Here is a 57,671-nt window from a genome sequence, read left to right as displayed (position 1 = left end):
TGGTTACTTAACTGTTGCCGTGGTGAAGTCATTGATAACCGCGCGTTGATTAAGTTTAAGCAGCAACGCGACGATGTAAAACTGGTGTTAGACGTGTGGGAAGGTGAGCCAAATCCGATGCCTGAACTAGTGGCGTTAGCAGAATTTGCTACACCGCACATTGCGGGTTATAGCCTGGAAGGTAAAGCGCGCGGCACCTTTATATTGTATCAAAAATTATGTGCTGTACTGAGCATTGATGCGACTAAATCGTTAACCAGTTTATTGCCGCCATTTCAATTTAACCAAATATCCCTTCACACTGATTTGAGTGAAGCGCAGTTATTGTCTTTGTCGCGTTTGGTGTATGACTTGCGTGACGATGACCGAAAATTCCGTGGCTGTTTTAACACCGCATCTGGCTTTGATTTAATGCGTAAACAACATACTTATCGTCGTGAATACAGTGCGATTTCATTAACTCAAATGCAATTAGCTGAGCAACGTGGCGCTATTAATCAAACTATGCTGACTGCGTTAGGCTTTAATTGATTTCGCCAAGACTAATTTTATGAGTGAATACGCCTGTAAATAGTCATTTAAGGCTTAAAAGTAACGATATTTACTCAGTTGAGAAAAAATCACTACAAAGCAGGTCTTTTTAATACATTAACCCTAGCAAAGCATCACTAAACTAGGGTAGATTGATTGTTCAAACTGGATAATAGGAGTCGAGCGTTAATTATGTCTCAGGAATTTAATGTAGTCGTTTTAGGTGCATCGGGCGCAGTGGGTCAAACTATGATTGAGATCCTCGAGCAGCGTAATTTTCCGGTTGCTAAGTTGTTTCCATTAGCGAGCAGTCGCAGTGCTGGCGAAACGGTCAGTTTTCACGGTAAACAAGTTGAAATTCTTGACGTAGAAACGTTTGATTGGAGCCAGGCTCAAATTGGTTTCTTTTCAGCCGGTGGCGATGTGTCTGCTAAATGGGCGCCAATTGCTGGTGAAGCGGGCTGTGTGGTTATTGATAACACCTCACACTTTCGTTACGACATCGACGTGCCATTAGTGGTTCCAGAAGTGAACCCAGAGGCCATTGCAGATTTTCGTAATCGCAACATTATTGCCAACCCAAATTGTTCAACCATTCAGATGTTGGTCGCTTTAAAGCCAATTTATGATGCGTTTGGTATTTCACGTATCAACGTGGCTACGTATCAGTCTGTGTCGGGTACCGGTAAAAAAGCCATTGAAGAATTAGCGGGTCAATGCGCTAAGCTACTCCAGGGTTTGCCTGCTGAGCCGTCTGTTTATCCAAAGCAAATTGCGTTTAACGTGTTACCGCAAATTGATAAGTTTATGGAAAACGGCTACACCAAAGAAGAAATGAAAATGGTGTGGGAAACCCAAAAGATTTTTGGCGATGACGAAATCGTGGTTAACCCAACGGCTGTGCGTGTACCTGTGTTTTATGGACACTCTGAAGCGATCCATATTGAAACTCGTCAACCTGTTGATGCTGAAGAAGTTAAAGCCGTATTACGTAATGCCCCAGGTGTTGAGTTATTTGAAAGCGACGACGAGTACCCAACAGCGGTAACTGAAGCTGCCGGTAATGATCCTGTGTATGTAGGGCGTGTCCGTAAAGATATTTCTCATTCGCATGGTATAAATTTATGGGTTACTGCCGATAACATTCGTAAGGGTGCGGCATTAAACAGTGTGCAAATCGCTGAAATTTTGATTAGAGATTACTATTAATTGAGCGTTGCTCAATGCTAATCTGTTAATCATTAAGTGATTTAGTTTAAAAAGCCTGCAGCTAGCAGGCTTTTTTCGTTTTACTTGCGCCAGTAGTAGCAGGGGTGGCGGATCTAGTTTATAGTCGTAAACGTATCATTTTTAACATCTATACTGCCTTTTTAAGGGCATAAAGTTAGCGCCAAACCGATGTGATTTGATATAGTAAACACCATAATTAATGATAAAAATTGCCTACAGCCTGTTGCCATGATGGTAACTCAATAGCGCTAAAAGGGAAGGATTGGATGACTTTGCGTACTTCTTATATTTTGGGTTTAATTGCCTGTACGACCGTTGGCTTAACCAGTTTACAGCTGATTGATACTGCTCAGGCAGAAACACTGAAAATAACCGGCCCTAATGGCGAGGTTAAACAGCAAGCTAAGCGTCAATACGGTCCTACTACCTCTAGAGACACCTTCTGGAGTATTGCCCAAAAAGTTCGCCCTAATGACCGTGTGAGTGTTTATCAGGTCATGGCCGCATTGTTCGATGCTAATCCACATGCTTTTAGTGGTAATAATTACAATACCTTAGAGCGTGGGATGATTTTATTAATCCCGTCTGCCGATGTTATGGCCGCCATTCCTGATAATGTGGCTCGTCGCCGCGCAGAACAAGATGACCGCCGCATAGTCCGCCAAACGCCACCACCGAGAGTGGTCACACCTAAACCCGTCGTGACCAGGCCAGCGGCAATTGTTGAAGTGGTTAAAAAGCCTAACGCTGACAAACCGCTGCAAATCGTACAACAAACACCTAGCGCTGAAGCGCAAACTCAAGCTTTAAAGCAAGCCAATGCCACAGAAGTAAACGATCTAAACTCGGTACTCGATAAAGCCAATGCCAAAGCACTAATGCTGACCGATGAGCTTGCTCGTGCCCAAGACGACTTGATGGTCAGTAACAATGATAATCAGGCGCTGAAGAATAAAATCGGCCAGATGTCGTTAAATATTTCGTCGCTTGAAGAAGATTTACAACTGTTAAATGAGAAACACGACAAACTCACCATTGAATACGAAAAACTATTGCAGCAAGTAGGTAATCCCGAGCCTGTAGTGGAAGAGCCAACTGATTTTTGGCGCAGTTTGATGGACAACACTTTGATGTTGATTGTGGCTGCCTCAGTGCCGTTATTATTGATATTTGGCTTGGTATTTTGGTTATTAACCCGTCGTAAAAAGAACAACCAATCGACAGAAGAACAAGCAACAGCAGCAACAGAAACGGTTGCTAAGCAACCCACTGCACCTGCCGCCGATGAAGACGATAATGCTGACGATGTTGTCATTCACCTTGACTCCGATGACGACGAATCAATCGATGATTTATTCGATTTAGACAACACTGATTTACAACCTGAAGTGTCATTGGCCAATGACGGTGAAATGGACATGGCATCAGACATGTTTATTGGCGAAGATGCTGAAGCGGAAGATGACGAAGGCTCTTCACTCGATGATCTGTGGGCTGAGGCGATGGAAGAGCAAGACTCTGAACTTGAACCTCTTGAAGATGATGACGATCTCGACAGCTTATTGGCTGGGTTAGATGATGCGCCCGCAGCTACTATTACTACTGCAGCTCCTGAAGATGATTTAGACAGCTTACTCGCTGATTTTGATGGCGACAGCACGGATAACGATCAACTTGATGCTTCTGCAGAAAATGATATTGACTCTTTGCTAGCTGAGTTTGACATGCCAGCAGAGTCAAAGCCTGAAATCGCAGAACAAGAAACAGAAACAAAAGCACAAGAGTCTGTATCAAGCGATGATGACATTGATTCGCTATTGGCTGAATTTGACATGCCAGCAGAGTCAAAGCCTGAAGTCGCAGAGCCAGAAGCTGAAAAGCCTACAGCAGAAGAGTCAGTATCAAGCGATGATGATATTGATTCGCTATTAGCTGAATTTGACATGCCAGCAGAGTCAAAGCCTGAAGTCGCAGAGCCAGAAGCTGAAAAGCCTTCAGCAGAAGAGCCAGTATCAAGCGATGATGATATAGATTCGCTATTGGCTGAATTTGATATGCCGGCTGAGCCGACTTCCGAGCCTGAAGTCGCAGAGCCAGAAGCAAAAGCGCAAGAGTCAGTATCGAACGTCGATGATATAGATTCGCTATTGGCTGAATTTGACATGCCAGCAGAGTCAACTTCTGATGTTGAATTAGCAGAGCCAGAATCAGATTCAGAGCTAGAAGCCTTAGAGCCAGAACCTGAAAAGCCTACAGCAGAAGAGCCTGTATCGAACGACGATGATATAGATTCTCTATTGGCTGAATTTGATATGCCAGCTGAGCCAACTTCTGAGCCTGAAGTAGAAGAGCCAGAAGTAGAATCAGAAACCGAATCTGAACCTGAAATAGAGCCTGAAGTTGACTCAGAATCAGCAGAGCCTGAAAAGGCGGTTGATGAAAGCGTTGAACTTGATGAGACTTCAACCTCAGATGCTGATGAATTATTAGCTGAGCTTGAGCTAGATACCAGCGAGGATGAGCCGTCAAGTGATGAAGATATTGATGCTTTATTAGCCGGCTTAGCGGCCGCACCGACAGAAACCAAAGATGATGAAGCGCCACTAAACAGTGAAACCGTTGATACGGATGATGATTTAGCCGCATTAATTGCTGCAGAACTTCAAGATGACGATGGCGAAGATGAATCACTATTAACCGAAACTGACGATGATATTGATGCGTTATTGGCTAGTTTAAATGAACCTGTTATTGAATCGAATGTGGCGGATATTGAGCCTCAAGTTGAAAGCTCTCAACTGTCAGAAGAGGAAGATTTAGCTGCACAAATTGCCGCAGAACTTGAAGATGATTCAGACGACGATTCTGTTATTGAGACAGGTATTGATAATGCTTCAAGTCAGTTAAATAAAGACATTGACCCCGATGATGATGACATTGATGCACTTTTGGCCAGCTTAAATGAACCTGTTGCAGAACAAGCCGAACCCGACACTGACAGCGATGAAGATGACGTTGCCGCACAAATCGCCGCAGAGTTAGCTGACGAAGACACTAACATCGCCGCCGACCTCAGTAATAGCAGCGACGAAGATATTGACGCACTTTTAGCAAGCTTTGATGAACCTGAAATGGAATCACCGCTAGCACATTTGATTGACGAAGAGTCCGTTTTTGATGCCAACAGCCTTGAAAATGCGCAAGGTGTTGCTCCTGAATCAGAACCAGAAGAGCCAGAGCTGGAACTAGAGGAAGCTGATGAAGCGTTAGATAGCTCATTAGATATCACGTCGCCACTTGACGATGATACTGATGCGTTACTCGCCAGTTTTGACCAAGACATTGAAGATGAATATGCTACGGCAGTCGCTGATCCTGATGTGCAACTTGATGATAATGATGCTGACATCAATGACGATGACCTGTTTAATGAGCTTGATGAATACTTAAACGATCTCGATTTAAACCGGGCAGAAGACAATGTTGAAGATAGCACTGACAATAAGAAGCCTGCCGCTGAGATTGACGATAGCGACAAAGCATTTTTTGATGCCGAACTAGATGCGCTATTGGCGCAAAGTGGCAATGATGCGATTCCTGATGAGATTAGTGAAGAGACTAGCAGTGGCAAGCTCGATGAAATTGATAGTATTGCTGAGCCAGACAATGAAGTCGATACGGATAAGAATACAGAAAGTGAGTTTGAAGCAGACATCGACACTGAAAACGAAGATGATGACGGCTTAACGTTTACCCTTGATGACGATGTTGCAGATGATGTCGAGATAGACGATACATCAGAAGATGAGCTTAATGCACTGCTTGCAACAATGGGTGATGATGTAGCTGATTTTTCTATTGATGGATTGAACGCAGACGAAGACGTAAACGATGCCCCTGAGGTTGTCGAGGATGAACCTACTCAACGTTCAACCAAAGCAAATAAAGATTCTGGCTTTTTTAATGATTTAAAAGCCAATAAACCAAAGCCTGCCATGCTCGATTGGGAAAGTGACTTGCTCAAAGCGGCTGAAACGGCGGTTGATGAGCAAGACAGTGAACCCGATGTGAGTGATGATGACTTACTGGCTGCATTTTCACAGTCATTAAATGATAACGACGACAGTGACGATTACACCTCAGAAGATGACTACATACTCAGTGATGATAATTTAACGGTTGATGAAGCATTAGCGGCACTTGATGCCAAAGAGCGCAATAAATCGCCGCAGTTTAGCGTCAGTGATGACGATCTTATGAGCTTTGAACGTGAGAATGGCTATATCGACATCGATAAGCTATTGAACGATGCCGACGAGGATGACGACACAACCGACCAATATAAAGACGTAGACGTTAAGATGGGCGGAGTGAATTCGTTAATTGGCAATGCCGACATGATTGATGTCGACGATGAAGAGAACTCGGTTAATGCTAAATTAGATTTAGCCCGTGCCTACATCGAGATTGAAGATCAAGACAGCGCCAAAGCCTTATTAAAAGAAGTGCAAATTGATGGTAATGATCGCCAACAGGCAGAAGCCGCAAACTTACTTAAAGGTTTTCGTTAGCCACTAACGTTTGAGGTTCAATTGAATAAACGGCGCAGATATCTGCGCCGTTTTTTATTCTGCAAAAATAAGTGCTTACGTCATCCTTGAGTGCTTTAATTTAGGTGCTAGGTGCTAGGTGCTAGGTGCTAGGTGTTGGTCATTCGTCATCCCTGAGATCTGTCATCAGGGATCCAGGTGTTGCTTAGATTTAAGGTTCTAGGAGCTCGCAAGCTCGCCTGAGAGCGGACTTCGTCCTTCTAGGTTCTAGATAAAGCTTAGCTCCACCCGTACGTCATCCCTGAGATCTGTTATCAGGGATCCAGGTGTTGCTTAGATTTAAGGTTCTAGGAGCTCGCAAGCTCGCCTGAGAGCGGACTTCGTCCTTCTAGGTTCTAGATAAAGCTTAGCTCCACCCGTACGTCATCCCTGAGATCTGTTATCAGGGATCCAGGTGATGCTTTTGATCTTGTCGCTTGTGTAACAGTGTAAGAGCCAACACCTGGATTCCGGCTAAAGAGCGTTGCCGGAACGACGGAGTAGTGGGCGTCATCTGAACATGATTGAGCAAATGATGTGGTAGTGAGCCGTGTTTGCTACTGCACTATGCCGTCATCCCTGAGTGCTTGTATCAGGGATCCAGGTGTTGCTTAGATTTAAGGTTCTAGGAGCTCGCAAGCTCGCCTGAGAGCGGACTTCGTCCTTCTAGGTTCTAGATAAAGCTTAGCTCCACCCGTACGTCATCCCTGAGATCTGTTATCAGGGATCCAGGTGTTTCTTGTTGTCTCATTATCCTCGAGTGCTTTAATCAGGGATCCAGGTGTTGCTTTTGATTTTGCCGCTTGTGTAAGTGCGTAAGAGCCAACACCTGGATTCCGGCTCAAGAGCGTTGCCGGAACGACGGAGTAGTGGGCGTCATCTGAATACGAATGAGCAAATGATGTGGTAGTGAACCGTGTTTGCTACTGCCCTATGCCGTCATCCCTGAGATCTGTTATCAGGGATCCAGGTGTTGCTTTTGACCTTGTCGCTTGTGTAAGTGAGTAAGAGCCAACACCTGGATTCCGGCTCAACAGCGTTGCCGGAACGACGGGGTACTGGGCGTCATATGAGTACGAATGAGCAAATGATGTAGTTTGGCTTCAACCGCACGTCATCGCTTGCCTAAAGGCGCATCAATTCTTGCTGAAATCGAGAATTTTCAGGTTGATTGAGAATAAGTTTGAAAGTAGGGCGCTCTTATGTCATTTACTCCTCTATTCATTAGAGTCTGCAAGAGTGCCGATATGCAATTACATAATGTCTCAAATTGGTATAAACTTCGCGGCATTAATGAGTTGAGGAAATTGTTATGCGGGTTGCGTTAGGTATTGAATATGATGGAAGTGGTTTTTTCGGTTGGCAGCGCCAGGCGGATGTCGATTCAGTGCAAGCCCAGCTTGAAAAAGCGTTAACCTATGTGGCAAATGAACCCATAGAGGTTTTTTGTGCAGGTCGTACTGACTCTGGTGTTCATGGTACCGGCCAGGTTGTGCATTTTGACACTACAGCAGACCGGCCATTAACCGCTTGGACATTAGGCATTAACGCCAATTTACCCGACAGCATTGCTGTGCGTTGGGCCAAAGAAGTGGACGACAGTTTTCATGCGCGCTTTAGTGCAACCGCTCGGCGTTATCGATATGTGATTTACAATCATCAGCTGCGTCCGGGCATTTTACGTTCTGGTGTGAGTCATTATCATGGTGATATTGATGAAAAGCTGATGCATGAAGCTGCACAACTATTATTAGGTGAGAATGATTTCACCAGTTTTCGCGCTGTACAATGTCAGTCTAATACTCCATTTCGTAACGTACACAAGGTGAATGTGACGCGCCAGGGAATGTACGTGATGGTTGATATTCAAGCTAATGCCTTTTTACATCACATGGTGCGCAATATTGTTGGGTCGCTACTCGAGATAGGTTTGGGCAATCAACCTATCAACTGGATAAGTGAATTACTGGCGTTAAAAGATCGTAATCAAGCTGCAGCTACCGCAAAACCCAATGGTTTATATTTAGTTGATGTGACGTATCCAGAGCAATACCAAATTCCTAAACTGGCTCTTGGGCCATTGTTTATGTTGGATTAAGTTAAGCGTCAGTCAAAGGAAGTGGGATTTTACTATGTCGGTTATTAATGAAATGCAGGTACCGAACCCGCAGTCGACTTTAGCACAATGGCTAGACTATTTATTGGCTATTCACCCTAGTGAAATTGACATGGGGCTGACTCGTGTTAATCAGGTTGCTCAGCGCTTAGCGCTATTAACGTTAGCGCCAACCAAAGTGATTACCGTGGCGGGCACAAACGGCAAGGGCACCAGTTGCGCTATGCTGGAGTCTATTTTGCGTCAATCGGGCTTAACTGTGGGTGTGTATAGCTCGCCGCATTTATTACGCTATAACGAACGGGTGCGAATTAATCAGCAAGATGCTAGCGATGCAGCGCTAATCGAAGCATTTTGTGCCATTGAAGCAGCCCGTGGTGATATTTCTCTGACCTTTTTTGAATACGCAACACTCGCAGGTTTGTATTTATTTAAGGCTGCTAAAGTGGATGTGGCCATTCTTGAAGTGGGCCTCGGTGGACGTTTAGATGCTACCAATATTATTGATTCTACAGCGGTAATGTTGACTTCAATCGATCTTGATCATCAAGAATACCTTGGCGACACCCGAGAATTAGTTGGCCGAGAAAAAGCCGGTGTATTTAGGCCGCATTGTATTGCAGTTGTGGGTGAGCCTGATTTACCGAACTCCGTTATCGAGTATGCAAATGAGCTGCAAACCCTCTTGATACGAGTTGGGGTTGAATTTGAATATCAGCTTACTCAGGCAGATCCAACAAAATGGTATTTTAAGTCGGCGCAACATCATTATAATGATCTGCCTGTTCCACGTTTACCGTTACCGAATGCTGCCAGTGTAGTGGCTTTAGTGAGCCAGGTTTGGCCCATGATTACTCAGCAACAAATTAGTGATGGTTTGTTGCATGCGCAACTTGCTGGGCGATTAGAGCAAGTGAGCCTACAACCTTTGGTATTACTTGACGTTGCTCATAATCCCCACGCCGCTCGGTATTTAGCAAAGCAATTACAGGCTTATCAGGGCCGACGTATTGTGGCATTGTGTGGCATGTTAAAAGATAAAGATATCAAGGCTGTACTGGCCGAGCTAGCACCACAGATTAACCAGTGGCATTTAGTTGGATTAGACAACCCTCGTGGTGCGTCTGCTGCGCAGTTATATCAAGCATTACCCGATGATAATAGCCGTGCAACTGCCGTACAATATAACGATATTGCTAGCGCCTGGCAGGCAATACAACAGTCAATATCCAAAGACGATGTCGTTATTGTGTTTGGTTCTTTTTATACTGTTGCAGGTTTTAAGTCTATTTAGTTTGTTTTAGTTTGATAGGGCATTATTTTAAAAAGGGAATTCGCTTTGAATCGTCAATTTCAAAATCGTTTGGTGGGCACTATTGTGTTTGTCGCGTTAGGGGTGATTTTTTTACCTGACTTATTGGATGGTAAAAAGACTCAAGTCGTTGAGGAATTTACTGAAATCCCATTACGACCGTTAGCTAAAAGCCACAATAACTCAAGTCAAACTCAAGCAACCGAACCCGAAGGTGACACGGTTGAAGAGTTTCAGGTATTAACCCTCGCTGAGCCGCAAGACTTAGGCAGTGATGTGGTTGAACTGGGCGACGAGGAGCCTGTTGTGGTAGCTAAACAGGTTGAAAGTAAGCCTGTTCAAGCAGCACCTGCTAAAACACAACCCAAAACCGAACCCGTAAAAGTGGTTGCTCAAGCTAAAGCACCAGTTAAAACCGCGATTACCGCTGGCTTTACATTACAGCTTGGTGGTTTTAACAACGCAGCCAATGTTAGCGCATTGATTGCCCAGCTGCGTAAAGCCGGATTCACCGCCTACACATTGCCCGCTAAACCTGTTGATGGACGGTTAACCCGAGTATTTGTTGGCCCAGAGGTTTCGGAGTCAAAGCTTAAAGCACGCCAGGACCCCATTTTCAAATTAACCGGGTTAAAGGGCAAGATCATTGCCTACAATCCTCAAGAACAATAACTCGTTCAGGCGGCAGTACAGTTGCGTGGTTGAAATTAGCAAATTGATTGTTCGCAATCACGCATGAATAATTTGAACAATCAGGGGTGAGAAACATCTCTGTCTCTGTTAGAATCGCGCCGTCTTGAACCCTATACCGGATCCCCATTTTCATGGTTTGGATTGATTACGCAATTATTATCATTATCGGGTTATCAACTATTATTAGTTTGATCCGCGGATTCGCAAAAGAAGCCATGTCACTTGTGGTTTGGTTTGCCGCTTTCTTTATCGCCAGTCAGTTTTATCTTGATCTTGCTGCGCATTTAACCCAAATGCAGGACGAGTTAGTAAGAAACGGCGTCGCGATTGCCATTCTGTTTGTCGTTACCCTGATCCTAGGGGCTTTAGTCAATTATTTATTAGGTCAGTTGGTGTCTAAAACTGGCTTGTCAGGTACAGACCGCATACTTGGTTTGTGCTTTGGTGCCATTCGTGGTGCCTTGATAGTGAGTGCTTTACTGTTTTTTATGGATGCATTTACTGCATTTCCAGACACCGTATGGTGGAAAGGCTCAGTGCTCGTACCCGAATTTGGCGTGGTTATTCAGTGGTTTTTTAACTATCTCGAAAACACCTCAAGCTTTGTACCCAAAATATAAAATTATAAACATAGAACACCTTACAGTGAGGAACCTTACCCATGTGTGGTATCGTCGGAATAGTAGGAAAATCAACAGTTAACCAAACCATTTATGATGCGCTGACTGTGCTTCAACATCGTGGACAAGACGCAGCAGGTATTGTGACTGTTGACATCAATGCGTTTCGTTTACGTAAAGCCAATGGTCTGGTTAAAGATGTGTTTGAACCTAAACACATGCAACGTTTACAAGGCAATGCGGGTATTGGTCATGTACGTTATCCTACCGCGGGTAGCTCCAGTGCTTCTGAAGCACAGCCGTTTTATGTTAACTCGCCATTTGGTATTTCGTTAGCGCATAACGGTAACTTAACCAACACGATTGAGTTAGCTGAAAGCCTGGTCAAAAAACGCCGTCATGTGAACACCACATCTGACTCAGAAATCTTACTGAATTTATTAGCAGACGAACTACAAGAAACCCGTAGCTTGTCATTAAGTGCTGACGAAGTGTTTGATGCCGTGGCTAAAGTGCATGATCAAACCCGTGGTGCTTATGCGGTAGTGGCAATGATTATTGGCCAGGGCCTAGTGGCGTTCCGTGACCCATTTGGTATTCGCCCTTTAGTGCTTGGCAAACACGAAACCGCGACCGGTACTGAGTACATGGTTGCGTCAGAAAGTGTTGCTCTAGACGCTGTCGGTTTTGAAGTAATGCGTGATGTTGCTCCAGGTGAAGCGATTTATATTTCACTTGATGGTCAGCTATTCACCCGCCAATGTGCCGTTGACCCAAGCTATGCACCGTGTATTTTTGAATTTGTGTACTTTGCTCGCCCAGATTCAAGCATCGACAAAGTATCTGTGTACGCAAGCCGCGTTAACATGGGTGCCAAGTTAGGTGAAAAGATTAAGAAAGAATGGGAAGATCACGATATCGATGTGGTTATTCCTATTCCTGAAACCTCGTGCGACATCGCATTAGAAATCGCCCGTTGCATGGATTTACCGTACCGTCAGGGTTTTGTCAAAAACCGTTATATTGGCCGTACCTTCATTATGCCGGGTCAGCAAGAGCGTAAAAAGTCTGTACGTCGTAAACTCAACGCGATTAATACCGAGTTTAAAGGTAAAAACGTGTTGCTAGTTGATGACTCTATTGTGCGTGGTACCACGTCAGAGCAGATTATTGAAATGGCCCGTGAAGCTGGCGCGAAGAAAGTGTACTTTGCTTCAGCGGCACCTGAAATTCGTTTCCCGAACGTGTACGGCATCGACATGCCGACTTCAAACGAGTTGATTGCTCACGGTCGCGATGCAGACGAAATTGCTAAAATCATTGGCGCTGATGGGATTATCTTCCAGGATTTAACTGACCTAGTTGAAGCGGTAAGAATGGAAAACCCTGAAATTAAGCGTTTTGAGACCTCAGTATTTGACGGTCACTACATTACTAACGATGTTAACCAGTCTTACTTAGACCATTTAACTCAGTTGCGTAATGACGACGCTAAAGCGAATCGTAATAAAGACATTGGCACTAACTTAGAAATGCACAACGAGTGCCATCCATAAGTTAACCGCCATTGCTTCGACTTAAAAACCAGCATAAAACATGCTGGTTTTTTTATGGGTTTAAAATAGCTTAAATGCTAAAACCTAAAACCTAAAACCTAAAACCTAAAACCTAAAACCTAAAACCTAAAACCTAAATCAACAGCAACACCTGGATCCCTGATAAAAGATCTCAGGGATGACGGCATAAAAATACGTCGCCCCGCAATGCTTCCTACTCCGTCACCCCGGCAATGTTTTTGAGCCGGGCCCAGGTGTTAGTTTTTCTTCGTCGTTCCGGCAATGCTTTTTAGCCGGAATCCAGGTGTTGATTTTTACGCACTTACACAAGCGACAAGGGCAACAGCAACCCATGGATCCCTGATAAAAGATCTCAGGGATGACGTACGGTTGAAGCCAAACTACATCATTTACCCATTCGTATTCAGATGATGCCCACTACTCCGTCGTTCCGGCAACGCTTTTTAGCCGGAATCCAGGTGTTGATTTTTACGCACTTACACAAGCGACAAGGGCAACAGCAACACCTGGATCCCTGATAAAAGATCTCAGGGATGACGGCATAAAAATACGTGGCCCGGCAATGCTTCCTACTCCGTCGCCCCGGCAATGCAGTTAAGCCGGGGTCCAGGTGTTTGCTCTACGCTTTTTCAAGCCCACAAAACGGGACTCTTCTGATTTCTAAAAGCGAACCATTCGGTAATCTTGTAGCGCTTGTGCTGCTTTTTGCGGATTAGACAGACTTATCTTTTGATAATGTCTGAGCACTTTATTTAAATAGCGCTGTGCAATATCAAGCTGTTGCTGTGTATTGACTTGCCACAGTTTATTGCCCACAGCGCTGATAAGAGTGCTAGGGTCATTGTCATGTGACGATGCTTTGCTGAGGTGAGACACATACAATATTTCATAGAAACGACGATTTTCTTCAAGCAAGGTTTCATCAATTAAACGGCAATCAAGTTCAATCAATTTTTGGCGTAATTCGTGCTGGTGATGCACCGGGCAGAGTATAAAATCAATTTGCAGTTCAGGGTTATTGTGGCAAATTGAATTAACAAGCTCGATCATCAAATCACCACCCACGCCGGCGATAATAACCAATGGTGTTTCTGGGCAATCTGACAAAGGAATTTGGGCAACATTCATACAATGGACCTGCCATTGAGGAGGGTTTTGCAGTGGGTAAAAGCGTTCGAGCTTATGTTCAAGCTGCTGCATCAAATTTGGCACAATATCAACAAAATGAATCGTCGGTGCCGCCTGCCTTGATAATAACGCCGCACCTAATAAACCATGGTCGCAGCAACAATCCCAAATGTGCGTATAGCCTGTTGGGATCATGTCATTAAGTTGGGTTAAGCGCTGGCCAAGTTTCATTGTGTTATACCAATTCCATTAATTATGTGACCAATCAGAGTCACTCAGATTGTTCAGTTTGAGGCGCATTGTTGAAATAATGGTTATTCCCTTCTAAGACAATGCAACAAAGAAATGAACGGTCTGAGTGTCTCCTGCAAGGCGGGTTTCTATGCCTTCTATGCTGCTTAATAGCATTTTGACGTACGACTGCATGGATGCAGGAGGTAGAGCAACGCAGGAGCAGTTGCCGAGAACAACTATGTCTTCAATCCTATTACTTGCCTAGAAGGCACAGAATTCCCGCTGAATGACCAGATAATTAGTGGAATTGGTATTAATCATTTGTAAAAATAAAACCCGCATTGTAATGATTTTTGCCGTGAATACTATGTGATTTGCAGCAAGATAAATTAACAGGTAATCTATACTGTAATTTTATACAGTTAATTGGCGCGAATTATGTTTTGTTCATTGAATCTTTGCTGCCTGATAATGGATTATGATTTTATATATTGCTGAAAAACCCAGTTTAGGCCGAGCCATTGCTGACGTACTGCCAAAGCCTCACAAAAAAGGTGATGGTTTTATTACCGCCGCTAACGGTGATTGTGTGTCATGGTGTATCGGTCATTTGCTCGAACAGGCTGAGCCAGATGCTTATGACGATGCGTTCAAATCATGGAAGCTTGAGCATTTGCCCATCGTGCCACAAACCTGGAAGCTACAACCAAAACCTAAAACCCGCAGCCAACTGACCGTGCTGCGTAAACTGGTTAAGCAAGCATCATCAATTATCAATGCGGGCGATCCAGACAGGGAAGGGCAATTGTTAGTCGATGAGGTGATTTCCTATCTGGGCGTAAAAGGCGACAAACTCAATCAAGTTCAGCGCTTATTAATTAGCGATTTAAACCCACAGGCGGTAAAACGAGCTTTAGGGCAATTACGCAGCAATCGTGAGTTTGTGCCGTTATCAACTTCAGCATTGGCACGCAGCCGCGCCGATTGGTTATACGGTATGAACATGACCCGTGCTTATACTATTCAAGGGCGTAAAGTGGGTTATCAGGGAGTATTGTCGGTTGGCCGAGTGCAAACTCCAGTGCTCGGGTTAGTGGTGCGCCGCGACGATGAAATTGCCAACTTTACCCCAAAAGCATTTTACGAAGTGCTAGCCCATTTACTGACAGATCAACAACAAGCGTTTACTGCCAAATGGCAACCGAGCGAAGCGTGCCAACCCTACATGGATGAAGATGGCAGAGTGTTAGCCAAAGGATTAGCTGAAAACGTGGTTTCGCGAATATCAGGTAAACCCGCTGAAATCACCAAGCTTGAAGCCAAAGATAAACGGCAAAATCCGCCATTGCCTTACAGTTTATCGGCGCTACAAATCGATGCCGCTAAACGCTTTGGCTTGTCGGCTAAAGAAGTGCTCGACACTTGTCAAAGTTTATATGAGCGACATAAGTTAATTACTTATCCACGCTCAGACAGCCGCTATTTACCTAAAGAGCAGCATGCATTAGCGCCTAAGGTGTTAGATGCCGTACTTAAAGGTGCCGCCGGGTTAGTTGAAGGCTGCGATGGCCCAAATGCCAAGCTTAAATCTAAAGCCTGGGATGACAGTAAAGTCGATGCTCACCATGCGATTGTTCCAACCGAAAAAGTCGCTAACTTATCGGCATTATCAAGTAATGAGGCTAAGTTGTATCAACATGTAGCTCGCCAATACCTTGCGCAATTTTACCCCGCTTATGTATATGCCGAAACCGCCGTTGAGGTGACTATTGCTGGTGGCTTATTTACCACCAAAGCGCGTCAGGATAAAACCCTAGGCTGGAAACAGCTGTTTAAGCGGGCTGCAGCAAGCCAAAACCAATCAAGTAGCAATGAAGATGAAAACGATGACTCAGTACAGTCATTGCCGCCGTTAGCAAAAGGCCAAATACTCCAATGTGAGCGTGGTGAGTTATTAGAAAAAATGACTCAAGCCCCCAAGCACTTTACTGACGCGACCTTATTAGGTGCCATGACGGGTATTAGCCGTTATGTGACCGATAGTGAGATTAAAAAAATCCTCAAAGAAACTGATGGCCTCGGCACCGAGGCCACACGTGCAGGCATTATTGAATTACTGTTTAAGCGCGGATATTTGGTTCGCCAGGGTAAAGCCATTAAAGCGACGCCAGTGGGTGTTGGCCTAATACGCAGTTTGCCCGATTCAGCCACCACACCCGACATGACCGCATTATGGGAAAACAGCCTCGATGCCATCAGTCAAAAACGCTTAAAGTACGATGCTTTTATGCAGCCATTGCTGAGCCAGTTAGATGGCCTAATTACTCAAGCGTCAAATCAGTTACCCTCAGCATTACAAGGTGTTGCAAGTACTGCGCCAAAGCGCAGCTTTAAAAAACCGTATAAAAAGAAGACTAATACCATTGCTCGTTAGCAAGTGATCTCTCAGCGAGAATTTAAAAGGGCTTAAACAAGGCGAATGACTGAATGAATAGTTATTCTCTTTCGAAGTCATGCAACGCAGTGTAAGCCCTTTTAAAACTCGCCTGAAAGGAATGCCCCAGCCGCTTTTGCTTTACGTTCTCGCTATTTGAAAGGGAACAACCATTACTACATAGCGGCGCCTTAATCAAAAACCGCTGGACGCATTCTGAGTGGTCACTTATTAATGCGCAATGGTATAAGGCAAAAGCGAAATAATTTAGGGTGTTTTAATTGGTATGGTAAAGGATTACTGAGCATCAATAATGCCAGAGTGAACTTTTAAGTCATTAATTACATACTGTAAGTATACAAATATAGATATAGATATAGATATAGATATAGATATAAATTAAAGGAGGGTGTATGAAAAGCACACTAGTGTTAACAATATTAGCAGCAAGTTTATTGGCTTATGCGTCGAATGCCAGTGCAGATAAAGCCATTTTGGCTGGTGGATGTTTCTGGTGTATGGAGTCCGATTTTGAAAAGCTTGATGGTGTTACTGATGTGATCTCAGGATTTACTGGCGGAAACATTAAAGACCCTACCTATAACGGTAACCACCGAGGTCATTATGAAGCGGTTGAAATCACCTATGATCCTAGCAAAGTGAGCTACGAACAATTGTTAGCACATTACTGGGTTAATATTGACCCTTTTGATGCCCAAGGGCAATTTTGCGATAAAGGCACGAGCTATTTAAGTGCGATTTTTGTGGCAAACGAGACCGAAAGAGCGATTGCACAACAGTCTAAAAGCCAGGTTGAAAAGCAATTTCCCAATAATAAAGTGGTCACGCCTATTTTAAATGCGTCTATCTTTTATCCGATAAAAGGCGATGAGAGTTACCATCAGGATTACTATAAAAACAACCCTATTAGATATAATGCTTATCGGTGGAACTGTGGCAGAGACAAAAGGTTAGCAGAGATTTGGGGCGATAAAGCAACACATTAGGTTTTTTGATGGTCTGTGACTGTAGACCTTAGTAGCCACAGACCATGCTGATTGGATATAAAGATTAATCCAACACACTGTTATCTAAAATGCCTTTAGCAATTAATTGCTGTAACAACGCGCGGGTTTGCTGCTTGAGCATGTCGCGTAATAATCGGGTGGCAGGGGTGATGGACTGTCTGCTTGGAAATATTAACCACAGTTCAGTGGATTTGACCTGGTAGTCTGACATGATGGTGACAAGTTTATTTGTCAGTAAATCATGTGCCAAATCTAGGCATGATTTGGCGGCGATACCTTTACCGTTTACACACCAACGCCGCACTAAGTCTGCATCGTTGGCGACACGATTACCTGATACTTTCACTTTAATGCTGTTATCGCCTTGAGTGAATTCCCATATGTCGTGGGTTAAGTTTTGTAGTTGATACAGTAATGCATTATGTTCGGCTAAATCTTGTGGGTGTGTTGGCGTACCATACTTATCTAAATAAGATTGTGAGGCACAGATTAGCCTTGGCACATTGCAAATTTTAAACCCATATAAATTAGCATCATTGGGTGAACCATAACGTAGCGCTAAATCGACGGAGTCACGGTAAAAGTCAACGTTAGTATCGCTAATACTGACACGTAAGCTTACTTTTGAGTGAGTATCCATAAAGTCGTCAACCCAGGGGATAACGACATTACGGCCCAAATCTGATGACACAGATAAGCGTAAATCGCCGTCAATAATATCCAGCTCACCTTTCATATTTTGTTTGGCTTGATCAAGCATCAACATGGCTTGTTCACATTGCGGAATGTACTTTTCACCTGCGCTCGACAAGCGTAATTGCCGCGTGGTGCGAATAAATAACTCAACCCCTAAATGGGCTTCAACTCGCTTTAAAGCCGCACTGGCTGTGGCTGTGCGCATGTCTAAATTGGTTGCTGCAGCGGTAATACTGCGAAACTCGGCAACCTTGAGCACCACTTGTAAGTCTTCTAAAAGCATGATTATCCATTTATAATTGATAATGTTTCAATCATTATGCTGTTTATGGGGAATAAAACAAGCGCTAATATAGCTTCATCAAGTTACCTTATTTTATAAATATTAATTACCCATATTAGGAATAACAGCATGAAAGCCATCGGATACAAGCAGTCTCTACCTATCAATAACCCAGAAGCATTAATCGATGTCACGTTAGCGCAGCCTATTGCTACCGGCCGTGATTTATTAATTAAAGTTGCAGCCATTGCAGTTAATCCTGCAGATTATAAAGTGCGTTTAAATATGCCGCCTGCTGACGGTGAAGTAAAAGTAATTGGTTGGGATGCTGTGGGCGAAGTGATTGCTGCCGGTGACAAGGTAAACCAATTTAAGCCAGGTGATATTGTTTATTATGCGGGCGATATTACCCGTCCAGGCAGCAATGCTGAATATCAATTGGTTGATGAGCGTTTAGTCGGCTTTAAGCCAAAGAGCTTATCAAATGCTGAAGCAGCAGCATTACCTTTAACAGCCATCACTGCATGGGAATTATTGTTTGAACACTTAACTATTAAGCAGCAAAGCCCTGGCGCCGCGGACAAATCTAACGAAGTGATTTTAGTGGTTGGTGCTGCGGGTGGTGTGGGTTCTATTTTTGTCCAAATTGCGAAAGCGATTACCGGAGCGACTGTTATTGCAACAGCGTCACGCCAAAGTTCAAGCGATTGGGTTAAAAAATTAGGTGCCGATTATGTCGTTGATCACACCAAGCCACTGACTGCGCAAATCGAAGCGTTAAACATTGGCCCTGTAACGCACGTAGCAAGTTTAAACAGCACAGATGCTTACTTTGAAAGTTACACAGAAGTGTTAGCCCCCTTTGGCAAAATTGCCATGATTGATGATCCAGAAGCGCTGGATGTCACTAAACTTAAGCTTAAGAGTTTGTCATTGCACTGGGAGTTTATGTTTGCGCGTTCAATGTTTAACGCAGCAGACATGCAGGAGCAAAGCCATTTACTAAACCGTGTGGCTGATTTAGTTGACCAGGGTTATATTCAAACGACTTTAGGCCAGCATATGGGCGAAATTAATGCCGCCAACTTGCGCGCTGCACATGAGGCTTTAGAAGCAGGTAGTGCTATCGGCAAGATTGTACTTGAAGGTTTTTAAGCATTTACGTTAGATTTTTATATCGCATTTTAATTTACTTAATTACACAGGATTGACTATGTCTCAGTTAACAATTGTTGCCAATATTACTGCTAGAGCAGATAAAATCGAGTTAGTGAAAGCAGAATTATTGAAATTGATTGATGTGACTCGTGCTGAAGAAGGTTGCATTAACTACGATTTACATCAAGATAATGCAAACCCAGCGCATTTTATGTTTTATGAAAACTGGCAGAGCCGTGAATTATGGCAAGCTCACATGGGTAACCAGCATTTAGCTGATTATGTGGCCGCGACAGAAGGTGCTGTTGTTGAGTTTGTATTGAACGAAATGACCGTTATTGGTTAACGGGTATCTTTTAGTATCATCATAAAGCAGAACAGTAAATGTTCTGCTTTTTTTTGTCGATTTTTTTCAGCTACTTGTGAGACACTCAAGTGATGTAAAGTGCAGGTAGCTAGTTATACCATTCCACATTAATAAGTGACCACTCAGAATGCGTCCAGCGGTTTTTGATTAAGGCGTCGCTATGTAGTAATGGTTGTTCCCTTTCAAATAGCGAGAACGCGGAGCAAAAGCTGCTGGGGCATTCCTTTCAGGCGAGTTTTAAAAGGGCTTACACTGCGTTGCATGACTTCGAAAGAGAATAACTATTCATTCAGTCATTCGCCTTGTTTAAGCCCTGTTAAATTCTCGCTGAGAGATCACTTACTAACGCGGAATGGTATTAAGATGGACATTAGATTTACACAACTGCAATGCCGTTCATCGAGTGTCACTCTGGCGATTGATGAATGGCTAATTGCATCGCAACAATCGTGGGGTGTATTTAGTACCGAAGGTGATGTTGGGGCAATATTAGGCCAACTATTAACCCACACGTCTCACCATCAACCACTCGATTACTCAGGCAATATTACCGGTGTTGACCCGTCGCAGGTCGCCGTGGTGTCGTTGCTGGCTCAACAAGCACTGCTTGAAGATATTCTCGAGCAGGATGACAGTGAGTCTCTTGGTTACACAGACCCCAAAACTACCGTATTTGGAGTGATTTATGGCCAGTGCCATGATAACGCCATGACGCACAAGTTGTTACAAGAGCTTGATTTAACCCATCTGAGCCAAAGCAGTTTTTCTCAATTATCGACTGGTGAAGGCCGCAGAGTCATGCTGGCTCGCGCCGTTGCCACCCAAGTGCCTTTTTTAGTGCTAGACGAACCTTATGCTGGGCTAGATGTTCACCATCGACATACTTTAACTGAGTATTTACAGCAGTTATCGCATACCCTGCAAATCTTAGTTGTTGTGTCTCGGGAAGAAGACTTACCTCAGTGGATTGAGCATGTTGCCTTGTTTAGTCACGGCAAGTTAGACAGTGTGATGAGCAAGTCTGAGTGGGATAACCACCCCGTTATTAACCAGTTAACCGCACAGTCTGGTCAGCAAAGTGAAGAATTATTAGCACTTATTCGACGTCATCGTCACAGTGCCAAGTTTGCCGACCCGGTATTTGAACTGCACAATGGCCGAGTGGCATACAGCGATAAAGTGATTTTCTCTGGGGTGAATTGGCGTATCGATAATGGCGTACACTGGCAAGTAAAAGGCCCAAATGGCTGTGGTAAAAGTACCTTGTTAGGGCTTATTTTTGGTGATCATCCTCAGTGTTACAGCAACGATATCGATATTTTTGGTAAAAAGAGAGGTTCGGGCGAGAGCATTTGGGAAATCAAACAACATATTGGCATGGTGTCGTCAGCATTGCATATGCAATATCGGGTTAATTGCAGTGCGCTAGATGTGATTGTGTCTGGCTTTTATGACTCAATCGGTTTGTACCAAAAGCCGACACAACAACAAGTGGCTATCGCAACCGAATGGTTAGCTATGTTACATATGGGACATTTAGCTAAAACCGCATTTAAACAATTAGAGTATGGCCAGCAACGTTTATTGTTAATTGCCAGGGCCATTGTTAAGCAGCCAACCTTGTTGATCCTCGATGAGCCCTATCAGGGTTTAGATTATTTAGGCCGTAGGCTGATTAAAAACTCTCTTGAATTGATAGCCAAAGAACAGTTAAGTCAATTACTTTATGTGTCACATTATCAACAAGATAGCCTTGATAGTATTGAGCACTACATTGAGTTTGTGCTAGATGATGCCCAGCAAGGCTATCGGGCAGTGGTTAGCGGACCGACGTTAAAATAACCTGATGTGATGGTCACTTAAAAAACAGTCAACTGAGGTTGGCTGTTTTTTTATTCATGGCATTATTAATAAAAAATTGAAAATTTTTCAATTTTTACCCTGTATATGCAGATTAAAGATCAGCGTATGATGATGTCATTACAGTATGCCTCGCAGCATAATGTGTTTTATTGGGGTTGTTTGTGTTATTCGGATTGTTCCGAGTACCGTTAAAGGTTAATCGCTATGTTACTTGATACGCCCATTTGTGATTTTGGCTGGAAAGCACCCGATTTCACCTTAAAAAACCCTCACGGTGACGCGTTTACCATGAGTGAACATTTAGGTGATAAAGGCTTGTTGATTATGTTTATTTGTAATCATTGCCCTTATGTTAAAGCCATTGCGTCGCGTTTAGCTAAAGACACCCTGCAATTGATGGCAGAAGGGATTAATGTGTTGGCTGTTATGTCGAATAACTACCATCAGGTTGACTCCGACTCGCCTGAAAACATGCTTCGTTTTGCCGAGCAACATGGCTTTAGTTTCCCGTACCTAGTGGATGAAGACCAGCATATTGCTAAGCAGTATGGTGCCGTATGTACTCCGGACTTTTTTGGCTTTAATGCCCAGGGTGAGTTGCAATATCGTGGCCGTCTGGACGATGCCAGGTTGCAAGATGCTCCTAATCGTGTTGCTGAACTCGTTAATGCGATGCAATTAATTGCCGCCATTGGCAAAGGGCCTAAACAACAAACCGCCAGTATGGGCTGTTCGATTAAATGGCGTTAATGCCCTTGAATCCACACAATTAAACACAATATATGCGAAATACATATCAGCCGAATTTATTGTTAACTATTTGATTTATTGAAACCGTCATCGTTTATTTTTATGGAGCATCACATGACTCACGCTATTATTTCTGATTTAGAAAAACGTTACACCGCAAAACGCTACGATGCTACTAAGCGCGTATCAGCAGCCGACTTAGCTGTTATTTATGATGCAATGGTGTTGTCACCTTCATCAATTAACTCTCAACCATGGAAGTTTATCGTCATTGAAAGTGATGACGCTAAGCAACGTCTGCATGACTCTTTTGCAAACAAATTTCAGTTTAACCAACCACACGCTAAAGCAGCTTCGCACACAATATTGTTTGCCTATAACCCAAAGTATACTCGTGAAGATTATGCCAAAGTGGTAGACCAGGGCATTACTGATGGCCGTACTAAGCCAGAAGATCGTGAAGGTGCATTTGGTGCATATGCGTTTGTTGATTTAAACACTGACGCAGCGGGCAATAACGCTGCCTGGACGAAGTCGCAAACTTATTTAGCTCTGGGTAACACCATGCACACGCTAGCACGTCTTGGCATTGACTCTACGCCGATGGAAGGTGTTGACAGTGAAATGCTAGGCCAGGTGTTTGCAAAAGAATTAGACGGTTATGTCTGTGATGTGGCGTTAGCATTTGGCTATCACCACTCAGATGAAGACTACAATGCTAAACTGCCTAAGTCTCGCCTAGCTGCTGAGCAGGTATTGCAAGTATTGTAATGGCCGTTTCGTTATAAAACGGTATCATCCCCATAAAAAAGGGGCATAAGATTTAGTCTTATGCCCCTTTTTTATTCTTTCTTATTTCTTATGTCTAATGCTTATTTCTTATCAAATATTAACGCAAACAATGGCCGCGATTAAGGCTAATGAGTTTGTCTAACACTCGCTCGCCGTCCATGCGAATACCGTTGTGTTCATACTCTGAGGTGAGCCAGTATTTAAGATTACTCACTTGCTTGGCCGTTTCTAGGCTGTATTGCATTTCAACAAACATATCTTCGCTGTATATCGCGGCGGCAACGGGCACTTTATTGGCGGCAAGTTGCTCAAGGTTGTACAGGGCTGGCCAATCTTTTTTCGCGGCGATTAAATTGGCCGCTTGTTGCAGTGGCTCAAGTTGTTCAAATTGCGCAAACATCCATGGATACACCATTTCGCCTGTGAACAATAAGGGTTTGCCTGGGCGATAGTTAAATTGGCTAAACTCGTTTCTGACTCTGTGCGCAGCCCATGCCGATGCCTGTTGCTGACAGTAAATCGACTCGTGCATTAACGCAAAAATGGGGTTGGTGTTGTAATCAAGAAATTGGCTAAATTGATGCAAAAACAACGGGTTTACATCAACCCCATGGGGGGTATCTATTAAGGCTTGTTCAAGCAAATAGTAAACGGCTTCAGGCCCTTGTTCCATGCCCAAATTAATGCCCAATAATTGGAGCATTTCTACGGTCAATAGCTCGCCCGTGCCAAGGTAGACTTTATTGTCGAACAGGTATTTTGCCAGTGTGTCGACTAAGACTCTGGCATCGCTAAAGCGGGTGAAAAAGTCTTGATTCTTTGCCAATACTCGCTGATATGTTGCCTGGTAAACCTCGTCTGCAGATCGGGTTAATGAGGGGATCCCCCCGGTGATGTAGGCTTCTTTTAAGCCCTCTGGCGCGGCTGATAAATAATGTAAAACACAAAAGCCGCCAAAGCTTTGGCCTAAAATACTCCAGGGTTCGCCTGGGGATAATTTAGTGCGAATATATTCGGCATCGCGAATAATGTTATCGGCACGAAAAAAACTTAAATAATCGGCCTGATCGGTGGCGCTCATGTAACTTAAGCTGGTGGCATTTACGGGCGTCGATAACCCGGTGCCTCGTTGGTCTAGTAGCAATACCCGATATTCTTTCAATGCGCGTTTAATCCAACCACTATAACTTAGAGGTCTTACTGCGCCAAAGCCTGGGCCACCCTGAAAAAAAACTAAATAGGGCAGTTGCTTGTGCTGGTTTTCAACGCTAACCAACTCTCGGGCAAATACAGTAATCTGCTTGCTCGGACTTTGTTGGTAATCAAGTGGCACCGAGAAAAAATGTTTACGTGCTTTGATGTCTGATAAAGTGATATCAATGTGCATACATGTCCTACTGAGTCTGTGGGAAGTATTATGAGTCGTTAAGCATTGATCACTGAACAAGTGACTCGGTAATTATCCATGAGTTATTGGGTTGGGTATAGTGTACATCAACAATGCAAAGCTTGATGGGTATCACATTAAAAAGCTATCTAGATCAATACTGCCTAGGTAAAATTAACCGATAATCAACATATGAGCATAAGTATGAGGTTGCCGATGAAGTATCAAATTATCCCTGTTACTCCCTTTCAGCAAAACTGCAGTGTTATTTGGTGCGAGAAAACCTTAAAAGCTGCAATTGTGGATCCCGGTGGTGATATCGAAAGGATCATGGCTGAGGTCACTAAGTTAGGCTTAAGCGTAGAGAAAATTCTACTGACCCATGGACATATTGATCATGTTGGTGGCGCGGCCAATTTAGCGGCACAATTATCTGTGCCGATTATCGGTCCTCACGAGGCCGATAAGTTTTGGTTAGATAACCTGGTCAAACAAAGCCAAAATTTCGGATTTCCGCGGGCGGAGGCCTTTGAACCTAAGCAATATCTTGAAGAGGGGGACGAGGTGAGTATTGGCGAGCAGACGCTCAGTGTGTTGCATTGTCCTGGCCACACTCCTGGGCATATTGTGTTTTATAATGCCCCGGCTAAGTTAGCCTGGGTGGGCGATGTGTTATTTAGAGGCTCTATTGGCCGCACTGATTTTCCGCAATCTAATCATCAAGATTTGCTGCATTCTATTACCACTAAATTATGGCCTTTGGGCAACAATTTCAGCTTTATTCCTGGTCATGGGCCGATGTCGACCTTTGCCGATGAGCGCCAGCATAACCCGTTTGTTGCTGACCAGTTATTTGATTAAAAATTAACTGTTTGTAAGTGATTCATAAAATTAAGACATAAATTGAAACCATTGATTCTTTGCATTGTAAAGGCAGTCTGTTAGCTTAGAAGACTGCGTTTATTATGATGGACAGTTTTCATGGTTCAACACCTTGTTGATTTACTCGATGCCTGGTTACCTACTTATCAAGAAGACTGGGTTGTAGCAGTATTAACTCAAGTACAAGGGTCTTCTTATCGTAAACCCGGTGCTATCATGCTATTTCACCCTATGGGTAAAAGTTTAGGCATGCTCAGCGGCGGTTGTCTTGAGGCCGATCTCCGTCGCCATGCCCAGCGTGCAATCCAAACCCAGCAAGTATTGCAATTAACTTACGATGCGACCGACGAGTCTGATACCAGCTATCAGCTTGGTTGTGGTGGTATCGTCAACATTATGATGGTGTCGCTTAACAAAGCGAATAATTATCTAGGTTTAGTTAACGTTCATGACGCGCTAATGCGCGGTGACAGCGGGACTTATCAGCTTAATATTGTTGATGGTGGTGCGCCAAGTCATGCTGTTGCGGGTAAGTTTATTGCGCAAGAACGTGGCTCACCAAACGCGATTACCTTAAACACCAAAACCCAAAAAGTGCAGCAACAGCACAATACTGTCTTGAATATCCCCCTCAGGCCGCCAGTGCATATTGGTATTTTTGGCGGTGGATTAGATGCCCAACCTATCGCGCAAATGGCGCAAACAATGGGGTGGAAAGTATCGGTATTTGATGAGCGCACCGCATATGCTCGCACATATGACTTTCCTGGTTGCCAAATTATAAAACACCCAACCCCCAGTATTTCAGCCGATATTCTTAAGGGGTTAGATGCGGCTTTTGTCATGAGTCATAACCTACAAATTGATGCCAAAACCCTAAAAACGCTGCAACCCTTAGGATTGGCGTATATTTCATTATTAGGCCCAGTTCATCGCCGCGATAAAGTGCTTGATATTGCGCAGCTCAGTGTGGATGACTTTAGCGGTTATTTCTCTGCACCAGCAGGTTTAGCATTAGGTGGTGAATTACCCGGCTCTGTCGCATTAAGCATTTTATCTCAGTGTCATGGTGTGTTGTATCACAGCAAATTAACCAGCCTTGATTGTGTGATGCTGTAAGGATGAGCATGTCATCATCGCCTAAGATTGTTAGCGTCATCTTAGCGGCTGGGGCGAGTAGTCGCTTTAACGGCAGTAAAATCACCGCTCAAATTCAAGGTGGTAAAAGTGTGCTTTCCCATAGCATCGCTACGCTAAAGCAACTCAGTGCAACAGCTAATATTGCCGCGCCCGTGGTGATACTGGGCGCGCATATTAATGATGAAGTGATGGCGATTGCCGCTGATACCCAGCGGATAATCAATCCACATTGGCAGTTAGGTTTATCAAGCTCGGTTAAACACGCTGTCGCCTATGCTATTGAGGCAAATGCTGATGCATTATTGTTGGTGTTGGCTGATCAAGTTGCCTTAACCTTGGATGATTATCTGGGTTTGATTGAGGCTTATCAGCACAATGGCCAAACTAGCTGCAGTTTTTACCATCAAGATGTAGGCGTGCCAGCAGTATTTATTGCTGACGACTTTATTAGTTTATTGTCTATTGACGGCGATAAAGGCGCTAAAAGCGTGTTAAAACGCCGTGCCGAACAGAATAGTTTAACTATTTTGTCTATGGAGAATGCTCAGTTTGATATTGATACACCTGCCGATTTAGCCTTGTGGTTGCATCAACAATAATTCGTTTAACTGAACTTGAGCTAGTTCAGTTAAGTTTAATCTAATTCAAGTAACGTTAATAAACCTGTTTATGGCGATATCTGCAAGCGGTTGCCATAAATACAAGCTATTTCAATAAATACAAGTAACTGCATTTTTGTTCTTAAGTTTATACCCAATCAACTTGAAGATCCGTGTTTCAGAGCTTCACCGTGTTTTCAATACTAGGCGCGTTAATGCAGTAATGTAGGTACCTTATAAATTAGCGCAACAACGCTCTTGATTTAATAATCAGGGGAACACGGTGAAACTCCCAAAGGGCAAGTTTTACACGCGTTTATGCTGCGTTATTGATTTTGGAAAGGGAACGACCATTACCTGCAATCAATGCCTTGCCTAAACACGTGTAAATTCTTGCTGAAATCGAGCATCTTCAGGCTGATTGGGTATATACCAGTAAGACTTTTGCCTAATTAAGGAGTGATTATGACAACCACAACACAAAAACTACTGGTCAACGGTAAGGACTTTACCCTTGATGCCGACCCCAATATGCCCGTCTTATGGGCTTTGCGTGACATCCTAGGTTTTACCGGTACCAAGTTTGGTTGCGGCGCGGGCTTATGTGGTGCGTGTACTATCCACGTAGATGGCAGCCCCATGCGCGGTTGTTTAACCAGTCTTAAGCAAGTGCAGGGCAAGCAAGTCACTACGATTGAAGGCCTAGAGGCTCAAAAACTCAAAGATGCCTGGTTAACGCACAATGTGCCTCAATGTGGTTTCTGTCAGGCTGGGCAATTAATGTCTGCTGCAGCACTATTAAAAGTCACAGCAAAACCAACCGATGCACAAATTGATGATGCGATGTCGGGCAATATTTGTCGTTGCGGAACCTACCCACGCATTAAATCAGCGATCAAATCAGTGACGGAGGCATAATCATGACGACATTTACCGCAGTTGAAAATATTAGCCGTCGTAACGTGCTTAAGTTATTTGGTGCAGTAGGCGGGGGGTTAGTTCTTGGCAGCACGAGTTTAGCCTGGAGCCCAATGGCGCTAGCGCAAGACAAACAAGCCACGATGAATTTGTTTGTTGCCATTGGCGAAGACGATAAGGTTTACCTCACGTGTCATCGTTCTGAAATGGGCCAGGGTATTCGAACCGGTATTCCGCAGGTGTTAGCCGATGAGTTAGAAGCCGATTGGGACAAAATAGTGGTTGTTCAAGGTTTAGGCGACAAAGCTTACGGCGATCAAAACACCGACGGCAGCCGAAGCATTCGTAAGCAATATCACAAAATGCGTCAAATGGGCGCCATGGCTAGAACCATGCTTGAGCAAGCGGCGGCCGATAAATGGAAAGTACCATTGACTGAAGTGTATGCCAAACAAAGTCGCGTGTATCACAAAGGTTCTAGCAAAAGCTTACGTTTTGGCGAGTTAGCAGTAGCAGCATCGGCCATTAACGTGCCCGATGTTGAAACGCTGACGTTTAAGCCAGACAGTGAATTTAACTTTATTGGTAAACCTAAAACGATTGTTGATATGGATGACATATTAGCGGGTACAGCCATGTTTGGTTATGACATCAACGTTGATGGCATGGTGTATGCCAGCATTACTCGCCCACCGGTATTGGGCAGTGATGTGGCCACATTAGATGATAGCGCGGCGCGTAAAGTAGCGGGGGTGTTGGATATTATTCAGTTACCTGTACCTAAAGGCGCACCATTATTTCAAGCTTTGGGCGGTGTAGCCGTTATTGCCAGCAACACTTGGAGTGCGATGGAAGGGCGTAAAGCGCTGAAAATCACCTGGACAAAATCTGTCAATGATAACCACGATACCACTCAGTATTTGGCCGAGTTAGTTGAACGAGTTAAACAACCTGGCAAAGTGATGCGCCAGTTAGGTGCTAGCGTTGATTCATGGCCTGCAGAGTCGACAATTAATGCGGTTTATACTGTGCCGTATTTAGCTCATGCCATGATGGAGCCGCCGGTGGCGACCGCGAGTGTGACCACGGACGGATGCGAAATTTGGGCATCCACTCAAACGCCACAAAGCACTCAGAAAAATGTCGCCGCGGTACTTGGTCTTGCTGAAGAAAAAGTGAAAGTGAATGTGACACTGTTAGGGGGCGGATTTGGACGTAAATCCAAACCCGATTTTAGCGTAGAAGCGGCCATGTTATCTCAAAAACTCAATAAGCCCGTTAAGGTGTCGTGGACCCGAGAAGATGAAATACAAAATGGTTATTACCATGCGATTAGTGCGCAATTTTATCAGGCTAAGCTCGATAACAGCAATCAACCTCAAGCCATATTAGCCCGTACTGGGTTTCCATCTATTAGTTCTACTTTTGCTGAAGGGGTCGATTTACCCTCTGCTGGTGAACTTGATTTAGGCTTTGTTGATGTGCCATTAGCGTTGCCACAAATACAGCTCGAAGCCGTAAAAGCTACCGCCCATACTCGTATTGGGTGGATGCGTTCGGTGTGTAATATTCAGCACGCGTTTGGCATTGGCAGTTTTGTCGATGAGTTGGCCGTTAAAGCCAATAAACCTTGCCTGCAAATGTGGCGTGAAATGCTCGGTGAAGCCAGAAAAGAAACCCTTGCGGATCAAGGGTTCGAGTATGGTAACTACGGTGAAACCCTTGACGATCATCCTATTGATGTAGGCCGTTATCATAATGTGCTTAATATCATGGAAGCTAAACTTGCGCAGCAAGCACCTGTGCAAAAAAATCAAGGTTGGGGTTTTGCTATTCATCGCAGTTTTACAACCTATGTTGCCGTCGCCACCTTAGTTGAAGTAAAAGATAACAACCTTAAGGTGTTAAAAAGTATCTCCGCAATTGATGCCGGTTTGGTGGTCAATCCAGACCGATTAACGTCGCAAACCGAAGGGGCGATCATTTTTGGCTTAAGTTTAGCCATGATGGGCGAGATAAGCTTTAAAGGCGGCCAGGTGCAGCAATCGAACTTTCATGATTATCCATTACTGCGTTTTCCACAAAGCCCTGAAATAGAAGTCATTCATATCCAGTCTACTGCTAACCCAGCCGGTGTCGGAGAGCCTGGCGTGCCGCCTGTTGCGCCAAGCTTAACCAATGCAATATTTGCCGCGACTGGCAAAAGGTATCGTGATTTACCTCTAAACAAGGTGTTATCGGTATAAAGAATTGTGAGCGCTAGCACTTAAGTTTTACACACTTAAGTCGATAATAATTAAGCTAAATGCCTAAGTGTGTTGCACTTAGGCATTTTTTATATTTTTGATTGGTTCAGTCATTGTCCCGATCGGCTCAGCTATACTGATATTGGTATGAGTACTCCAAGTAGATTTTTTTTCAATCAAAGGTTTCGTGTGTATTAAATTGCCTTAGGAAGCGTAAATATGAAGCAGATCCAGTTTAGAAAAATTGACGCAATCATGATTAAGTTCAGCCTAAACGGCAAATTTTGGATTGTGTGTTCAATGGTCGCGGCAATTACCTGTGTAATTGCATTATTAAATTATCAACAAGCGAGGGATTTGATCGCACAGGCATCGCAAGAAAGAGTGACAGCCAGTGTGCAAAGCTTTGCTAGCGTAGCGAATAATCAAGCTTTACCCGAGGCGCAGCTGCAACAATTTGCTTCAGACAACCAATTGCAAGTTTCTGCTCGTGATAATACCGGGCGTAATGGCGACACAGTAACAGCGTCTGCCAGTGTGGGTAATCAATATTTAAGTCACAGCCAAAATGTAACGTCGTGGGAGCAAGATGCAAAAGGCGATGCCCAGTTTATGTTGATCATTGCATTAGTGGGTTTATTACCGTTGTTTCAACTCAGTTACTGGATTTCAACCTCATTAGGTGGCGGACTGTGGGAAATGTACATGGCCATTAAGCGTTTGGCTGACGGTGATTTAAGTTTTAGGCTTAACTTTTTTGGCACCGATGATTTCAGTTTAATCGCCACCGACATTGACCGCTGCGCTGATAATATGAGTGAAATGGTTAAGGCTATTCGTGATAATTCACACACGTTATCTGCCGCGGCTGATGAGTTTAATAGCCAGGCAAATACCAATAAAGAACTTATCGACCAACAACATCATTTTTTAGATGCGGTATCTCATGCGATGGAGCAAATGACTTCAGCCATTGCTGATGTGTCGCATCATGCGGGGGAAACCTCATCGCACACCCAACAAAATGCTAAGCAAATGGACCAAAGTCAGCAGAAAATTAACGATGCTGTGCAAAGAGTGCGTTATTTATCGGAACGAATTGCAGAATCATTTTCGTCGGTTGAGCAATTGTCTCATGACGCCACCCAAATTAACGATGTAGTGACCACGATTGAGAGCATATCGCAGCAAACGAATCTGTTAGCGCTAAATGCGGCAATTGAAGCGGCAAGGGCGGGCGAACAAGGCCGAGGTTTTGCGGTAGTGGCCGATGAAGTGCGCACGTTAGCGGGCCGAACTCAAGAAGCGACAGTGCAAATTCAGAAAATGATTGAAGGCTTACAAAAAGGCACTAAAAATCTTACCGGCATTACCAATGTGATAGTTGAGCAAGCCGATCAAGGTAGCGCTAGCATTAAAGCCGTGGGTGATGATATTACTCAAATGGCAGGGTCGATTAACTCGGTGTTTGATATGAGCAGCCAAATTGCCGCTTCAGCTGAGCAGCAAAGCATGTCTGCTGGAGACATATCATCGCAAATTAATCACATTCGTCAACAATCTGAAATTATCAGCAACACCGCAAAACAGTCTACGGTGTTAGCAAAAGAGCTTAATGACTCATCAAAAGGACTAGCCGCAATGTTAAGCCAATATAAAATTTAAGATGGTTGAAATAAAACAGCTTTTGCTGAGGTCTTGTAGATATACTTAGGCAATATTGCTGATTAACATGCTAACAATAGGAGTGTAGATGATTGGTGTAAGCCTAAATCGTGACAAGAAAAAGATGAGCTTAAGGTCGCCGCTAAGTCTGACAGCTTTGCTGTTGTTGACTCAACTCGCCAGTCAATTATTTGCTCAAAGTGTCAGCGCTCAAGAGTTGTTGATACTTAATCAACAAGGCCAGGCTGCGGTCAATGTGGTGGTGTATTTACAGCCCAACAACGCGGAAAATCGGGTTGTAACAGCGCAGCCTGCCAAAGCTGAAGTGCATCAAAAAGACAAACAGTTTTCACCTTATATTACCGTGGTGCAAAAAGGCCAAGAGGTCGCTTTTGTTAATGAAGATGATATAACTCATCATATTTATTCTGCATTAGGCCCGAAACGATTTTCATTTAAGTTACGCCACGAACAAGAGCAACAGTTAATCATGTTTGAAACAGCGGGTCATGTGTCTATGGGCTGTAATATTCATGACTGGATGTCGGGACATTTGCTGGTGGTTGATACACCGTTTTATGCCATCACCGATAGCCAAGGCAAGGTAGTGTTTAACGCATTACCTGAAGATGACTTTACTGTGAGTGTCTGGCATCCGCAATTAAAGCTTAACGATAACCAGCAATTACAGACGTTTCATTTACCCAATAAGCAGCCAATTGTTATCACTTTAGAGGCTGAATTTGATAGTATTCCTAAACAGCAAAGTTTAGATGAATTTGAATTCCTAGAAGGATACTAATATTGGTATTGTTTAATCGTCTGCAGACACGGATTTTTGCGTTTTTTGTACTGGTTATTATTGCGGTACTAACCTTGTCTTTCTGGCTTTCATATCAATCCAATCAACGCCTCGAACAGCAATATGTCGCTAACCAACTCGAGGTGGCAAGTTTAGTCTTTGAGTCACAATACGATAACCGTAATTATTATTTGGCGGCGTTTGCATCTACTGCGGCTAAAGACTTTGCTTTAAAAGATATTTTTATTGATGGTGATAACCGTAGTTTTTTAGTGGCATTAAATAATCATCGTGGCCGTATCAACGCTTCACTCGCGATGGCTGTGTCGGGTGACGGTAAAGTGATTGGTCAATTGGTGGCCTCGCAAGATGAACTCGGTCAAGAAGTGGTGGCGCTTGGTTCGGAACAACATGCACCTTTTCGTTATAAACTCGACACTGAGTTTGATCAAATAAGTCCTTTCTATCTGCTCGATAACAAACTATATCAAATTAAGTTTTCGCCGCTCACCAGTGGCGGCAATAGTGTCATTGGCTGGGTTGGTTTTGGTTTTTTAATAGGAGACTCTTTAGCGAACTCTCTGCAAAAACTCACCGGATTAAACAGCGGTTTTATGCTGTTAGAAAAAGAGGTGATTACCCCAGTGGGTCATTCTGGGTTTCCGCTTGAGCACCATGAAACACAAATAGTGACTCAATATATTGTCGCAGACCAAGCCGACAGCGACTTTATTTTATGGAAACAATTTTTAGGTCATGTAGATGATCAATCCTTACATGCTTATATGTATAAGTCGCGTTCAGATCTCTTGGCATCAATCGAATCTCAATGGTTACAGCAAGTGGCGGTGTTATTATTAATGTTACCGGTATCATTGCTATTGGCATTTTGGATATCGGGCAGTATTACCCGACCAATTAAACAATTAATAGAACAAGCTCGATTTATTGCCAAAGGGAATTATCATTCGAATGTGAGTGTAGACTCGAGTGTTGAATTACAGCAACTTGCCAGTGAGTTTACTTCGATGCAACAAGCGATTGTGGCGCGCGAGAAAGCCATTGAGCATCAAGCATTTCATGATCCTCTTACTAATTTAGCCAATCGCAATCAATTACAACGTGTCTGTGAGCCATGGCTAATTGAAGGTTCAACCATGGCAATTTGCTTAATTAACATCCGCCGCATGACCGAGGTGAATGTCACGTTAGGCCATGCGGTTGGCGATGAAGTGATTAAAGAAGTGGCTAAACGGCTTTGTCATATCAACCCGAACGCCCTAGCGTGTCGTTTGTCTGGCGATGAGTTTGTGTTGGCGTTTAAAGAATATGAGCATGCATCTTTTGAAGTGTTCTTGACCATGTTACAGGCAAAAATTGGCCAAGATTATCACTACCAAGATATTTTACTGCATTTACAATTTACTGCAGGAGTCAGCTTTTATCAGCCAGGTATGGATATTGTGACCCTGTTACGCCAGGCCGATACCGCATTGCAGCACGCTAAAATGAATAAGCGTGATTATCAAGTTTATGATGCCAACATTGATAAAAATAGCGTTGAGCGTTTTCAATTAATTAACGAATTAAAAGTCGCTATTGAACAAAATCAATTGGTACTTTATTACCAGCCTAAACTGAATTTAGCGAAACAAAAAATTACTCACGTTGAAGCATTAGTGCGCTGGAACCATCCTGCTCGAGGGATTATTCCGCCAGATACGTTTATTCCTATTGCTGAAAAAACCATGCAAATGGATGCTTTGACTCGTTGGGTTATTACCGAGGCTATGGCGCAATATCATCGTTGGCAAGTGCAAGGTATAGACATGTGCATAGCGGTGAATATTTCAGCCGAAAATTTAAAAGATGAGCAGTTTTGCTACTGGGTGATCGACACCTTGGCACAACACAATGTCCCTGTGTCGGCGATGACGCTTGAGATCACCGAAGATGCCGTGGTGTCAGACCCTGAGCTGGCGGTTAAACAGCTGACTTTATTGCGTCAAAATGGCTTAACCCTGTCGATTGACGATTACGGCACGGGTTATTCGTCATTGGCGCAGTTAAAACAATTACCCGTAGATGAACTAAAAATTGATAAGTCATTTGTGCAAAAGTTACTGCAGACAAATGCAGACCAAATTATTGTGCAATCAACCTTACAATTAGCCCATAACCTAGGACTTAAAGTCGTTGCAGAAGGTATTGAAGATAAAGAGACCTTACAATGGCTCACTGAGCGGCACTGTGAAATGGGCCAGGGCTTTTATTTGTCACGGCCATTACCAGAGCTGCAATTTAACGATTGGTTAAGCCAGTCTGCTTATGTATAGGAGTGATAATTATTGACTGTTATTGACCGTTTAATATTTCGCTGTATCTGTTTATCGGTGTTAACTGTTCACTCAAGCGCCCAGTCTATGGCGTGGAGTGAGGTTGAACATCATGTCAGTGGCGTAGTTGATACTCGAATAGGGTATGCTGACAGCAGCGATTCATACTTAAGCGGTGGGCTAGGTAAGTTTAGTGCCAATAATGGTTCGCAGATAGCGTTGTCGCAATTAGGACTCAGTTATCACACGCTATGGGGTGACGCGTGGTCTAGCCGTATTATCGCAAATGCCTATGTTGATGGCATCAATAATGGCCTTGGTTTAACAGAGGCACTAGTTCGTTATCGCGACATTCCAAGCGAGTCGGGTATTCGTCTCGATGTTGAATTTGGCTTAATGTATCCCAAAATATCATTAGAAAACGTCGCCACCGCGTGGGCATCGCCTTATAGCTTAACCTATTCGACAATGAACAGCTGGCTTGCAGAAGAAGTCAGGCACATCGGTTTGTCGACCACGATTGAATCTTTAGGTCAATACCGCCAATCGGCGCATGACTTTTCATTAACCGCCGAAGCGTTTATGTTTAATGACACCACGGGCGCCATACTCGCCTGGCATGGTTGGACGCAAACATCGAGGCAAACACTTCTACAAGAAACCCTCCCAATTACGACCATACCCGCAATGCAACCTGACGGTATGCTCGCAGAGCAAGCGGCCAACTCCGACCCCTTTACCGAACTTGATGACCGTATTGGTGCCCATGTTGTGGCTAAGTGGACGTGGCGAAATAAAGGTAGCGTACAGGCTGGATACTACGACAATAACGCCAATACACTTATTGTGAAGCAAGGTCAATATGTGTGGTTAACCCAGTTTGGCCATGTCGGTGCTAAATGGCTGCTCCCTTATGGCGTTAGTTTTACCAGCCAGTATATGCAAGGCAGCACCTTAATGACTAATACCGACGGTTTGCCTGTGGTCGACAATGATTTTCACTCAGGTTATGTCATGGTGAGTAAACGTTGGTTGCAGCATCGTGTAAGCTTGCGTGTAGAAGACTTTTCAGTGACAGATAACGATGAGACTCCAGAGGATGATAACAACGAGGATGGTCAGTCGTTGACTGTGGCTTATCAATATCAGCTGGATAAACCCTGGTTTATACAGCTTGAATACAATGTGATTGATTCAACTCGCCCTGCAAGAAAGTATCTAAACCAGTCTATCGATCTTGTTGAACAGCAATGGCAAGTGTCGAGCCGTTACTTTTTTTAAGGCCAATAAAAAATGCTACACCGATAATGGCGTAGCATTTTATTGTTGGACTGTTTATTGCTGAACTTAACTTAATGTTGTCCAGATAGGCGCATGATCAGACGGCTTTTCAATGCCGCGTAAATCATAATCAACGTCAGATTCAAGAAGGCGAGCAACCATTGGCTGAGTGACCAAAATCACATCAATGCGCAGGCCGCGGTTGTCATCAAAACCTTTGCTGCGATAATCAAACCATGAATAACGCTCAGTGCGACTTGGGTGTAAATGACGGAAACTGTCAATAAATCCCCATTGTTGTAAACGCGCTAACCATTCACGTTCTTCAGGCTGAAAGCTGCATTTACCGGTTTTTAACCAACGCTTTGCATTCACATCGCCAATACCGATATCTAAATCAGCGGGTGAAATATTAATATCACCAATAATCGCGATATCTTCATCTGCGTGATGGTGCTTTTCTAGGTGCAGCATCAAATCTTGGTAAAACTTACGTTTGGCTGGGTATTTCGTTTCATGGCTAATGTTTTCGCCTTGAGGGAAATAACCATTGAATACGGTTAATGTACGGCCATTATCTTGTTTGAACTGACCAATGATTAAACGGCGCTGGGCATCTTCTTCGTCGGTTTCAAAGCCTTTAATAATGTTTAAAGGCTCAGCCTTAGACAGCATAGCCACACCATAATGGGCTTTACCACCATGATAATGAACCTTATACCCCATGGCTTCAACGTCTGCTAATGGGAAGGCTTCGTCGTGCACTTTGGTTTCTTGCAGGCCAATAATGTCAGGCGAGTGGCTGTCGATCAGCGCTTGTAATTGATGCAAGCGTGCGCGCAGGCCGTTAATGTTAAATGAAACAATCTTCATTAAGGCAATACTCGCTTAAATGGCTTAACGATAACGCTTTTATAAACACCAGCAGCAATATATGGGTCAACGTCAGCCCAGGCTTGCGCAGCTTCTAAAGACGGGAAATCAGCAACCACCAGTGAACCGGTAAAGCCAGCTTCACCTGGGTTTTCGTTGTCAATGGCTGGGTGTGGCCCTGCGGTTAATAAGCGACCTTCATCAGCTAACGCTTGTAAGCGAGCTAAATGGTCTGCACGAACTGATAAACGTTTTTCTAAGCTATTTTCTACGTCTTGAGATGAAATCATGTACCACATATTGACGGCTTCCTTATTGAAATACGAATTGATGATCACTGACCATCTTCTGGTTTAATTGGATCTTCTTGCATATGTTTATAAAGATAAATAACGGTTATTACAGTATTAATTAAGGTGAGGGCAGTAAGGCCGAACACCTTGAAGTTTACCCAGGTTTCCAGCGGTAAACTAAAGGCAATATAAATATTTGCTAAACCACATAATACAAAAAAACTGACCCAATACCATGTGAGCTGAGTCCAGATTTTATCGTCTACGGTCATTTCTTTTCCTAACATGCTTTTCAGCGCAGGTTTTCCCATGACTTGTGACACAATTAATCCCATCGCAAATAAAGCGTAAACGATGGTGACTTTCCATTTGATGAAGGCGTCATCATGGAAAAATAAGGTTAACGAACCAAATACCGTCACCATTGCAAAGGTGGCTAAATGCATCTTTTCAATGTGTTTATACAATAAGTAGGTGACGACTAATTGAATGGCCGTTGCCGCGATTAATACGCCCGTTGCGGTGTAAATATCGTAAAACTTATACACGGCAAAAAAGATCACTAAAGGTAAAAAATCTAACAGTTGCTTCATAAATCTCTCAAACAGAAAAAATGCAGTTAACCATGATGGCAATGCACTCAACAAAAAAATATGGCTCAATTGTACATGAGGACATGGCGTTTATGAACTGCAAGCTTGTGCTATTGATAACTTGGGGTGATTTGGGGTTTTAAGGTAATCCACAATTGTGGTTCGTTAAGTAAAGAAGCACTTTTCTTCGAGAGATAAGGGTTGTTTAATACAATTTCTGTTCTTTGATCTAATAGAGATTTTTTGAGCATATCTTGAGTAATAGGGTGATGATAAAATAGATCGTCAAAACTGCCATCCACAATCGATTTTCGCAGGCCATACTCAATTCGCTCAGCTAATAGCGTATTCTCTTTATTGACGAAAAAATAGATTGGTGCAGGGTAAATAAGTAAAAAACGTGTATCTAGGATGATGTCTGGATAACGCGCTAAATCTCGCCAGGGTTCATGCATCGCACGAGGGTAATAGTCAAATCGTCCTTTTAATAACATGGCGATGAGTTGTTGATCGCCCCCGGCAATAACGTTAAAACCATTACTACTCAAAATATCTACATCGGGCCAGTCTGCGCCTTGTCCCATTAATGTTTGCTTAATACTATTGACATCCATTTTTGCAAATTTAGCGCGATCGCTTTTACGAATGAGTCCAATTCTGTAGCCCATTAACCCCTTTAATAAAGGAATGTAAACCGCTTGTAATTGCGCTTCTCTTTCAATGCTAGTCATGCTCCACACCACGTCAATCATCTTATTTTCTGCCACCATTTTAAGTGCACGACCTTGAGGCATCTCAATCATTACGGCATTAGTTTGATAATCACCATATCGATCACGGCTTTTTTCTAAAGCGAGATCGAGTAACGAAATGAAGTAAGCTTGTTTAGGATCGGTGCCCTGAATCGAGGCATTATAATGAATGATATTTTTAGGCTGAGCTGGCGCTGCAGTGGTATTAACTCCACCGCATATAAAAAGAATGGCTATCGTTAAAATCCTTATCAACGAACGTGTCATAGCACGCTAAGCTCCGATGTAATCGCATGCTATTGAGTATAGTGAGCATAAAAAAAAGAGCAAACGAGTTGCTCTTTTATATACCAGCTTCTTCAAGTTGATTAGCTATGCATCAATATGTCTTAAGTTGCCGCTTTCATTGCGCGGGTAAACTCAGCTAGCTTAGCCAACAGTGTGGCTTCATCATGTTGATGCGCTTCAATAATTTTAACCACAGCAGACCCTGAAATAGCACCGGCAGCACCAGCGCTAATTGCGGCACGCACTTGCTCAGGCTCGGCAATACCAAAGCCCAGTAATGGAGGTGGGGCATTAAACTCTGCAAGCTGGGCTAAGATATTTTCAATCGGTTGGCCTGCTTTTGACTCAGTACCTGTTACGCCCGCACGAGACAGTAAGTAGGTGTAGCCTTCGCCGCGTTCGCTCACCAGTTTTAATGTATCAGCGTCGGCATTAGGAGGCGCAATAAAAATAGGCGCAATGCCTTGTGCTTTAGCTGCTTGACCAAAAGGTGCTGACTCTTCAACAGGCACGTCGGCAATTAATACTGAATCAACGCCAGCAGCTTGGGCTTTGGCATAAAATGCGTCGATACCGTTAGCAAACACCAAGTTTGCGTACAGTAATAAGCCGATTGGTAAGTCTGGGTGTTGTGCGCGGATTTTAGCGATAAGCTCAAAACAATCATCAGGTTTAGTGCCTGCGGCTAAAGAGCGCAAATTGGCACCTTGAATGACTGGGCCGTCAGCAAGTGGGTCTGAAAACGGAAAGCCTAATTCAAGGGCGTCGGCGCCATTATCAACCAAGGTTTGAATAATTTTTAACGATAGCTCAAGGCCTGGGTCGCCAATGGTCACAAACGGAACGAACGCGCCTTTTTGTTGGGCTTTAAGGGCTGCAAATGTTGCTTGATAACGGTTACTCATTGCCGCTCTCCTTTTGTTTGGCTTCTAGAATATCTGCCACGGTGAAAATATCTTTGTCACCACGTCCTGATAAGTTAACCACGAGGATGGTTTCTTTAGTGGCTTCTTTTGCCATACGAACGGCATACGCCAGTGCGTGGGCAGATTCTAATGCAGGAATAATCCCTTCACAGCGAGCCAGAGTTTGGAACATGTCTAGTGCTTCATCATCGGTTGCAGACTCGTAACGAGCACGGCCTATGGCATTTAAGTGCGCATGTTGTGGTCCAACTGACGGGAAATCAAGCCCGGCAGACACTGAGTATGATTCTTCAATTTGTCCTGAACTGTCTTGCATTAACGGTGACTTCATCCCAAAGAATATGCCGGTTTTACCATGTTTAAGCGGCGCGCCGTGCATTGGGGTGTCGATACCTTTACCAGCAGGCTCTACACCAATCAGCTCAACTGATGGCTCATCGATAAAGTCGGCAAACATACCAATGGCGTTTGAGCCACCACCAACACAGGCGATAACGGCATCTGGCAAGCGACCTTCTTTTTCAAGCATTTGCTTTTTAGTTTCTTCGCCAATCATGCGCTGGAACTCACGCACAATTGTTGGGAAGGGATGTGGACCCGCGGCGGTGCCTAATAAGTAATGCGCTTTGTCGTAGCTAGCAGACCAGTCGCGCATGGCTTCGTTACAGGCATCTTTTAGGGTAGATGAGCCAGAGGTGACAGGGATAACTTCAGCGCCCATTAGCTTCATGCGGAACACATTTGGCGACTGGCGTTCAATGTCTTTTGCGCCCATATAGACTTTACATTTTAAACCTAAAAGCGCGCAGGCTAGAGCGGTTGCTACACCATGTTGGCCTGCACCCGTTTCGGCAATAATTTCTTTTTTACCCATGCGTTTAGCCAATAATGCCTGGCCTAATACCTGGTTTGTTTTGTGCGCGCCGCCGTGGAGTAAGTCTTCACGCTTGAGGTAAATTTTTACCATTGGGTTCGGGCTTAAGTTACGGGTTAAGGTCAATGCTGTTGGGCGACCCGCATAGTTTTTCAATAAGTCGGTAAATTCAGCTTGAAAGCTTTCATCTTGCTGCGCCTCAACAAAGGCGGTTTCAAGTTGCTTTAAGGCTGGTACTAGAATTTGCGGTACGTACATGCCGCCGTATTCGCCGAAATAAGGGTTAAGCTTGAGCTCGGTCATAAATGTTCCCTTCGAGTAATCGTGTTATCGCTAAAAATTGTGTCGTAATGTGCAAATTAGTTACGGCGTAATTGGGTGAATGCTTCAATCAGTTTTTGATGATCTTTATGACCAGGGGCTGATTCTACACCAGAGTTGATGTCTACCCCATAAAAGCCTTGCTGGCTGGCCTGATAAACGTTATCGGGTGTTAAACCGCCAGCCAACATGGCATCGGCTTTATTGTCGATGTCAGCTTGCCAGTTAAAGGTTTGGCCTGTACCGCCAAATTGCTCGGCCGATTTGCTGTCATACAAATATCGGTCAGCACCTTGCGGTATATTTGCCACTGCACCGGTTTGATTGTCGATGGCAATGGCTTTCCAAATTTGTGTACTGAGCTGCTTTTGTGTCAGCAATGCGCGCAGGGCATCAATTTCAAGTTCGGTTTCATTGCCGTGTAATTGCACTGCAAAAAGCTTGAGTGTTTGCGCTAAGGTTGCAATGGTTTCAATCTGTTCATTAACAAACACCCCGACCATATTAAGTGCGATGTGTTGTTGCTGCATTTGGGCAATAAGTTGTGCGGCTGTTGCTTCGCTGACGGCTCGTGGCGATTTAGGATGGAAAATTAACCCACCAAATACGGCACCTGCTTTAGCTGCAGCCGCAATGTCATCAATACGGGTTAAACCACAGACTTTATTGTTGCCATAAATCAACTGACGACAGGCAAGGTCAATATCATCTTGTGCCATGATTGAACTACCAACAAGGTAGCCATCCACTAACGGGTTAAGGCGACGTGTTTGCTGGTGGTTATAAATGCCTGACTCGCTAATCACCACGCGATCCGCAGGGATTTGCGGCGCCAAAAGTTCGGTAGTGGCTAAATCGGTGCTCAAGTCACGTAGGTTGCGATTGTTAATACCAATAATCGGCGCATTAAGATCAATCGCACGTATGAGTTCTGGCTGATTACTGACTTCCGTTAAGGTATCGAGTTGATACTTAGCCGCTTCGTCGGCGAGCAAGCGATATTGGTTATCATCGAGCACCGACAGCATTAATAAAATGGCATCAGCGCCTTGATGGGCCGCGAGCTTCGCTTGATATGGGTCGATAAAGAAATCTTTACAGATGATAGGTTGAGTCACTCGATCGCGAACCCGTGGAATGTAATCCATGTCGCCCTGGAAAAATTCTTCGTCTGTTAACACCGAAATACCCGCAGCATAATGATTGTAAATATCGGCAATGGCTTCGACGTTAAAATCTGGGCGGATAAGTCCTTTAGACGGACTGGCTTTTTTACATTCTAAAATAAACTGTGCATTAGGCGCTTTAAGCGCCGAGTATAAACTGCGATCAGATATTTTAGGCTGCAAACTGGCTTCAGGAAAGCGCAGTTTAAGGGCAGCAATATGGGCAACTTTAGTATCAACAATGCGCGTTAATACATTACTTTCTGGGTTACTCATTGTTTTCTCCAGCTTGGCTAGCAGCGGCTAAATCGGTTAAAAGTGTGTAGGCTTTGCCTGTGGCTAAGGTGGCTAATGCGAGCTGTGTGCCTTGTGCAACAGAGTCGCAAATACCGCTAACGTACAAGGCGCAGCCAGCATTGATGGCAACCGCATCACGATGTGCGCTCTGGCCTTGTCCTTGTAAAATGGCTTGAGTAATCAGCGCATTGTCACTTGGCTCGCCGCCTGTCAGCGTGGTGATATCAGCGCGCGTGACCCCAAGGTCCTCAGGGGTAAGCTGATAAGTACGTACCACGCCGTCTTTTAGTTCTGCTACATGGGTAATATCGTGCAGTGCCACTTCATCTAAGCCGCTACCATAGACAACCATGGCGCGTTTTACCCCAAGGGCATTGAGCACTTGTGCTATCGGTTCAATCAATTCGAGCGAGTAAACCCCAAGTAGCATTGACTCAGGCTTAGCTGGATTAATTAATGGCCCAAGCACGTTGAAAATGGTGCGGGTTTTGAGTGCCGCTCGAACCGGCACCGCATGCTTTACGCCACCGTGATAATGCGGTGCAAATAAAAAACATAATCCCAATTCATCTAAACATTGGCTTGCCGCTTCAGGAGCCATGGTTAGGGCAATACCGCAATGAGATAATAAGTCAGATGAGCCAGATTTACTCGACACGCTGCGGTTGCCATGTTTGGCCACTTTAGCGCCAGCAGCGGCGGCCACAAAGGCTGCCGTGGTTGAAATATTAATGGTGTTATAACCATCGCCGCCTGTGCCGACAATATCGACAATCCCAGTCTCTATCGATGCTTTAGAGCGAGGGAACGCCTTAGCGGCGTGTCTTAAAGCATCTGCAGCACCAGTGATTTCGTCAATGGTTTCGCCGCGCATTTTAAGAGCCACTAACATTCCAGCCATGGTGGCCGGTTCCATTTCGCCCGCAATAATCGTGCTAAACAGCTCTGCGGTTTGTTCACGGCTGAGGTGTTGCCCCTGGTAGAGTTGGTCGAATAAAGCTTGTAAATTAGCCATTATGCGCCTCCACTAGCGGTATTGTCTTGGGTTAAATAAGCCAGTGTTTGCGTTAACAATTGGCTACCTAAGGTGGTTAAAATTGACTCTGGATGAAACTGAAAACCAATAGCTTGATGCTGTGGGTGTAATATTGCCATCGGCATATCCTCGGTTGTGGCGATAACCTCTAGGCAATCTGGCACGCGAGTGGCCACTAGGCTGTGGTAACGGGCAACAGGCAGTGGCGATGGTAAGTTAGCAAATACGCCCTGGCCATTATGAAATGTTGGGCTGGCTTTACCGTGTACTACAAATGGCGCGCGCTCAACTTTACCGCCGTAGTATTCCGCCATGGCTTGATGACCTAAACAAATGCCTAACATAGGCACTTTGCCGGCAACCTTACCGATAAGCTCCATCATGCAGCCAGCTTCGTGTGGCGCGCCAGGACCTGGCGATAATACTAAGGCTGCTTTGCCGGTTTCGTTAATCAGTTTTTCAGCTAAATAGTCGGCGCTCACATCGTTACGATAAATTAATACTTCACAGCCTAAACTGCGGAATTGATCCACAAGGTTGTAGGTAAACGAGTCGAAGTTATCAAGTAGGTATAATTTCATTTTAGCGCTCGCTTGTGGGTGAGTGTTGCTCATAGGCCACCTCCCATTTTAATGGCCGAAATGACCGCCTGAGCTTTTTGACGGGTTTCATCGGCTTCGGCTTGTGGATCTGAGTCGAATACCACACCGGCACCGGCTTGAATGTAAGCAACGTTATTTTTGACAAACGCTGAGCGAATCACGATACAGGTATCCATGTCGCCCAAACCGTTAACATAACCTACAGCACCACCATAACTGCCGCGACGAGCTTGTTCCGCTTCACGCACCAATTGTGATGCGCGTACTTTTGGCGCACCGACTAAGGTGCCCATGTTCATACAGGCTTGATAAGCGTGCAGGGCATCTAAATCACTGCGTAACTGACCAGTAACACGACTCACAAGGTGCATCACGTGCGAGTAACGGTCTACTTTAAGTAATTCGGCCACTTTACGACTGCCGCTTTGGCTAATACGGGCAATGTCGTTGCGGGCTAAGTCGACCAGCATTAAATGCTCAGACAACTCTTTTTTGTCTAAACGCAGCTCAAGTTCGATACGGCTGTCTAAATCAAAGTCGATTTCGCCTTGGGCATTTTTACCGCGTTTACGGGTGCCGGCAATTGGATACACTTCTACCTGATTGCTGGCCGCGTCGTATTTCAAGGCGCTTTCTGGTGAGGCACCAAATAAGGTGAAATCTGGGCCGCGGAAATAAAACATATATGGGCTTGGGTTGGTCAGTCTTAAGGCGCGGTATGCTCCTAATGTATTAGGGCAAGGCAAGCTGAAACAACGAGAGGGCACGACCTGGAAAATATCGCCAGCAACAATGTGCTCTTTTAAATCGACGACTGTTTTTTTGAATTGCTCGTCGCTGATGTTCACTTCAGCTTCAGCGTCAATCGGTGCTAATAGAGCGACATCGCCCAGAGTCGTACATTGCTGACTGACGCTATCGATTTGTGTTTGCAGCTGCGCTTTAATGGCTGGGTCTTGATTAAATTGATGACTGACAATGTCTGCTTGCTTAGTTTGGTGATCAATTAATATCAAGGTTTCTGCGAGGTAGAACAAATAATCTGGGCAATCGTTATTGGCATTGGGCGCGGCAGGAAGCGGCTCTACAGTGTCAATTAAGTCATATGCCAGTACGCCACCTAAAAATAAGTCTTCAAATTTAACCGCATTGTTTGTGTGAATGTGCTGCACAAACATGCGTAAACCATCAAGCGGTGAGGTCGATTTTAAGCGCGCATCTTCATCTTGTAGCTCGGTGGCTTTTTGTAAGGTGACGATTAATTGTTTTGGCTGACGTTGTAATCCGGCGTGATTAAAGAATGTGGCAATTGGCTCAAGTAAGCTGGCGCCGTTTTCAGTTAGTGCGCTAAAGGTCAGTTGATAACCGTCACAGCGGATCATCATGGCGGCATGGGTTAACACGATGCTTTTAAGATGATCTTTACTTTCGACCTCAGCGGATTCTAGCAGCATAGTATGCGGCGCATTTTGGGTAACATGCTGATACAGATTTAACGGATCAGTATGGTAGGTTAACGCTTGTTTTTGCGTGCTAACCTGAGCGAGTTGGTTTGGTGTGATCACTGTAGTCGTCACTATGCTGCCGCTCCTTGTGTATTAATGTTTATCATCTGGTCACCTTAACTGCTGTTTAACCCGAGTAATCCGATGGGCCAAATAACAAGAAAGCCCACATCTCTGCGGGCTTTCTGGTAAAATCTTGTCTCTTAAAAATGAGCACAACGCTTCACACCACCCGTTAATTTGGGAAGTGCCACCACCAAGTAATGTGTAATGAAGCTAAAGAGTGTGTCATTGTTAATCGCTATATTAAGTTCTGTATTTCGTGCCTATAGGAAAACCCAGCTGGGCTATAAAGTCAATTGAATATTACTCAAAAACACTGAAAAATGTATCCAGTAGTGTCTATTGTTGATTTATTGAACGCAAAGCGCAGCTTTACCCTAAAAATAGTTGTTATTTGACATAATTAATTCACTAATCCCAGCAGTATTTTTATTGGTATTCTTGTACAATAAACAGATGATTACAGAGACTCTATTGGCCGATCTTCACAGCCACACGACCGCATCAGACGGTCAACTTACACCCACTCAATTAATTTCTCGCGCCATTGAAAAGGGCGTCGAGATGTTTGCTATTACCGACCACGACACCGTTGGCGGTTTAGCAGAAGCACATATTGCAAACCTTGCACATGCAACGCCATTGAAACTGATTAACGGTTGTGAAATATCGACGCGTTGGAACAGTTTTGATATTCATATTGTGGGCCTTAACGTCGATATTACCCACACGGGCCTTTTAGACTTTTTAACCCAACAACGCGAGTTGCGTGAAGTGCGCGCTCAAGAGATTGGCGAGCGCCTAGCTAAAGCAGGCATTGAAGGGGCTTATGAAGGTGCTAAAGCCATTGCAGGCGATGCCGCATTAAGCCGTGGGCATTATGCACGTTGGCTAGCGGACAATGGCCATGCGACAGATATGCCTAGCGTGTTTAAAAAGTATTTAGCCCGCGGAAAAACCGGTTATGTGCCCAATAATTGGGGTGACATGGCCAGTGCCATTGAACATATTCATCAAGCGGGTGGCCTTGCGGTGTTAGCTCACCCAAGTGGTTATAAATTGTCGGCAAAGTGGCTTAAGCGTTTAGTGCGCGAATATGCAGAAGCGGGCGGCGATGCAATGGAAGTAATTTTGGGCCAGCAAACACTGGACGACCGAAATAATCTTATTGCTCTGAGTAAACTTAATAACCTGCTTGCGTCTGTGGGCAGTGATTTTCATTTTCCTAGTAATTGGATTGAACTAGGCAAAAACTTATACCAACCCCAGGGTGTTGAGTGGGTTTGGCAATCTCAAAATTGGATGGAACGGACATGAGTCAATTTTTCTATATTCACGATGAAAACCCACAAGCGCGGTTAATAAACCAGGCTGTGGCGATTCTTAAACAAGGTGGGGTGATTGTATATCCTACCGACTCGGGTTATGCATTAGGTTGTATGATTGGCGACAAAAATGCCATGACACGCATGGTGCGTATTCGTCAGATTGAAAACGACACTAACTTTTCGTTAATGTGCCGTGACTTATCTGAGCTTGCTAACTTTGCCCGCGTAGACAACCAGGCGTATCGCTTACTTAAAAGCTGCACCCCAGGGCCGTATACTTTTATTTTTAAAGCGACTAAAGAAGTGCCGCGCCGTTTACAGTGCGATAAAAAACGCACTATTGGTATCCGTGTGCCGAACAACTTAATTGCTTTAGCTCTGCTTGAAGCCCTTGATGAGCCGATGATGAGCACCAGTTTGGTGATGCCAAACGAGCAATTTGCTGAATCAGATCCTGAGCATATTCGCGATATTTTAGAGCATCTAGTGGATGGTATTATTCACGGCGGTTACTTACCTGAGAAGCAAACCACAGTGATTGATATGTCAGAAGATGAAGTGGTTATTTTACGCCGCGGCGCAGGCGATACCAGTGCATTTGAATAAGCAATCGTTCTGTTTGAGTATTAAGGAATAATCATGCAAGGCAGTCAACAAAGCCTTCCACTTGCTGTGGTGCGCGGCCAAGCAATGGACAGCATGCCACTTGACTTGTTTATTCCGCCTGAGGCGCTTGAGGTGTTTTTAGAAACCTTTGAGGGACCACTGGATCTACTGCTGTACTTAATTCGTAAGCAAAAGCTGGATGTGGTTGATTTACCCATTTCGCAAATTACTCAGCAGTATTTAATTTATATTGAGATATTGACCGAAGCACGAATTGAATTAGCCGCAGATTATTTGGTGATGGCGGCCACTTTAGCCGAAATTAAATCACGCTTATTGCTGCCTAAAATGGCACATGAAGACGATGAGGAAGAAGATCCTCGAGTGGTGCTTATTCGACAGTTAAAAGCCTACGAGGTGATTAAGCAAGCTGCGGCCGATTTAGATGAATTACCGCGAATAGAGCGCGATGTGTTTCAAGCCTCTGTGGTCGCTGCGCCGGGTATTAAGCCTGTCGTTGTGCCTCCTGAAGTGTCGTTAGCCGACATTGCTCGCGCCTTTGGTGAAGTGTTAAAACGCATTGATGCTAACGAAGACCATCATGTAAAACGCGAACAATTATCAACCCGTGAGCGCATGAGCCAGATTTTAGCCATGTTATCGAGTACCGACTTTATTGGTTTTGAGCGTCTATTTGATGTAACGGAAGGCCGGGCGGGCGTGGTGGTGAGCTTTTTAGCGTTAATGGAACTGGTGAAAGAGTTGCTGGTGGAATTAGTGCAAAATGAGCCGTTTTCGCCTATTTATGTTAAAGCTTTTTAGTGTTTATCTTATTGAGTCTTTAGAACTAAGCCCATGAATCAAATCAATGCCATTCAGCTTAAACAATTAATCGAAGCCAGTTTGTTTGTACTGGGTAAACCACTATCAATCAAAGTCTTAAAAGAAACCGTATTGGCTAACTTTACTGTCTCACGCGTGCGTATTCAAGAAGCCCTCGATGAACTTCAGCTCGATTATCAAGATCGCGGCGTACAACTGGTAAAAGTAGCCAGTGGTTATCGTTTTCAAACTCAAGAAATGCTTAGCCCATTTTTACAGCCGCTTTGGCAAGAAAAAGCCCCTAAATACTCACGTGCCACCATGGAAACCCTTGCGGTTATTGCCTATAGGCAGCCGGTGACTCGTGGTGATATTGAGCAAATTCGTGGTGTAGCCATCAGCACTCATATCATTAAAAGCTTACTTGATCGCCATTGGATTAAGGCGGTTGGCCATAAAGAAGTACCTGGACGCCCCGCGCTGTACGCGACAACTCCTCAATTTTTAGATTACTTTGGCTTAAAAAAATTGGCCGATCTACCAGCTTTAACTGATGTAGCATCGTTACAAGCACTTTTTGATAAAGCCAGTATCGCCTTGGATAACGCTGAAGATGAAAGCAGCGATAATGATACAGAAACGCGCATTGATACTGATGACAGTGGCACCATTGAAAACGCTAGCAATGATCGCGACACTGAAGTTAATGAGTTAAACGACGACTCAAATAATAATTCAAACAATGGCTTAAACAACGACTCAAGTGCTGACACTGTCGATCCAAGTGATAAACACTTTACGCATTAAGCTAGCACGTAAACCTGCTACATCTCGTTGAGGTTTATTGATTCAATGTGTTTTCTAGGTCCACACTTTATTATTGATGACAGCAGCCTTACTGGTTTGAACGGGCATTTCAGTTAACATGTAATCGATTAATCGTTGACCTGTTAAACTTAAAAAACGCCTTGATGGATAGACTAAAAACACCACACCGAGATAAGGCGGGAGCTCGTCAAATAATCGGATTAGCTTACCTTGCTCAATATCCTCAACACAAATCCCTTGGGGTAAATACCCAATCCCGCGGCCCAGGCGAGTGGCTTCATAAGCCAGTTGAATACTATTAGTACATATATTGCCTTTTACGGCTTGCAGCACATCATTGGCTAATGGTACCTCGCTAAAGGTTTTGCCATTAGGGAAGCGAAACAAGATTGAATTGTGTTGTTCAATATCGCTGATGCTTTTTGGTGTGCCAACTTTTGCAAGGTACTCAGGGCTGGCAAAGAAACACATTTCTTCATGCAAGATCGGTTTTGCCACCATATCAAGCTCGCTAAATGTTTCATTGACCATAAAAGCGATATCAATATTATTGCGAACCATGTCCAATGGTTCAGTACTGGTAATGATTTCAATAGTGAACTTAGGGTTTGCATCCATAAAGGCAAATATTTTGTTCACAATTTGCATTATTTGCGGCACTGGAAACATCAAAATGCGTAAATGGCCGGTGAGTTCAGCTTTATTGTCGGTTATATCGGCGATGGTTTTATCAAGTTCAGCTAACATCACCAGGGTTTTTTCGTAAAATTGACTGCCAGCCGAAGTTAATGAGATCGCGCGGCTTAAGCGATGGAACAACTTGATATTTAATGATTCTTCAAGCGACAGTAACCTTCGGCTCACTGTTGATTTAGGTAAATTGAGTAAATCTGCGGCTTCTAATATGCTGCCAGTTTCTACAATTCGATGAAACAAGGCAATGTCTTCGGTTTTCATGGTAATTACTCGTAGATTAATCGTGAAGTCAAACTCAAATAATGGGATTGATATTCCCAAACAAACCCATTTATTGCAACCATAAATCAGCGTATTGTCTGCCTATTATTGTCACAATTAATAATCAATCATTTAATACCATTCTTTTATGTCTGTTATCTGCCTAACACCAAGGATTTGTCGATGAAATATCACTCAATGTTACCGTTAACATTGCTTGCTACTGTGCTTTTTGCTGGTTGTTCTCAAGCAGAAAAGACCGTAGAAAAAGAAGTCATTCGCCCAGTAAAGTTATTTGAAATCACTGAGTCAACAGCTAATAAAGTGCATAAGTTTCCAGCTAAAGTGACTGCCAATAGCCGTGCGGAATTGTCGTTTAGAGTCTCTGGCCAATTGGTTAAACTCGATCTTGTTGAAGGGGAAGCGGTTAAACAGGGTTTTTTACTGGCTAAATTGGATGATCGCGATGCGAAAAACAACTTAATGACCAGTGAAGCCAATTACGAGTTTTTGTCTGCTGAGTTTACCCGTAATCAGGCCATGTTTAGTCGTCAATTAATCTCTCAGGCTGAGTTTGACAGTAGCAAAGCACAATTAAAAACCGCCAAAGCTGCGTTAGAAGCTGCTAAAGATCAACTTAGTTATACCCGTTTAGAAGCGCCATTCAGTGGCACTATCGCTAAACGTATGGTCGACAACCATCAAATCGTCCAAGCCAATCAAGGCGTGTTAACCCTGCAAAATAATCACTTACTCGACATCAGCATTCAAGTGCCTGAAGCGATAGTCGCTAAGTATGCTCAAACGGTGACCCACAATTTAAAAGCCAAGGTGCGCTTCAGTGCCATGAATGACAGAGTTTTTGATGCCTATTTTAAAGAATATTCTACCCAGGTAACCCCTGGCACGCAGGCTTATGAAGTGGTGTTTTCATTAGAACAACCGCAAGACGTGCAATTGCTGCCGGGCATGAGCGCCGAGCTAGTGATTGCGCAAACATCTCAAGACCAAAGCGTATTTACCGCAATAGTGCCCATGTCGGCAGTGGATAAAGATGACACTAACGCTAATGTTGTGGTGTGGAAGTATGATCCACAAAGCGGTGAAGTGAGTCCGGTAAATGTGACTCTCGGGCGCGTGAGTAATGAAGGTGTCGAGGTGTTAACGGGTATACAAAAAGGCGATCTTCTTGTGGCTGCCGGTTTATCACAACTGTCTGTTGGCATGAAAGTAAAACCTTTACGCTGGCAGCGAGGAGTATAAGCGATGAGTGTTGCTGAGTACTCAATTAACAACAAAGTCATTAGCTGGATGTTTACCCTGTTACTGCTCATTGGCGGTAGCGTTGCCTTTACCGGTTTAGGCCAGCTTGAATTTCCAGAATTTACCATTAAACAAGCATTGGTGATTACGGCATACCCTGGAGCCTCACCAGAACAAGTGGAAGAAGAGGTCACTTTACCGCTTGAAAATGCATTACAACAGTTAGACGGGGTAAAACACATTACCTCAATCAACAGTGCTGGCTTATCACAAATTCAAATTGAAATTAAAGACAGTTACGACAAACAACGTTTGCCACAGGTGTGGGACGAAATGCGTCGTAAAGTGAGTGATACTCAAGGACAGTTACCGCCCGGTACGTCTTCATCGCAAGTGATAGATGACTTTGGCGATGTGTACGGTATTTTGCTTAACTTGTCTGGTGATGATTTTAGTAACCGTGAACTGAGCAATTATGCTGATTATTTACGTCGTGAATTGGTATTGGTTCCCGGGGTAAAAAAAGTATCCGTAATTGGTAACATTACTGAACAAGTTGTCATTGAAATATCACAACAAAAATTATCGGCGTTAGGCTTAGATCAAAATTACATATACAGCTTAGTGAACAACCAAAACGTTGTATCTAATGCAGGCAGTATTGTGATTGGTGATAACCGGATTCGATTACACCCAACTGGTGAGTTTAATTCGGTTAACGCATTATCTCGTTTAGTCGTGAGTTCACCGGGCAGTACAGAGCTGATTTATTTGGGTGACATTGCTCGTATAGCCAAAGAGTTTGATGAAACCCCGAGTGTGATTTATCACAACCGCGGGCAATTGGCATTGAGCTTGGGGATTTCATTCTCAGGCGGTGTCAACGTGGTTGATGTTGGCGAGAGAGTTAACGAGCGCCTTGAGCAGTTGGAGTCACAGCGTCCCATAGGCATGGCGCTAGATACGGTATACAACCAAAGTCATGAAGTGGATAGCACGGTTAAAGGTTTCTTAATTAACTTGCTTGAATCGATTGCGATTGTGATTGCCGTGTTGTTGCTATTTATGGGCTTGCGTTCGGGCTTATTAATGGGACTAATCCTGTTACTGACCATTTTAGGTACTTTCATTATGATGAAAGTGCTTGGGATCGAATTGCAACTTATCTCGCTAGGGGCACTAATTATTGCGCTAGGGATGTTGGTCGATAACGCGATTGTGATCACCGAAGGAGTATTGATTGGATTGCAGCGTGGAAAAACACGCCTAGAAGCGGCTAAGCTGATTGTGTCACAAACTCAGTGGCCATTATTAGGTGCAACGGTTATTGCCATTATTGCCTTTGCTCCTATTGGTTTATCGCAAAATGCCGCCGGTGAGTTTTGTCGCTCGTTATTCCAAGTATTGATGATTTCGTTGTTCATTAGCTGGATCACCGCCATTACTTTAACGCCATTCTTTTGTAATGTGTTGTTTAAAGATGCAGAGCCCACTGATGAAGAAGTTGATCCTTACAAAGGCTGGTTATTTACCGCATACCGCGGCACATTATCCATTGTTCTGCGATACAGAATCGCGACCTTGCTATTAGTGCTAGTGATGTTGGTGTCGGCAGTATTTGGCTTTGGCTATATTAAGAACGTATTTTTTCCTGCGTCGAATACACCTATCTTCTTTGTCGATGTGTGGATGCCAGAAGGTACAGATATTAAAGCCACTGAACGTTTTGTAACCGATATTGAACACAGGCTGATTGCCGAAGATAAGCAAAACGGCACGGGTATGGTGCATTTGTCGAGTGTGATAGGCCAGGGTGCACAACGATTTGTGTTACCTTATCAGCCTGAAAAAGGTTATGCCGCGTTTGCTCAGATCATCATTGAAATGGAAGATTTAGATGCGGTTAGAGCGTATATGCCAGAGGTTGAGCGTTTTTTAGCGCAGAACTTCCCGCAAGCGCAATATCGTATGAAAATGATGGAAAATGGTCCGTCGCCAGCCGCTAAAATTGAAGCGCGCTTTTATGGTGAAGACCCACAAGTGTTACGTGCGTTAGCCACCCAGGCCAAAGAGATCTTCAATAACGAACCTACAATGGACAGTGTTCGTCATGATTGGCGCAATCAAGTGCCGGTGATCCGCCCGCAATTATTGAATGCGCAAGCGCGTGAAACCGGTATCAGTAAGCAAGATCTGGATAACGCTTTATTGCTTAACTTTAGCGGTAAACAGATAGGCTTATATCGCGAAACCAGTCACTTATTGCCTATTGTTGCCCGGGCGCCAGCAGAAGAGCGTTTACAAGCTGATAGCTTGTGGAAAATGCAAATCTGGAGTGCCGAGAACAATACGTTTGTTCCTGCGACTCAGGTGGTTAGTGAGTTTACCACGGACTGGGAAAACCCGTTGGTCATGCGCCGCGACAGAATCCGCATGTTAGCCGTATTAGGCGATCCTAAATTGGGTTCAGACGAAACGGCAGACTCGGTGCATCGTAAAGTGAAAGCGAAAGTCGAAGCCATTGAACTTCCGGCTGGTTATCGCTTTGAGTGGGGCGGCGAGTATGAATCTGCGGGTGAAGCACAAACGGCGGTATTTAGTTCTATTCCGCTCGGTTATTTAGCGATGTTTTTAATTACCGTATTGCTGTTTAACTCGGTAAGGCAACCGTTAGTGATTTGGTTTACCGTGCCGCTTGCTGTTATTGGTGTATCTGCCGGCTTACTGTTGTTTGACGCGCCATTTAGTTTTATGGCCTTGCTTGGTTTACTGAGCTTGTCAGGCATGGTGATTAAAAACGGTATCGTATTGGTTGAGCAAATAAACCTCGAGCTTCATGATGGCGCAGCACCGACGAATGCATTAGTGCATTCTTGTGTGAGTCGTGTTCGCCCGGTCATGATGGCGGCCATCACCACTATGCTGGGGATGATCCCGTTAATCAGCGATGCCTTCTTTGGATCAATGGCCATTACCATTATCTTTGGCCTCGGTTTTGCGTCATTGCTGACTCTAGTGGTATTGCCTGTGATGTACAGTTTACTGTTTAACATCCGTTTTGATCGCCAGGACATTACAGCGCATTAGTTTATTGTTGGGCTCATGATGAAACCGCTGACGCATTTAACCGTGTCGGCGGTTTTTTTTGCTCGTTTGTCACATTCAGCGTATAATATTGGCACTTTTCTAATTGTATGCGTCACTGGCGGGTACAATCCTAAAAAGACAATAAAGTAAAAGTAAATAACCTTTTGCTTTCTATAGAATTTCTTTAAAGAGTCCCCGCTAATGAGTGAAAAATTGCAGAAAGTCTTGGCCCGTGCAGGCCATGGCTCCCGTCGTGAGATGGAGGCATGGATTGCTGCAGGCCGAGTTAGTGTTGACGGTGAAATTGCCAGTTTAGGCGATCGTGTCGAGGCTGATGCCAAAATACGTATTGATGGCCGTGCCGTTTCATTAAAGTCAGCTGACGACATCGTTTGTCGTGTGTTGGCTTATCATAAACCTGAAGGTGAAATTTGCTCGCGCAAAGATCCTGAAGGTCGTACGACCGTGTTTGAACGTTTACCTAAAGTGCGTGATGCTCGCTGGGTTGCGGTAGGTCGATTAGATATTAATACCTCGGGTTTATTATTATTTACCTGTGATGGTGAACTTGCTAACCGTTTAATGCATCCATCAAACGAAGTTGAACGTGAATACGCAGTGCGTACTTTTGGTGAAGTACCAGAAGCGGCAGTACAACGTTTACGCACCGGCGTGACCTTAGAAGATGGTCCTGCGCAGTTTGACAGCATCAAACCGGCTGGCGGCGAAGGCATTAACCAATGGTGGCATGTGACTCTACGTGAAGGACGCAATCGTGAAGTGCGTCGTTTATGGGAATCACAAGAAGTGCAGGTGAGCCGTTTGATCCGTGTGCGTTATGGTCAAGTTGAGTTACCAAAAACCTTGCCTCGTGGCGGTTGGATTGAATTGCCAATTGACCAAGTAAACTATTTACGTCAACTTGCAGGCCTTGATCCTGAAACACGTTCATTATTGGGTAGTGACAAACACAGTGTCGCTCGCTCTAAAGTGAAAAGTGCTAAAATTCGTCGTGCTGTACGTAAACATAAAGTGGGTTCAAACCACGGAAAACCAACACGTCAGCGTGACTAATCACATGATGTTGGTTTTGCCTCTAAAGGTCGCTAAAGCGGCTTTTTTATTGACTGTAATTTTATGTAATTCTGCTTGTTTAAAGCCCAATCTCAGATATGATCCGCACCATTAATTAAAACTTTCTGCTCAAGCTCTTTATGGGGCCTGGGTATTATTGTGAGTGTTTGAAAATGATGAAGAAACTGTTTGCTGGTTTATTGGTGTTATTGGTTGTTGGCTGTGCTTCAGCCCCAAGCTGGGAAGGTATGTCAGAGCGTGAAATTAGCCAGTGGAAATCGATAGGGTTTGATGCCACTCAGGCTCAAAACTGGCGAGTTAGAGGTTTTGATGCAACAGAAGCAAATGGTTGGGTGCAAGCTAACTTCAGTTTAGATACCGCAACTATTTGGGCTAAAGAATCTTTTAATGTAGAAGAAGCACAAGTATGGTCTGAAGCGGGCTTTGAAATTGAAGATGCAGTCACCAATCGCAGCAAAGGCTTAACACCAGTTAGAGCAAATTAATCGTACTGTTTATTCTGCTGTTGGTTATTTTATTTTATACCATTCCACGTTAGTAAATGATCTCTCAGCGAGAATTTAAAAGGGCTTAAACAAGGCGAATGACTGAATGAATAGTTGTTCTCTTTCGAAGTCATGCAACGCAGTGTAAGCCCTTTTAAAACTCGCCTGAAAGGAATGCCCCAGCGACTTTTGCTTTGCGTTCTCGCTATTTGAAAGGGAACAACCATTACTACATAGCGACGCCTTAATCAAAAACCGCTGGATGCATTCTGAGTGGTCACTTATTAATGCGGAATGGTATTATTAAACATGAGTGCGTTGCTGTTAACTCACTCAGTTTGCTGTAATTTAAATCGAATTGACGAATTTTGAAGCGTTCAGTTCAAACCTGATAAAGTTTTTGTTGCTTGGCAAAAAAAAATCAGTAAAGTATGCACCAAGTTAAACGGGACGCGAAAAACGACCTAAGTTAACTTGTTGGAAATCAAAATTTAGTGCCTTGATATTAGATATCAAAACACAACAAGTTTTGCCCGAGTGGTGGAATCGGTAGACACAAGGGATTTAAAATCCCTCGCTGAATAAGCGTGCCAGTTCAAGTCTGGCCTCGGGTACCATTATTTACATACGTAAGTATGGTGTAAAAGAACCTCAACATAAGTTGGGGATTTTTTATATCTGAAATTTGAGTTTTATCGTTAAGAATTAAATCCAAAAGCAAAATCCCTCGCGCTCTGGTTGAACATCAGGCGTGCCAGTTCAAGTCTGGCCTCGGGTACCATTATTTACATACGTAAGTATGGTGTAAAAGAGCCTCAAAACAAGTTGGGGCTTAATTAGATGGTCCGCCTCACCCCTAAGCTAAGCTAAACTTAGGGTAGGCTAATCAAAGAGGCGAACCATCATGACTACTATTAAAGTAATTGGGATCGATTTAGGCAAATCTTCTTTTCA

At 44.0% G+C, this 57,671-nt stretch carries 45 protein-coding genes, 1 tRNA gene and 1 pseudogene (1 of these 47 running past the window's edge); 33 read left to right on the top strand and 14 right to left on the bottom strand.

Features of this window, described 5'->3' with window-relative positions:
• The 8 genes from GQA99_RS17160 to purF all read left to right on the top strand — a co-directional run.
• Positions 1-531: the end of a 4-phosphoerythronate dehydrogenase gene (locus GQA99_RS17160; protein ID WP_160055960.1), read on the top strand. It extends 606 nt beyond the left edge of the window; only the last 531 of its 1,137 coding nucleotides appear in the window; its start codon lies off the left edge, out of view; its stop codon occupies positions 529-531.
• Positions 532-723: 192 nt separating this feature from the next.
• Positions 724-1,740 carry an aspartate-semialdehyde dehydrogenase gene (locus tag GQA99_RS17155; protein ID WP_160055958.1) on the top strand — a complete coding sequence of 339 codons (1,017 nt, stop codon included), beginning with the start codon at positions 724-726 and terminating at the stop codon, positions 1,738-1,740.
• 287 nt (positions 1,741-2,027) lie between these two features.
• Positions 2,028-6,332 carry a FimV/HubP family polar landmark protein gene (locus tag GQA99_RS17150; RefSeq protein WP_160055956.1) on the top strand — a complete coding sequence of 1,435 codons (4,305 nt, stop codon included), beginning with the start codon at positions 2,028-2,030 and terminating at the stop codon, positions 6,330-6,332.
• A gap of 1,330 nt (positions 6,333-7,662) precedes the next feature.
• Positions 7,663-8,448, top strand: coding sequence for a tRNA pseudouridine(38-40) synthase TruA (gene truA / locus GQA99_RS17145; RefSeq protein WP_160055954.1), 786 nt, complete (start codon positions 7,663-7,665; stop codon positions 8,446-8,448).
• A 34-nt stretch (positions 8,449-8,482) separates the two neighbouring features.
• Positions 8,483-9,760: a bifunctional tetrahydrofolate synthase/dihydrofolate synthase gene (gene folC, locus GQA99_RS17140; protein ID WP_160055952.1), complete on the top strand. Its 1,278-nt coding sequence runs from the start codon at positions 8,483-8,485 to the stop codon at positions 9,758-9,760.
• Between the two features lie 45 nt (positions 9,761-9,805).
• The gene (gene dedD / locus GQA99_RS17135; protein WP_160055950.1) at positions 9,806-10,450 is read left to right on the top strand and encodes a cell division protein DedD; all 645 of its coding nucleotides are present in this window, start codon (positions 9,806-9,808) and stop codon (positions 10,448-10,450) included.
• A gap of 152 nt (positions 10,451-10,602) precedes the next feature.
• Positions 10,603-11,091 (top strand): CvpA family protein, encoded by a 489-nt coding sequence (locus GQA99_RS17130; RefSeq protein WP_160055948.1) that lies wholly within the window; start codon positions 10,603-10,605, stop codon positions 11,089-11,091.
• Positions 11,092-11,132: 41 nt separating this feature from the next.
• Positions 11,133-12,647, top strand: coding sequence for an amidophosphoribosyltransferase (purF, locus tag GQA99_RS17125; RefSeq protein WP_160055946.1), 1,515 nt, complete (start codon positions 11,133-11,135; stop codon positions 12,645-12,647).
• 681 nt (positions 12,648-13,328) lie between these two features.
• Here the strand turns inward: purF and GQA99_RS17120 are convergent.
• Entirely contained in the window at positions 13,329-14,027 is a 699-nt protein-coding gene (locus GQA99_RS17120; protein ID WP_160055944.1) for a tRNA (adenine(22)-N(1))-methyltransferase, read from the bottom strand.
• Positions 14,028-14,508: 481 nt separating this feature from the next.
• Here GQA99_RS17120 and GQA99_RS17115 point away from each other — a divergent pair, with 481 nt between their 5' ends.
• Positions 14,509-16,464, top strand: a complete 1,956-nt coding sequence (locus GQA99_RS17115) for a DNA topoisomerase III (RefSeq protein WP_160055942.1) — start codon at positions 14,509-14,511, stop codon at positions 16,462-16,464.
• Positions 16,465-16,877: 413 nt separating this feature from the next.
• Positions 16,878-17,471: a peptide-methionine (S)-S-oxide reductase MsrA gene (gene msrA / locus GQA99_RS17110; protein WP_160055940.1), complete on the top strand. Its 594-nt coding sequence runs from the start codon at positions 16,878-16,880 to the stop codon at positions 17,469-17,471.
• Positions 17,472-17,535: 64 nt separating this feature from the next.
• On the opposite strand, the gene GQA99_RS17105 is transcribed toward msrA, so the two are convergent.
• On the bottom strand, positions 17,536-18,471 hold the full coding sequence (locus GQA99_RS17105) for a LysR family transcriptional regulator (RefSeq protein ID WP_160055938.1): 936 nt from the start codon (positions 18,469-18,471) through the stop codon (positions 17,536-17,538).
• Positions 18,472-18,600: 129 nt separating this feature from the next.
• On the opposite strand from GQA99_RS17105, the gene GQA99_RS17100 reads away from it, so the two are divergent.
• The 5 genes from GQA99_RS17100 (at position 18,601) to GQA99_RS17080 (ending at position 23,380) form a co-directional block, all read left to right on the top strand.
• On the top strand, positions 18,601-19,626 hold the full coding sequence (locus GQA99_RS17100) for a zinc-binding alcohol dehydrogenase family protein (RefSeq protein WP_160055936.1): 1,026 nt from the start codon (positions 18,601-18,603) through the stop codon (positions 19,624-19,626).
• A gap of 58 nt (positions 19,627-19,684) precedes the next feature.
• A complete protein-coding gene (locus GQA99_RS17095; RefSeq protein WP_160055934.1) occupies positions 19,685-19,975 on the top strand; it encodes a putative quinol monooxygenase in 291 nt (96 codons plus the stop codon).
• Between the two features lie 384 nt (positions 19,976-20,359).
• Entirely contained in the window at positions 20,360-21,838 is a 1,479-nt protein-coding gene (locus GQA99_RS17090) for an ATP-binding cassette domain-containing protein (RefSeq protein WP_160055932.1), read from the top strand.
• 225 nt (positions 21,839-22,063) lie between these two features.
• Entirely contained in the window at positions 22,064-22,609 is a 546-nt protein-coding gene (locus GQA99_RS17085; RefSeq protein ID WP_160055930.1) for a thioredoxin family protein, read from the top strand.
• Between the two features lie 114 nt (positions 22,610-22,723).
• Positions 22,724-23,380: a nitroreductase family protein gene (locus GQA99_RS17080; RefSeq protein WP_160055928.1), complete on the top strand. Its 657-nt coding sequence runs from the start codon at positions 22,724-22,726 to the stop codon at positions 23,378-23,380.
• 118 nt (positions 23,381-23,498) lie between these two features.
• Here GQA99_RS17080 and GQA99_RS17075 read toward each other — a convergent pair whose 3' ends face one another.
• Positions 23,499-24,788: an alpha/beta fold hydrolase gene (locus GQA99_RS17075; RefSeq protein WP_160055926.1), complete on the bottom strand. Its 1,290-nt coding sequence runs from the start codon at positions 24,786-24,788 to the stop codon at positions 23,499-23,501.
• 216 nt (positions 24,789-25,004) lie between these two features.
• Here GQA99_RS17075 and GQA99_RS17070 point away from each other — a divergent pair, with 216 nt between their 5' ends.
• From GQA99_RS17070 to GQA99_RS17030, 9 genes are all read left to right on the top strand, one after another.
• Positions 25,005-25,649, top strand: coding sequence for an MBL fold metallo-hydrolase (locus tag GQA99_RS17070; protein WP_160055924.1), 645 nt, complete (start codon positions 25,005-25,007; stop codon positions 25,647-25,649).
• 120 nt (positions 25,650-25,769) lie between these two features.
• The gene (locus GQA99_RS17065; RefSeq protein WP_160055922.1) at positions 25,770-26,789 is read left to right on the top strand and encodes an XdhC family protein; all 1,020 of its coding nucleotides are present in this window, start codon (positions 25,770-25,772) and stop codon (positions 26,787-26,789) included.
• Between the two features lie 8 nt (positions 26,790-26,797).
• The gene (locus GQA99_RS17060) at positions 26,798-27,409 is read left to right on the top strand and encodes a nucleotidyltransferase family protein (RefSeq protein WP_160055920.1); all 612 of its coding nucleotides are present in this window, start codon (positions 26,798-26,800) and stop codon (positions 27,407-27,409) included.
• A gap of 465 nt (positions 27,410-27,874) precedes the next feature.
• Positions 27,875-28,327 (top strand): (2Fe-2S)-binding protein, encoded by a 453-nt coding sequence (locus GQA99_RS17055; RefSeq protein ID WP_160055918.1) that lies wholly within the window; start codon positions 27,875-27,877, stop codon positions 28,325-28,327.
• Between the two features lie 2 nt (positions 28,328-28,329).
• Positions 28,330-30,573, top strand: coding sequence for a xanthine dehydrogenase family protein molybdopterin-binding subunit (locus GQA99_RS17050; RefSeq protein WP_160055916.1), 2,244 nt, complete (start codon positions 28,330-28,332; stop codon positions 30,571-30,573).
• Positions 30,574-30,792: 219 nt separating this feature from the next.
• Positions 30,793-32,238, top strand: a complete 1,446-nt coding sequence (locus tag GQA99_RS17045; RefSeq protein WP_160055914.1) for a methyl-accepting chemotaxis protein — start codon at positions 30,793-30,795, stop codon at positions 32,236-32,238.
• A gap of 88 nt (positions 32,239-32,326) precedes the next feature.
• A complete protein-coding gene (locus GQA99_RS17040) occupies positions 32,327-33,040 on the top strand; it encodes a cupredoxin domain-containing protein (RefSeq protein WP_229785963.1) in 714 nt (237 codons plus the stop codon).
• Between the two features lie 2 nt (positions 33,041-33,042).
• Positions 33,043-35,376, top strand: a complete 2,334-nt coding sequence (locus tag GQA99_RS17035; protein ID WP_160055912.1) for a bifunctional diguanylate cyclase/phosphodiesterase — start codon at positions 33,043-33,045, stop codon at positions 35,374-35,376.
• A gap of 12 nt (positions 35,377-35,388) precedes the next feature.
• Complete coding sequence (locus GQA99_RS17030) at positions 35,389-36,657, top strand: hypothetical protein (protein ID WP_229785962.1); 1,269 nt, start codon at positions 35,389-35,391, stop codon at positions 36,655-36,657.
• A gap of 66 nt (positions 36,658-36,723) precedes the next feature.
• Here GQA99_RS17030 and xthA read toward each other — a convergent pair whose 3' ends face one another.
• From xthA to GQA99_RS16980, 10 genes are all read right to left on the bottom strand, one after another.
• Complete coding sequence (gene xthA, locus GQA99_RS17025) at positions 36,724-37,530, bottom strand: exodeoxyribonuclease III (RefSeq protein WP_160055910.1); 807 nt, start codon at positions 37,528-37,530, stop codon at positions 36,724-36,726.
• Positions 37,530-37,829: a YciI family protein gene (locus tag GQA99_RS17020; RefSeq protein WP_160055908.1), complete on the bottom strand. Its 300-nt coding sequence runs from the start codon at positions 37,827-37,829 to the stop codon at positions 37,530-37,532. Before GQA99_RS17020 ends, xthA begins: the two co-directional genes overlap by 1 nt.
• Positions 37,830-37,864: 35 nt before the next feature.
• Positions 37,865-38,416, bottom strand: coding sequence for a septation protein A (locus tag GQA99_RS17015; protein WP_160055906.1), 552 nt, complete (start codon positions 38,414-38,416; stop codon positions 37,865-37,867).
• 110 nt (positions 38,417-38,526) lie between these two features.
• Positions 38,527-39,435, bottom strand: coding sequence for a transporter substrate-binding domain-containing protein (locus GQA99_RS17010; RefSeq protein ID WP_160055904.1), 909 nt, complete (start codon positions 39,433-39,435; stop codon positions 38,527-38,529).
• A gap of 122 nt (positions 39,436-39,557) precedes the next feature.
• Complete coding sequence (trpA, locus tag GQA99_RS17005) at positions 39,558-40,361, bottom strand: tryptophan synthase subunit alpha (RefSeq protein ID WP_160055902.1); 804 nt, start codon at positions 40,359-40,361, stop codon at positions 39,558-39,560.
• On the bottom strand, positions 40,354-41,559 hold the full coding sequence (gene trpB / locus GQA99_RS17000) for a tryptophan synthase subunit beta (RefSeq protein ID WP_160055900.1): 1,206 nt from the start codon (positions 41,557-41,559) through the stop codon (positions 40,354-40,356). Before trpB ends, trpA begins: the two co-directional genes overlap by 8 nt.
• A gap of 56 nt (positions 41,560-41,615) precedes the next feature.
• Positions 41,616-43,019, bottom strand: a complete 1,404-nt coding sequence (gene trpCF / locus GQA99_RS16995) for a bifunctional indole-3-glycerol-phosphate synthase TrpC/phosphoribosylanthranilate isomerase TrpF (RefSeq protein ID WP_160055898.1) — start codon at positions 43,017-43,019, stop codon at positions 41,616-41,618.
• On the bottom strand, positions 43,012-44,055 hold the full coding sequence (trpD, locus tag GQA99_RS16990) for an anthranilate phosphoribosyltransferase (RefSeq protein WP_373291452.1): 1,044 nt from the start codon (positions 44,053-44,055) through the stop codon (positions 43,012-43,014). The genes trpCF and trpD overlap by 8 nt, the downstream gene beginning before the upstream one ends.
• Entirely contained in the window at positions 44,055-44,657 is a 603-nt protein-coding gene (locus GQA99_RS16985; protein WP_160055966.1) for an aminodeoxychorismate/anthranilate synthase component II, read from the bottom strand. Before GQA99_RS16985 ends, trpD begins: the two co-directional genes overlap by 1 nt.
• 29 nt (positions 44,658-44,686) lie before the next feature.
• A complete protein-coding gene (locus GQA99_RS16980) occupies positions 44,687-46,258 on the bottom strand; it encodes an anthranilate synthase component 1 (RefSeq protein WP_189386257.1) in 1,572 nt (523 codons plus the stop codon).
• 444 nt (positions 46,259-46,702) lie between these two features.
• Between GQA99_RS16980 and rnm the strand changes: the two genes are divergently transcribed.
• The 4 genes and pseudogenes from rnm to scpB all read left to right on the top strand — a co-directional run.
• Positions 46,703-47,563 (top strand): RNase RNM, encoded by an 861-nt coding sequence (gene rnm / locus GQA99_RS16975; RefSeq protein ID WP_160055896.1) that lies wholly within the window; start codon positions 46,703-46,705, stop codon positions 47,561-47,563.
• Positions 47,560-48,180, top strand: a complete 621-nt coding sequence (locus tag GQA99_RS16970; protein WP_160055894.1) for an L-threonylcarbamoyladenylate synthase — start codon at positions 47,560-47,562, stop codon at positions 48,178-48,180. The genes rnm and GQA99_RS16970 overlap by 4 nt, the downstream gene beginning before the upstream one ends.
• 33 nt (positions 48,181-48,213) lie before the next feature.
• Complete coding sequence (locus GQA99_RS16965; RefSeq protein ID WP_160055892.1) at positions 48,214-49,002, top strand: segregation and condensation protein A; 789 nt, start codon at positions 48,214-48,216, stop codon at positions 49,000-49,002.
• A 33-nt stretch (positions 49,003-49,035) separates the two neighbouring features.
• A pseudogene (gene scpB / locus GQA99_RS16960) lies at positions 49,036-49,629 on the top strand (SMC-Scp complex subunit ScpB); the annotation flags it as partial.
• 234 nt (positions 49,630-49,863) lie between these two features.
• Here scpB and GQA99_RS16955 read toward each other — a convergent pair.
• On the bottom strand, positions 49,864-50,787 hold the full coding sequence (locus GQA99_RS16955) for a LysR family transcriptional regulator (RefSeq protein ID WP_170293567.1): 924 nt from the start codon (positions 50,785-50,787) through the stop codon (positions 49,864-49,866).
• A 183-nt stretch (positions 50,788-50,970) separates the two neighbouring features.
• Here GQA99_RS16955 and GQA99_RS16950 point away from each other — a divergent pair, with 183 nt between their 5' ends.
• The 5 genes from GQA99_RS16950 to GQA99_RS16930 all read left to right on the top strand — a co-directional run bounded on the left by GQA99_RS16950 (position 50,971) and on the right by GQA99_RS16930 (position 57,334).
• The gene (locus tag GQA99_RS16950; protein ID WP_160055886.1) at positions 50,971-52,050 is read left to right on the top strand and encodes an efflux RND transporter periplasmic adaptor subunit; all 1,080 of its coding nucleotides are present in this window, start codon (positions 50,971-50,973) and stop codon (positions 52,048-52,050) included.
• Between the two features lie 3 nt (positions 52,051-52,053).
• A complete protein-coding gene (locus GQA99_RS16945) occupies positions 52,054-55,137 on the top strand; it encodes an efflux RND transporter permease subunit (protein ID WP_160055884.1) in 3,084 nt (1,027 codons plus the stop codon).
• Positions 55,138-55,338: 201 nt separating this feature from the next.
• The gene (gene rluB / locus GQA99_RS16940; RefSeq protein ID WP_160055882.1) at positions 55,339-56,211 is read left to right on the top strand and encodes a 23S rRNA pseudouridine(2605) synthase RluB; all 873 of its coding nucleotides are present in this window, start codon (positions 55,339-55,341) and stop codon (positions 56,209-56,211) included.
• Between the two features lie 173 nt (positions 56,212-56,384).
• On the top strand, positions 56,385-56,717 hold the full coding sequence (locus tag GQA99_RS16935) for a hypothetical protein (protein WP_229785961.1): 333 nt from the start codon (positions 56,385-56,387) through the stop codon (positions 56,715-56,717).
• A gap of 531 nt (positions 56,718-57,248) precedes the next feature.
• Positions 57,249-57,334: transfer RNA gene (locus GQA99_RS16930), tRNA-Leu, on the top strand.
• The last annotated feature ends 337 nt before the right edge of the window (positions 57,335-57,671 follow it).

The organism is Shewanella litoralis, assembly GCF_009828585.1.
In the GTDB taxonomy this organism is placed as follows: Bacteria; Pseudomonadota; Gammaproteobacteria; order Enterobacterales; family Shewanellaceae; genus Shewanella; species Shewanella litoralis.
This window is presented reverse-complemented; position numbering and strand designations above follow the sequence as displayed.

Excerpts from the sequence above, each read along its gene's own strand:
- GQA99_RS17155 (WP_160055958.1), top strand. The coding sequence starts at position 724 with ATGTCTCAGGAATTTAATGTAGTCGTTTTAGGTGCATCGGGCGCAGTG.
- GQA99_RS17150 (WP_160055956.1), top strand. The coding sequence starts at position 2,028 with ATGACTTTGCGTACTTCTTATATTTTGGGTTTAATTGCCTGTACGACC.
- truA (WP_160055954.1), top strand. The coding sequence starts at position 7,663 with ATGCGGGTTGCGTTAGGTATTGAATATGATGGAAGTGGTTTTTTCGGT.
- folC (WP_160055952.1), top strand. The coding sequence starts at position 8,483 with ATGTCGGTTATTAATGAAATGCAGGTACCGAACCCGCAGTCGACTTTA.
- GQA99_RS17130 (WP_160055948.1), top strand. The coding sequence starts at position 10,603 with ATGGTTTGGATTGATTACGCAATTATTATCATTATCGGGTTATCAACT.
- purF (WP_160055946.1), top strand. The coding sequence starts at position 11,133 with ATGTGTGGTATCGTCGGAATAGTAGGAAAATCAACAGTTAACCAAACC.
- GQA99_RS17120 (WP_160055944.1), bottom strand. The coding sequence starts at position 14,027 with ATGAAACTTGGCCAGCGCTTAACCCAACTTAATGACATGATCCCAACA.
- GQA99_RS17115 (WP_160055942.1), top strand. The coding sequence starts at position 14,509 with ATGATTTTATATATTGCTGAAAAACCCAGTTTAGGCCGAGCCATTGCT.
- msrA (WP_160055940.1), top strand. The coding sequence starts at position 16,878 with ATGAAAAGCACACTAGTGTTAACAATATTAGCAGCAAGTTTATTGGCT.
- GQA99_RS17105 (WP_160055938.1), bottom strand. The coding sequence starts at position 18,471 with ATGCTTTTAGAAGACTTACAAGTGGTGCTCAAGGTTGCCGAGTTTCGC.
- GQA99_RS17100 (WP_160055936.1), top strand. The coding sequence starts at position 18,601 with ATGAAAGCCATCGGATACAAGCAGTCTCTACCTATCAATAACCCAGAA.
- GQA99_RS17095 (WP_160055934.1), top strand. The coding sequence starts at position 19,685 with ATGTCTCAGTTAACAATTGTTGCCAATATTACTGCTAGAGCAGATAAA.
- GQA99_RS17090 (WP_160055932.1), top strand. The coding sequence starts at position 20,360 with ATGGACATTAGATTTACACAACTGCAATGCCGTTCATCGAGTGTCACT.
- GQA99_RS17085 (WP_160055930.1), top strand. The coding sequence starts at position 22,064 with ATGTTACTTGATACGCCCATTTGTGATTTTGGCTGGAAAGCACCCGAT.
- GQA99_RS17080 (WP_160055928.1), top strand. The coding sequence starts at position 22,724 with ATGACTCACGCTATTATTTCTGATTTAGAAAAACGTTACACCGCAAAA.
- GQA99_RS17075 (WP_160055926.1), bottom strand. The coding sequence starts at position 24,788 with ATGCACATTGATATCACTTTATCAGACATCAAAGCACGTAAACATTTT.
- GQA99_RS17070 (WP_160055924.1), top strand. The coding sequence starts at position 25,005 with ATGAAGTATCAAATTATCCCTGTTACTCCCTTTCAGCAAAACTGCAGT.
- GQA99_RS17065 (WP_160055922.1), top strand. The coding sequence starts at position 25,770 with ATGGTTCAACACCTTGTTGATTTACTCGATGCCTGGTTACCTACTTAT.
- GQA99_RS17060 (WP_160055920.1), top strand. The coding sequence starts at position 26,798 with ATGTCATCATCGCCTAAGATTGTTAGCGTCATCTTAGCGGCTGGGGCG.
- GQA99_RS17055 (WP_160055918.1), top strand. The coding sequence starts at position 27,875 with ATGACAACCACAACACAAAAACTACTGGTCAACGGTAAGGACTTTACC.
- GQA99_RS17050 (WP_160055916.1), top strand. The coding sequence starts at position 28,330 with ATGACGACATTTACCGCAGTTGAAAATATTAGCCGTCGTAACGTGCTT.
- GQA99_RS17045 (WP_160055914.1), top strand. The coding sequence starts at position 30,793 with ATGAAGCAGATCCAGTTTAGAAAAATTGACGCAATCATGATTAAGTTC.
- GQA99_RS17040 (WP_229785963.1), top strand. The coding sequence starts at position 32,327 with ATGATTGGTGTAAGCCTAAATCGTGACAAGAAAAAGATGAGCTTAAGG.
- xthA (WP_160055910.1), bottom strand. The coding sequence starts at position 37,530 with ATGAAGATTGTTTCATTTAACATTAACGGCCTGCGCGCACGCTTGCAT.
- GQA99_RS17020 (WP_160055908.1), bottom strand. The coding sequence starts at position 37,829 with ATGTGGTACATGATTTCATCTCAAGACGTAGAAAATAGCTTAGAAAAA.
- GQA99_RS17015 (WP_160055906.1), bottom strand. The coding sequence starts at position 38,416 with ATGAAGCAACTGTTAGATTTTTTACCTTTAGTGATCTTTTTTGCCGTG.
- GQA99_RS17010 (WP_160055904.1), bottom strand. The coding sequence starts at position 39,435 with ATGACACGTTCGTTGATAAGGATTTTAACGATAGCCATTCTTTTTATA.
- trpA (WP_160055902.1), bottom strand. The coding sequence starts at position 40,361 with ATGAGTAACCGTTATCAAGCAACATTTGCAGCCCTTAAAGCCCAACAA.
- trpB (WP_160055900.1), bottom strand. The coding sequence starts at position 41,559 with ATGACCGAGCTCAAGCTTAACCCTTATTTCGGCGAATACGGCGGCATG.
- trpCF (WP_160055898.1), bottom strand. The coding sequence starts at position 43,019 with ATGAGTAACCCAGAAAGTAATGTATTAACGCGCATTGTTGATACTAAA.
- trpD (WP_373291452.1), bottom strand. The coding sequence starts at position 44,055 with ATGGCTAATTTACAAGCTTTATTCGACCAACTCTACCAGGGGCAACAC.
- GQA99_RS16985 (WP_160055966.1), bottom strand. The coding sequence starts at position 44,657 with ATGAAATTATACCTACTTGATAACTTCGACTCGTTTACCTACAACCTT.
- rnm (WP_160055896.1), top strand. The coding sequence starts at position 46,703 with ATGATTACAGAGACTCTATTGGCCGATCTTCACAGCCACACGACCGCA.
- GQA99_RS16970 (WP_160055894.1), top strand. The coding sequence starts at position 47,560 with ATGAGTCAATTTTTCTATATTCACGATGAAAACCCACAAGCGCGGTTA.
- GQA99_RS16965 (WP_160055892.1), top strand. The coding sequence starts at position 48,214 with ATGCAAGGCAGTCAACAAAGCCTTCCACTTGCTGTGGTGCGCGGCCAA.
- GQA99_RS16955 (WP_170293567.1), bottom strand. The coding sequence starts at position 50,787 with ATGAAAACCGAAGACATTGCCTTGTTTCATCGAATTGTAGAAACTGGC.
- GQA99_RS16950 (WP_160055886.1), top strand. The coding sequence starts at position 50,971 with ATGAAATATCACTCAATGTTACCGTTAACATTGCTTGCTACTGTGCTT.
- GQA99_RS16945 (WP_160055884.1), top strand. The coding sequence starts at position 52,054 with ATGAGTGTTGCTGAGTACTCAATTAACAACAAAGTCATTAGCTGGATG.
- rluB (WP_160055882.1), top strand. The coding sequence starts at position 55,339 with ATGAGTGAAAAATTGCAGAAAGTCTTGGCCCGTGCAGGCCATGGCTCC.
- GQA99_RS16935 (WP_229785961.1), top strand. The coding sequence starts at position 56,385 with ATGATGAAGAAACTGTTTGCTGGTTTATTGGTGTTATTGGTTGTTGGC.